This is a genomic window from Diplocloster hominis, assembly GCF_032380655.1.
GTDB classification, from domain to species: Bacteria; Bacillota; Clostridia; order Lachnospirales; family Lachnospiraceae; genus Diplocloster; species Diplocloster hominis.
Map to the genome: position 1 here is coordinate 1 of NZ_JAWDIY010000040.1, position 43610 is coordinate 43610.

General features: G+C 49.5%; 35 protein-coding genes. 25 read left to right on the forward strand and 10 right to left on the reverse strand.

Annotated features, from left to right (window positions below; translation table 11 throughout):
• The first annotated feature begins 230 nt into the window (after positions 1-230).
• Entirely contained in the window at positions 231-2738 is a 2508-nt protein-coding gene (locus ABC831_RS22840) for a transporter substrate-binding domain-containing diguanylate cyclase (RefSeq protein ID WP_343250378.1), read from the forward strand.
• A 48-nt stretch (positions 2739-2786) separates the two neighbouring features.
• On the opposite strand, the gene ABC831_RS22845 is transcribed toward ABC831_RS22840, so the two are convergent.
• Both ABC831_RS22845 and ABC831_RS22850 read right to left on the reverse strand, forming a co-directional pair.
• Entirely contained in the window at positions 2787-4085 is a 1299-nt protein-coding gene (locus ABC831_RS22845) for an L-cysteine desulfidase family protein (protein WP_343250379.1), read from the reverse strand.
• An 18-nt stretch (positions 4086-4103) separates the two neighbouring features.
• On the reverse strand, positions 4104-4889 hold the full coding sequence (locus tag ABC831_RS22850; protein ID WP_425524618.1) for a PHP domain-containing protein: 786 nt from the start codon (positions 4887-4889) through the stop codon (positions 4104-4106).
• Positions 4890-5092: 203 nt separating this feature from the next.
• Here ABC831_RS22850 and ABC831_RS22855 point away from each other — a divergent pair, with 203 nt between their 5' ends.
• From ABC831_RS22855 to ABC831_RS22895, 9 genes are all read left to right on the forward strand, one after another.
• The gene (locus tag ABC831_RS22855; RefSeq protein WP_343250411.1) at positions 5093-5746 is read left to right on the forward strand and encodes a response regulator transcription factor; all 654 of its coding nucleotides are present in this window, start codon (positions 5093-5095) and stop codon (positions 5744-5746) included.
• 18 nt (positions 5747-5764) lie between these two features.
• Complete coding sequence (locus ABC831_RS22860) at positions 5765-7231, forward strand: HAMP domain-containing sensor histidine kinase (RefSeq protein ID WP_343250381.1); 1467 nt, start codon at positions 5765-5767, stop codon at positions 7229-7231.
• On the forward strand, positions 7221-7973 hold the full coding sequence (locus ABC831_RS22865) for a hypothetical protein (RefSeq protein ID WP_343250382.1): 753 nt from the start codon (positions 7221-7223) through the stop codon (positions 7971-7973). Before ABC831_RS22860 ends, ABC831_RS22865 begins: the two co-directional genes overlap by 11 nt.
• Positions 7974-8175: 202 nt before the next feature.
• On the forward strand, positions 8176-9561 hold the full coding sequence (locus tag ABC831_RS22870; RefSeq protein WP_343250383.1) for a hypothetical protein: 1386 nt from the start codon (positions 8176-8178) through the stop codon (positions 9559-9561).
• A 78-nt stretch (positions 9562-9639) separates the two neighbouring features.
• A complete protein-coding gene (locus tag ABC831_RS22875; RefSeq protein WP_343250384.1) occupies positions 9640-10503 on the forward strand; it encodes an ATP-binding cassette domain-containing protein in 864 nt (287 codons plus the stop codon).
• 8 nt (positions 10504-10511) lie between these two features.
• Positions 10512-13013, forward strand: a complete 2502-nt coding sequence (locus ABC831_RS22880) for a hypothetical protein (RefSeq protein ID WP_343250385.1) — start codon at positions 10512-10514, stop codon at positions 13011-13013.
• Positions 13014-13163: 150 nt separating this feature from the next.
• The gene (locus ABC831_RS22885; protein WP_343250386.1) at positions 13164-14153 is read left to right on the forward strand and encodes a LacI family DNA-binding transcriptional regulator; all 990 of its coding nucleotides are present in this window, start codon (positions 13164-13166) and stop codon (positions 14151-14153) included.
• Positions 14154-14286: 133 nt separating this feature from the next.
• A complete protein-coding gene (locus tag ABC831_RS22890) occupies positions 14287-15672 on the forward strand; it encodes a family 4 glycosyl hydrolase (RefSeq protein WP_343250387.1) in 1386 nt (461 codons plus the stop codon).
• A complete protein-coding gene (locus ABC831_RS22895) occupies positions 15669-16565 on the forward strand; it encodes a carbohydrate kinase family protein (protein ID WP_343250388.1) in 897 nt (298 codons plus the stop codon). Before ABC831_RS22890 ends, ABC831_RS22895 begins: the two co-directional genes overlap by 4 nt.
• Positions 16566-16613: 48 nt before the next feature.
• On the opposite strand, the gene ABC831_RS22900 is transcribed toward ABC831_RS22895, so the two are convergent.
• A complete protein-coding gene (locus ABC831_RS22900; RefSeq protein WP_343250389.1) occupies positions 16614-17597 on the reverse strand; it encodes a Gfo/Idh/MocA family protein in 984 nt (327 codons plus the stop codon).
• A gap of 157 nt (positions 17598-17754) precedes the next feature.
• Here ABC831_RS22900 and ABC831_RS22905 point away from each other — a divergent pair, with 157 nt between their 5' ends.
• Together ABC831_RS22905 and ABC831_RS22910 are read left to right on the forward strand one after the other, a co-directional pair.
• Positions 17755-21069 (forward strand): tetratricopeptide repeat protein, encoded by a 3315-nt coding sequence (locus ABC831_RS22905; RefSeq protein ID WP_343250390.1) that lies wholly within the window; start codon positions 17755-17757, stop codon positions 21067-21069.
• A gap of 63 nt (positions 21070-21132) precedes the next feature.
• The gene (locus ABC831_RS22910; RefSeq protein WP_343250391.1) at positions 21133-22836 is read left to right on the forward strand and encodes an Hsp70 family protein; all 1704 of its coding nucleotides are present in this window, start codon (positions 21133-21135) and stop codon (positions 22834-22836) included.
• Between the two features lie 165 nt (positions 22837-23001).
• Here ABC831_RS22910 and ABC831_RS22915 read toward each other — a convergent pair whose 3' ends face one another.
• Complete coding sequence (locus ABC831_RS22915) at positions 23002-24207, reverse strand: metallophosphoesterase family protein (RefSeq protein ID WP_343250392.1); 1206 nt, start codon at positions 24205-24207, stop codon at positions 23002-23004.
• Positions 24208-24846: 639 nt separating this feature from the next.
• On the opposite strand from ABC831_RS22915, the gene ABC831_RS22920 reads away from it, so the two are divergent.
• Together ABC831_RS22920 and ABC831_RS22925 are read left to right on the forward strand one after the other, a co-directional pair.
• Positions 24847-25227 (forward strand): hypothetical protein, encoded by a 381-nt coding sequence (locus ABC831_RS22920; protein ID WP_343250393.1) that lies wholly within the window; start codon positions 24847-24849, stop codon positions 25225-25227.
• A 204-nt stretch (positions 25228-25431) separates the two neighbouring features.
• Positions 25432-25836 carry a PaaI family thioesterase gene (locus ABC831_RS22925; RefSeq protein WP_343250394.1) on the forward strand — a complete coding sequence of 135 codons (405 nt, stop codon included), beginning with the start codon at positions 25432-25434 and terminating at the stop codon, positions 25834-25836.
• Between the two features lie 271 nt (positions 25837-26107).
• Here ABC831_RS22925 and ABC831_RS22930 read toward each other — a convergent pair whose 3' ends face one another.
• Positions 26108-27004 (reverse strand): zf-HC2 domain-containing protein, encoded by an 897-nt coding sequence (locus tag ABC831_RS22930; RefSeq protein ID WP_343250395.1) that lies wholly within the window; start codon positions 27002-27004, stop codon positions 26108-26110.
• Positions 27001-27486 carry an RNA polymerase sigma factor gene (locus tag ABC831_RS22935; RefSeq protein WP_343250396.1) on the reverse strand — a complete coding sequence of 162 codons (486 nt, stop codon included), beginning with the start codon at positions 27484-27486 and terminating at the stop codon, positions 27001-27003. Before ABC831_RS22935 ends, ABC831_RS22930 begins: the two co-directional genes overlap by 4 nt.
• A 266-nt stretch (positions 27487-27752) precedes the next feature.
• Here ABC831_RS22935 and ABC831_RS22940 point away from each other — a divergent pair, with 266 nt between their 5' ends.
• From ABC831_RS22940 to ABC831_RS22975, 8 genes are all read left to right on the forward strand, one after another.
• Positions 27753-28655 (forward strand): hypothetical protein, encoded by a 903-nt coding sequence (locus tag ABC831_RS22940; protein WP_343250397.1) that lies wholly within the window; start codon positions 27753-27755, stop codon positions 28653-28655.
• 214 nt (positions 28656-28869) lie between these two features.
• Positions 28870-29520 (forward strand): ABC transporter permease, encoded by a 651-nt coding sequence (locus ABC831_RS22945; protein WP_343250398.1) that lies wholly within the window; start codon positions 28870-28872, stop codon positions 29518-29520.
• A 35-nt stretch (positions 29521-29555) separates the two neighbouring features.
• Positions 29556-30446 (forward strand): glycine betaine ABC transporter substrate-binding protein, encoded by an 891-nt coding sequence (locus tag ABC831_RS22950; protein ID WP_343250399.1) that lies wholly within the window; start codon positions 29556-29558, stop codon positions 30444-30446.
• Between the two features lie 140 nt (positions 30447-30586).
• The gene (locus tag ABC831_RS22955; protein ID WP_343250400.1) at positions 30587-31369 is read left to right on the forward strand and encodes an ABC transporter ATP-binding protein; all 783 of its coding nucleotides are present in this window, start codon (positions 30587-30589) and stop codon (positions 31367-31369) included.
• Entirely contained in the window at positions 31354-31977 is a 624-nt protein-coding gene (locus ABC831_RS22960; protein ID WP_343250401.1) for an ABC transporter permease, read from the forward strand. Before ABC831_RS22955 ends, ABC831_RS22960 begins: the two co-directional genes overlap by 16 nt.
• Positions 31978-32258: 281 nt before the next feature.
• Positions 32259-33440: a MalY/PatB family protein gene (locus tag ABC831_RS22965; RefSeq protein ID WP_343250402.1), complete on the forward strand. Its 1182-nt coding sequence runs from the start codon at positions 32259-32261 to the stop codon at positions 33438-33440.
• Between the two features lie 515 nt (positions 33441-33955).
• On the forward strand, positions 33956-34615 hold the full coding sequence (locus ABC831_RS22970) for an RpnC/YadD family protein (RefSeq protein ID WP_343250403.1): 660 nt from the start codon (positions 33956-33958) through the stop codon (positions 34613-34615).
• 14 nt (positions 34616-34629) lie between these two features.
• Entirely contained in the window at positions 34630-34980 is a 351-nt protein-coding gene (locus ABC831_RS22975; protein WP_343250404.1) for a hypothetical protein, read from the forward strand.
• A 138-nt stretch (positions 34981-35118) separates the two neighbouring features.
• Here the strand turns inward: ABC831_RS22975 and ABC831_RS22980 are convergent, their stop codons facing one another.
• The 4 genes from ABC831_RS22980 to ABC831_RS22995 all read right to left on the reverse strand — a co-directional run bounded on the left by ABC831_RS22980 (position 35119) and on the right by ABC831_RS22995 (position 40257).
• On the reverse strand, positions 35119-36084 hold the full coding sequence (locus tag ABC831_RS22980) for an SDR family oxidoreductase (RefSeq protein ID WP_343250405.1): 966 nt from the start codon (positions 36082-36084) through the stop codon (positions 35119-35121).
• Positions 36085-36215: 131 nt separating this feature from the next.
• Complete coding sequence (locus ABC831_RS22985; RefSeq protein WP_343250406.1) at positions 36216-36662, reverse strand: aconitase X swivel domain-containing protein; 447 nt, start codon at positions 36660-36662, stop codon at positions 36216-36218.
• Positions 36659-37942 (reverse strand): aconitase X, encoded by a 1284-nt coding sequence (locus ABC831_RS22990; protein ID WP_343250407.1) that lies wholly within the window; start codon positions 37940-37942, stop codon positions 36659-36661. The genes ABC831_RS22985 and ABC831_RS22990 overlap by 4 nt, the downstream gene beginning before the upstream one ends.
• Positions 37943-37989: 47 nt before the next feature.
• Entirely contained in the window at positions 37990-40257 is a 2268-nt protein-coding gene (locus ABC831_RS22995; protein ID WP_343250408.1) for an oxidoreductase, read from the reverse strand.
• A gap of 1066 nt (positions 40258-41323) precedes the next feature.
• On the opposite strand from ABC831_RS22995, the gene ABC831_RS23000 reads away from it, so the two are divergent.
• Genes ABC831_RS23000 through ABC831_RS23010 form a run of 3 tightly spaced genes read left to right on the forward strand, consistent with a single transcriptional unit; the run spans position 41324 to position 43425 of the window.
• On the forward strand, positions 41324-42055 hold the full coding sequence (locus tag ABC831_RS23000) for an MBL fold metallo-hydrolase (RefSeq protein ID WP_343250409.1): 732 nt from the start codon (positions 41324-41326) through the stop codon (positions 42053-42055).
• Between the two features lie 54 nt (positions 42056-42109).
• Positions 42110-42340: a hypothetical protein gene (locus ABC831_RS23005; RefSeq protein ID WP_343250410.1), complete on the forward strand. Its 231-nt coding sequence runs from the start codon at positions 42110-42112 to the stop codon at positions 42338-42340.
• Positions 42341-42366: 26 nt separating this feature from the next.
• Positions 42367-43425 carry a radical SAM/SPASM domain-containing protein gene (locus tag ABC831_RS23010; protein WP_343250412.1) on the forward strand — a complete coding sequence of 353 codons (1059 nt, stop codon included), beginning with the start codon at positions 42367-42369 and terminating at the stop codon, positions 43423-43425.
• Positions 43426-43610: the final 185 nt, after the last annotated feature.

Sequence of the window (43610 nt, forward strand, 5' to 3'; positions counted from 1 at the left end):
TTAAAAATATCTTGTAATATACTCATAAGACTATTATGCAGGAAACCGACACAAAAAGAAACCCCTAATTCCCCCATGAATGGGGGCTAGGGGGTTGAAGTGTCGAAGACACTTTTTCACTTTGTAAGAAACGCGGTTCATCGAAATCTCCTTGCTCCCCTCAGTAAATGCTTGTATAATGATTCGTATAGCGACATAATAATGTAGTCCTGATAGATAGGTAGAGATAAATGAAAAAGATGCTAAGAGGTCTGTGCTTTATTTTGGCGGCCTTAACCGGCTTAATCCTGTGGCCGGTAAGCGCAGACGCCGCTCCTGAAAAAGAAAAAACAGTCCGGGTGGCATTCCCGATTCAGAAGGGCCTTACCGACCTGGATGAATATGGAAACTACAGCGGTTATACATATGAGTATCTGGAAGAAATCGCTCAGTATACCGGATGGGATTATGAATTCGTGCAGGTGCCAGGCGACGTGAATGAGAGCCTCACGACGCTTATGCAGATGGTCCAGGATGGGGAAGTGGATCTGATGGGCGGGATGCTCTATGATCCTGCGCTAAGAGAACAGTTCGATTATGCGAGCCACGATTATGGTACGGTGGATACCGTGCTTCAGGTACTCTATGAGAATATTCCGGATTTCACGATCAATTCTCAGGTGCAGCAGAGTTTTCGAATCGCGGTACTCAGCCAGAGCAGCAGAAGTGTGAAAGAACTGGAAGAGTACTGTGCAATGAATCTGCTCACGCCGGAGTATGTGAACTGTACTTCTGTAGAGGAACAAAAGGAAGCGCTGCTGTCGGGACGCGCCGATATGATGCTGAATAATAGTTTGAATTATGTGGAAGGGGTGCGCACCATTGCCCGGTTTGCCTCCAAGCCATTTTTTTTCGTTACCACAAAGGATAAGAATACGGGGCTGCTGGAAGACTTGAACAAGGCCATCATGAGCATAGAACAGTCAAATCCTTATTTTACAACCTCTCTGAACGAAAAATATTTTATGTCGACAGACAATAAACTATATCTGACAAAAGCGGAGCGGGAATATATAAAGGAAGCCGGTATCATGAAAGTGGCTGTTCTGAAAGAACAACCGCCTTATCAGTATTGGAATGAGGAACAGGGGAAGCTTTCCGGGATCTCGGTGGATTTACTGGATTATGTAAGTAAGACGACAGGACTTCAGTTTGAGCTGGTCAGCGTGGATACGCCGGATCTGATTTATCAGCAAATGAGCCAGGATGAGATTAAGCTGGTGGCAGGGATGCCTTATAATTATGATCTGGCCAGGGAAAGACGGCTTTCCATGTCCCGGCCGTATGTAGAAGCGCAGTACCTGATCCTGATGAAGGAAGATTCCACGGAAGCGTCGATTAAGGGAAAAAATCTGGCGCTGACTAATGCAGGCAGTTATAAGGGAGAGTATCTGGGAAATATATGCCGGTATGATACCCTCAGTGATTGTATACGGGCTGTGGAAAAAGGGGAGGCGGACTATACTTATGTGGATGCCTATACCGCGCAATTCTATATCAATATGCCGGAATTCCGTGATCTGAAAATGGTCCCCCAGACTTATGAGGCCAGGAAGATCTGCTTCGGAGTGGTAAAACCAGGGTCTATGGAACTATTATCCATACTGAATAAAGTGATCGCGACGATCCCTGATGTGGACATGCAGGGGATCATAAATCAGAACAGTATGAACAAACAAACCTACACGATTGGCGATATGATCCGGATGAATCCGGTGGAAGCCATCCTTGTCCTTGTGGCGGGGTTCCTGGCTGTGATCGCAGTGCTGTCCTATTTCCTGAGGCAGCGCGCACGCATGAGTAAAAAGACGGCACTGGAACTTAAAAAGCACTTCAGGCTCTATGCGCTGGTAAACGATTATATTTTTGAATATAACCACCAGACCGGAAAGCTTTTGGTATCGCGGCCGCGGCCAGGGAAAAATTCGGAGCCGGAAATGATAGATTATAATTTGAAAAAAGAATCGGATCCGGAGGAGATTAGAGAACAGAAACAAGGATTCGTGGACCTTATAATGCATAATGATGGAATCGTGGAGGCGAATCTGGTATGTAATGACGGTCTTCGTCATTGGCTTAAGTTTGCCATCGAAAAAGTTTATGATGACGATGCCCTGATTTACGTCCTGGGTAAGATCAATCTGATCGATGAGGAGATGCAGGAGAGAGATGAACTTCTTACAAAAGCCCGGCTGGACAGCCTGACACATCTGTATAATGCCGAAACGATCCGGAATCTGATCATAGAGGATCTTCATAAACTGAAAGATGAGCATGGCGCATTGATGATTATCGATGTGGATCATTTTAAGTCGGTGAATGACAATTACGGCCATATGAGCGGCGATGAGGTGCTGCGATGTGTCGCGCAGCTGCTGCGCTCCAGTTTCCGGGCGGATGATATCGTAGGCCGGCCGGGCGGGGATGAATTCGTGGTCTATATGAGGAAAGTGAAAGATATCAAAGGTCTGCAAGATAAATGCAGTGAAATCTGTTCGAAAGCCCGGGAGCTTCTGGTGGAAAACGTGATCATGATTACGATCAGCGTTGGAGCGGCAATGTCCTGTGACGGGGATCAGTACGAAGATTTGTATCAGATTACCGATAAAGAATTGTATGAGGCGAAGAAAGACGGAAGAAATGGATTCAAGGTGGCGCAGCGGATACCGGCGGACCGGACAAAAGAAGCCAAGTCATAAGAAGCCAGCGGTCCGACGGCATTTCGCCGCCGAACCCTGGCAGGTATATCAACAGTCGGACATAATGCGGATGATCTCTTTATCCGTATCTTTCATACCGTCTTTGCCGAGCCGCCCGATATTATGGAGCGTGTTTTCGATCCCTTTTGCCAGAACTCCGTCCCCGCCGTAGAATTGCTGTCCGTTTAAGTACATTTCGTATCCCAGGATACCGGCATCCACGGACGCTGCGATTTTGGCCGCACAGGATGGCTTGGCCCCATCGCATACGATACCGGAAGTGATGGCCAGCGCATTGACGATGGTATGGCAGATGTGGGAGTAGTCGCCGCCCAGGAGATAGGTAATACCGGCTCCGGCCGCAGCTCCGGCGCTGACTGCTCCGCAGTAGGCGGAGAGACGGCCGATATAAAATTTTTGGTGTATGGCAGCCAGATTCGAGAGAACAAGGGCGCGGTACAGGGCTTCCTGACCGGCGCCTGTTTCTTTTGCGTACTCAATAACGGGCAGGGAAACGGTCATGCCCTGATTGCCGCTGCCGGAATTAATCACTACCGGGAGCTCACAGCCGTCCATCCTGGCGTCGGAACCGGCTGCTGCCGCTGCCTTGGCCCGTGTCCGGATGTCATTGCCATAGGCCTTCAGAAGTACACTGCCGATATTCGCGCCATAGTCCTGTGACAGCCCTTCCCGGGAGATGGCAGAATTGTATTCAATCTGCTGATCCAGAAGCCGCTGCACATCGGCGATACAAACGGTCTGTGCGAAGTCATAGATGCCCTCCATGCAGAGCAGCGAGTAGTCATCCTGGCCGCTCGTTTCCGTGGCTCCCTGCACCCCGGGCTTGTTCTTAAGTTCTGATTTTACAAGGACCTCCCCGTTCTTTTCAATCAGTACGATGTTGGTGTGCTCCTGCATGATATGTACCCGGGCATAGTCCTGCCCGCGATACAGGATGACTTCGATATCCAGCGGGCATTCGGTGTCCGCATACAGAACCTGTATGGGGATATCAGCCAAAAACCGGGTCATCTGTTCGATCTGATCCGCGCTGACCTGCGCGATCACCTCCAGTTTCCGGGAGGCGTCACCGGCTACGATACCGGCTGCTGCTGCGGCTTCCAGCCCCTTCTTATTCCCCGTGTTCGGGACGATAACGCTCTTTACATTTTTGATAATGTTCCCGCTGACATAGATCTCTACCCGGTCGGGCCAGCTGCCCAGGGTATCGCGGGCAACAGCCCCGCAGTATGCGATGGCAATGGGCTCCGTACACCCCATTGCCGGAATCAGTTCTTTTTCCAGTATCCGAAGATAAGCGTCGTAGCGTTTATCTCTTTTGTCCATAGGTTTCCCGTTCCTTTCTCATCGTAAAAGCAGATGCTCGATCAGCTTCTTGTTTCTCTTGTTTGTTTTAATCAGACTGGCGCTCTTATTATAGAAATAAAAGGCGGCCACCGGGATATTATTCAGTTTCCCCAGTTTTTGTTTGGTGGTAAATTTGTAATAGGTACCGCCGCAGGAGACGACCTTGTGCTCCTGTACGGCGTGGATCAGATCATTGGCAGAGCGGATGTCGGCATCGATCCTGGTATAAGCCAGGCCCGCACAGTCCAGCTTATGCGCATCGCTGCCTCCGAACTGAGGCTTATGATACTTCTCGGCCAGTGATCTGGCCCTGCGGTTGGACTCGTCGCTTTCGCAGGAATTAAAAGTCTCGATGAAATCGAACTTTTCCACCAGATGATCATTTTTCCGAAAGCGTCCGGTACTCATCATACTTAAGAAACGTTCTCCGCAGGGATGGGCGGGGCCGATAATACCGCCGCTTTTGTGAATGACATCGATCAGTGTCTGGATGGGCAGTCCCCGGACTTCCAGTACCCTCAGTTTCAGATGATCCGGCATAATGATGAGCATGTGCCCGGCGTCCCGGGTATCATACTCGATCCCCTTAATAACCACAAAATCTTTATAGCGGTCATCATTTTTCAACTCATACTTCCATTTCCGGTACCCGTCATAGGTATCGTGATCCGTCACCAGCATCCCCTGGAATCCCTTTTCCATTAAACGGTCAATGTATTCTTCCAGTGATACTTTGGCATCGATGGACCCCTCTTTTACATGACAGTGCATATCAAATTTCAAGTGGATCACCTACTATTCTTACGACTATTTAACTTGTTTACTGATTCCATTATACTATAAATCCTGGGTTCGGGAAGGGGGAAATCTGCTGGTTTTACATCTATTTACAGATATCGATGCGGTCTTGGTTTTTATGGATGCAAAAATGATGCAATTCAGATGTATAATTGAGGAATATTTTTAGAGGAAGAGGGGGGATGGGATTGAATCGTATTCTGGTTGTGGATGATGAGAGAGCGATAGTTGATTTGATTCGATTGAATCTGGAAATGTCTGGATATGAGTGCGATTACGCGCTGGATGGGGAGGAAGCGATCGGTAAGATTGACCGTTTGGCTTATGACCTGATTTTACTGGATATTATGCTGCCGAAAATAGATGGGTTTGAACTGATGAATTATATCCGGTTTCTGGATGTTCCGGTGATCTTTCTCACGGCGAAATCGGAGGTTAAGGACAGAGTGGCGGGGCTGAAGCTGGGCGCACAGGACTATCTGACGAAGCCCTTTGAGATCGTCGAGCTGCTGGCCCGGGTGGAAACCGTGCTGCGCAGGTATCGGAAGATCGGACAGATTTACCGGCTGTACGATATCGAACTGGATATGACTGCGCATACCGTAAAAAAGTCGGGCAGCTGTATCGATCTGACAATGAAGGAGTATAGTATCCTGCTGCTGTTCCTTCAGAATCCGGGAACCGCTCTGTACCGGGAAACGATCTATGAACGGGTATGGGGCGGAAGCTATCTGGGGGACAGCCGCACAGTGGATCTGCATGTGCAAAGACTCAGAAAGAAAATTGGATGGGAAGAGAAAATCGCCGCAGTATACAAGGTGGGATACCGGCTGGATATATAAGAAGATCGGAGGCCTGGGATGAAGTTCTCATGGAAAATATTCCTGACAACTATATTGATTGTCTGCTGTACATTTTCCACCGGCGGTATGATTCTGATGTCGTCCTGGCTGCAGCAGTTCCTGGACAGGGAGATCCAGTTCGCGGAAAGTCAGAATGTTATGCTGAACGGTGCGCTGCGTACAGCTTCCCGGCTTCTGCCGCAGGAGGATTATCATGATATCCATGGAGTGGCCGAACGTGTGCTGTCTTCTGTCCTGGACAAAAACCGGGAACAGCTTCCTGTATTGGTCGCGGATGAGGAAGGCGGATCTGTGTATGAGACTGCTGCGTTTGATGCTTTCGGGCCGGCTTTTAAGAATGTATCCGGGCAGCAGTCCGGATATGTGATTTTATGTGAGGACGGCGCTTACCGGATTCATTTTATCAGCCATTGGAAATTGGGAAGTGAGGTTTATTCCCTGGAGACGGTGCGGGATATCACCGGGGTGTTTGAGACGAGAGATGCCCAGTATGGGATGTTTATACGGCTGACACTGGGGATGACCTGCGTTACGGGAGTGCTGGTGCTTCTGCTCTCAAAGTGGCTGACGAAGCCGGTTCGAAGCTTATCCCGGGCCGCCAGGAGGATGGCCATGGGCGATTATGGGGTCAGGGCGTGCGGGAAGGGCCAGGACGAAGTGGGGATGCTGGCTGAGGATTTTAACCGGATGGCGGATGCGTTGGAACAGAAGATGGATCAGCTCAAGGAAGCGCTGCGCCGGCAGGAGGAATTCTCAGGAAGCTTTGCCCATGAGGTAAAGACTCCCCTGACTTCCATCATGGGGTACGCGGATATGCTGCGCTCCAGGGAATTACCGCAGGAAATAAGACTCCAGGCCGCGGACACGATATTTCGGGAGAGTAAGCGGTTAGAGTCGCTTTCGTTTAAATTGCTGGATCTGATGGTTTTGAAAAATAGAGAGCTGTCCGTAGAGCCTGTCCGTGCGAAAATGTTCTTGGAGGAGGCAACTTCGTTTGTTCGTCCGTCCTTTGAACGGCAGAATATCTGTCTGCTGACTGAACTTGAGGACTCTCCTATTCGTATCGATGCGGTGCTTTTCCGGACCCTGATATTGAATCTTTTGGAAAACGCCCGGCAGGCATTCGGGGAAGCCGGGACAACCCCTTCGGATGACGGGCGCGCAGGGGAGGCAGGCGGTAAAGACAGGGTAGTACGGCTGGCGGGACGTTCGGATCATGGCCGGTATCAGATTACAATATCGGATAACGGGAAAGGGATGGGTCCGGAGGAATTAAGCAGGATCACAGAGGCATTTTACCGGGTGGACAAAGCCAGGGACAGGGCCAGCGGGGGAGCCGGTCTGGGCCTTGCGATCTGCAGCCTGATCGTGGAAGTCCATCATGGAACAATGTCTTTTTGCAGTGATGCCGGGCGGGGGACAGATGTGACCGTAAGCATCGGAGGTGGGACGGATGAAGAGTAGATGGAAAAATACGGCAGTTACCGTGATTACACTTGGACTGATCACCCTGAGTATCTTTGCTCCGTACCGGCTTCAGCTGTACAGGGACAACCAGATCCTGGGCAAACCCCATCTTCTGGAAAATCCCATCGATGACACGGAGGAAGATTTGACGGTTCTGACCATACTGGACAAATTAAAACTGCTCTCCAGTGAGAAAATCGCAGACGTATCGACAGGAAACCAATATTCCGGAGACAGCATTATCCTTCAGTGCTCTGCTGAACTAAAGGAGCTTTTCCAAAGAGGTGTGCTGACATTCGATCCCGCCGGAACACAGTGGGAGCAGCGGACGAGCAGCGCTGCCCTGGTGATGAGCTCGTATGATGACAGCCGGGCGATGATTCTGTGGACCGTTGTCCTTTCCTCGGATACCGCTTATCTCAAGTGCGGGATTGACGACGAGACAGGCAGGATTCTCTATCTGTATACGGCAGATTTTACTGGGGAAAAGGAGACGCTCACGGATGAAAAAGTACTGGCCTTTGCCGATTATCTGGGAGTGGATATTGGTGAAAACGCAAGGATGACTGCTCTGATGACTATATTAACAGATTTACTGCCAGCCGGGGATACCATGGAGAAAGACTATCAGTATCCATTTATGCAGGGCGGGTCCGCTGTGATGTATTATGCAGCGGAGACAGAATACGGCTTTTATCTTGGTCACGATGTGAGTGATCTGCAGGGACTTACGGACTGACCGCCGTTTTTTATTTCATGGGAACGCGATCCTGTGTAATAAAAATGCTTCGGGGATCACACAGCGGCGGAAAAGAAGACATCCATGATGGGAAAATGATGCAAACCTCTGTTAGCATGAAGAGAATTCATAGTATGACAGAACTTCATAGCTTGAAGAAAACTCAGAATGCGGAGAAAATTTTAAAAGGAGGTAAGCACAGATGTGTAAAAAAGTCAGACATGAAATAGAAAGGAATAAATTTGACAAGAGTAAAATAACAAAAATATCGGCAGATAAAAGATCGGATATCATATTAAGAATGTCGGCAGTCATAGCGCTCTGCCTGATCCTGGCCGCGGCCGGCTGCGGGAAGGAGCTTAGGGACAAACCGGGAAACAGCAGCCGGGAAGAAGAGTTTACATCCGATACGCCAGCCACCAGCTCGGCAAAACCGGAGACAAAAGTATCCTATGAGGAATTCCAAAAGGCCTTCCATATGTCCCAGGATGATACGTTTAACCGTGGCTGTGCTTCCGAAAAGGGATATTATTTCATGGGAAACAGTTACCTGTATTTTGTGGATAAAGAAACCATGCAGTCCACGATACTGTGCGGGAAACCGGAATGTCTGCACCAGGACCAGAACTGCAACGCATATCTGGGGAACATAAGCCATATCACCTACTATGACGGAAAGCTGTATTATGCCGCCGGGCAGGAGCAGGGGATACCGGGGGTGGATGAAGGGGTGTGGAACCTCTATGCCATGAATGCCGATGGTACCCAGAAAACAAAAGTTCTGACCCTGAGGGCGGAAAATGAAGGATTTTATTCCAATCCGACTCAATTTGTCATCCATAAAGGGCAGGTCCTGTTCCTGTCTGATCGGGAAAATATACTTTGCGTGCCGTTAGGCGGAAACCTGGAGGATGCCAAAGCGGTCAAAACCAATGATCTGGGGCTTGACTATGAAGCTGTGGCCGATTCCCTGGAACTGTGGTATTTGTGGGCGGATCAGGACAAATTTTATTGTTTCGGGAATCCCAAATCGGAGCAATTCCGGGAAGTACTTTATGAATACGATCCCGGGACCGAAGCGTTAACTCAGATCTGGATGGTACCCGAATCCGCGGAAACGGGGAAATGGGACACCAGTGATGTCTCGGTCAACGGCTGGTATATAGACCAGGGGATTTTGTACTATTATCTATCCGGAAACGGCTTGTACCAATACAATATTTCCACCAAAGAGACGCAACAAATTGCCGCACTTGCTGATCCCAAATATACCGGTACAGCGGAATTTGACGGAGAATTGGCTTATATCAACAACAGGGAGACGGATACGATCTATGTCTATTCGCTGAAAGGAGAGTATCTGGGTGAATATGGTTACAGGGAATATGCAAGTCTTGGGCAAGGGCAGGAGGAAGGAAGCGGGGTCGGACGTATCATAGGAAGTGACGCAGACATGGTTTTCCTGTGTACAGAAAATTTAAAGAGTATGACGCAGGATGGATTCGGGCTGGGCTATACGTATTATTATCTGATGAAATCGGAGATCCGGTCCGGCACAGGAGAATTCAAGCCGCTGTCTTTTGAATAAGACAGGAACGGAATGGAACTGTTTCCCCATAATTTACGTGCATGAACATGTGCGCAGGCAAGCGCACAGGGAGGAAAAATGCAGCTGGAAATCAGGAATCTGAAGAAACGATATGGTAATCAGTGGGCACTGAACGGGCTTACGGTGACCTTTGGCCCCGGCATCTACGGAATTCTCGGCTCCAACGGCGCAGGGAAAAGCACCATGATGAACCTGCTGACGGACAATCTGAAACGCGACGGCGGTGAGATCCTGCTGGATGGGAAAGACATTCTGAAACTTGGCCGGGACTACCGGAAGATATTGGGATATATGCCGCAGCAGCAGGGATTCTACGAGCAGATGACGGCGGATACGTTTCTATTTTATATGGCGCGGCTAAAAGGGTTGAAAAGAAAGCAGGCTGCGGCTGAGATAGATCAGCTGCTTCAGGTTACCGGTCTGAACCGAGAACGCCATAAAAGGCTGGGCGGTTATTCCGGCGGTATGAGACAGCGAGTGCTGTTAGCGCAGGCAATGCTGGGGAATCCGCGGATATTGATCCTGGATGAACCGACTGCGGGGCTGGACCCCAAGGAGCGGATCCGTATCCGGAATTTTATCTCTTCCCTCTCCCGGGACCGGATTATTCTTCTGGCTACTCATATCGTAAGCGATATTGAATCCATCTCGGACCGGATTATTATGATGAAAAAGGGGAAGCTGATCGGGACGGGTACTTTTGCGGAGCTGATGGAGCAGGTGGCGGATAAGGTAAAGGAAATGCCCTGTGAGCCGGAAGCGCTTTTGGGGATACAGAAGAAATACAGGGTGGGAAATGTATTCCAAAGAGACGGAAAAACCTGGGTCCGGCTGGTGGGTGACAAGCTGCCCGGAGAAGGCTGTATTGCCACGGATCATCTGAGCCTGGAAGATGTGTACCTGTATTTCCTGGGAGAGTAGGTGGTGGGATGGGAGAGTACCTGCGCGTTTTTACAAACCGCCGCCTCTGGCTGGGATTCGGCATGCTTCTGCTTTTGAATCTGTTCTTCTTCTGGCAGGCGCAGAAGGATGGAAACTACGGAATGAACCTGAGTGCTAATTTTTCCAATTCCGCGGATCTGTCTTTTGGGATAAACGGAGAAATCATTGACCGGACCATGGACGCGGACCCGGCCAGGTGCCTTCGGATCTACCGGAGTCTGCTGCAGAAATACCGGGATACGGATACCTTGACGGCCCAGGCAGAGCTTAAGCAGATGACAGAAGATTTAGGGCTTTTGACGGAGCTATACATTATTGTCCAGAATAAGAACCAGTATTACTACGCGGATCAATATGAGAAATACCGATTGAAGTACGCGCCCTATATCAAAAAATTTGAGCAGGGTATATGGACGAGGGAGGATATAAAATCGCTGACCGTAGCCGTGGATGCGCTGGTATCCCAGCTGTCCTATCTGAACGGTTATGAAGCTTATCTGGATGGAATCAGGGAAAATAAGGACAAGCTGCTGGCATTTTCTGTTTTTAATGATGCGGATGGGTTTTCGGGGAGAAATATTATCCGTACGGCCGGGGATTTTGAGAAACTTGCGGGAGTACAGCTGCGCCTGGGCTCGGACGGCGCGGTGAATGCGCTTCTTGATTTTCCTTTGACGGACTATCTTCTTTTGCTTACCCTGATCCTGGTCTGTTTAAGTTTTCTGGAGGAGAGGGAGAAGGGGCTGTGGTGTGTCGTGCACGCTGCTCCGTCAGGGCGGTTCGGGCTGGCAGCTGCCAGAGCCGGCATATTGTTTTGGGTATCGGCCGGTGCGTCTGTTCTGCTGTACGGCTCGGATCTGTACGTGGGAATAGCTGTCTATGGGGGAGAGATCGGGCTTGACCGGGCGGCACAGTCGGTGGAGCTTTTGGGGAGGCTGCCGCAGGCTTGTACTCTGGGCGGATTCCTGGTACAGTTTTTTATGATGCGTGTTCTGAGCGCCTTTGTTCTGTCGCTGCTTTTGTGGCTGCTGCTCAGCGCTGTCCATGATGTAAAACTTACCATTGCTGTCCTGGCGTTTTTCCTTGGGACCGAATATGTGCTGTACCGGTTCCTGCCGGTTCAAAGTCTGTTCCGAATTTTTAAATACTTTAATATTTTCACCTATATTCATCTGTCGGAACTGTATACCAACTATCTGAACGTGGATCTGTTCGGATATCCCGCGGGCATCCGCCATATTTCCCAGGCCGCGCTGCTGCCTTTGGGACTGGTATGCGGGGTATGGTGCGCCGTCCTTTCGTGTATTCAGAAGCCGGCCGGAGGAAAAAGCAGGCTGGTACGGCTCGCCTGGCTGTGGAACTCGGTAAAGGACCGGATGCTGCGGCGCCTGGGATTGTTTGGCATGGAACTCTATAAGATTCTGTTCCTTCAGCGGGGAATCGTAATCGCTGCCGTGTTTGTGTATGCTGTTTCAGGGCTTACTTTTACCGTTCCGGCCCAGGCTGTTACTCTGCCCATGCAGCTGGCCCGGGAATATCTGGAGCAATGGGAAGGCGAACTGAATGGGGAGACCCAGGCACAGATAGCTATGGTCCAAAAGGAGATCGGCAAGGCGGAAGATGCCCTCGAACAAGCACAGCGGGAATATGATGACGGTAAGATAGATTATACACAGCTGGATGCCTGTATCCGGGAAAACGATGCGGCGGGTATAAAGCGGCAGGCGCTGCAGAGCGTGCAGAACCGTGTGAACGAATTAGAGTACCTGTCAGAAGAAAGAGGAACAGCGCTTTGGCTGCTGGATGAATCGGTCTATGAGGGAATCTACGGGGAAGCGGCAGGGTATCTCAGACAACGGGCTGCCCTTGTGGGACTTCTGACAGTCAGTCTGCTGCTGGCCGGCTGTTTTACTTATGAGACCAGATCCGGGATGAACCGTGTGGCACGCGCAGGACTGAACGGCAGAGGAAAATGGATGGTTACCAAAATGTCGGCAGCCGTGCTGATAGCTGCTGCTGTATGGGTACTGATCTATGGCCGGGAGGTGTATACCATGATGCGTGCCTGCCGGATTGGGAGTCTGGGAGCACCGGTACAGAGCCTTAAGATGCTGTCAGAGTTTCCGGTTCCATGCAGTATCGGGACTTTCCTGATCCTGCTCTATGGGTACCGGTGGATCATGCTGGTCTGCAGCGGCTTTCTGGTTTTGTGGGTATCCTCCCGGATGAAACGGATGGAAACGGCATACCTGGCGGGCGTTGGGATGCTGCTGCCGTCCCTGCTCTATCACTATATAGGAATCGAGCCATTTCGCTATCTGTCGCTGTCGCTGCCGGTGGCGGCCATGGATCTGTTGCTTCCGGGAAGTGGATCGGACTGGAGGGCATGTGCAGCGGGCGGACTGGTGATCGCTATGGGAATCGGCTCTTTGTGTCTGATTGGGAAAGAAGTGAAATTTTTTTACCTTGTGAAAAATGTGAAACAATAATGAAACAAATGAAACAATATTGACGCGGAAATCTTATAATATTATGATAGTAACAAGAACACAAGGAAGTGGAAAATGGCCGAATATATAAAGAAATTTGACTGCTTTCAAATATATAATGAATAACCAGACAGAAACGGGGTGGAAAGCTTGTCGGCAACAATACGTGAGATTGCGAAACAGGCCGGGGTATCTCCGGCAACTGTTTCACGATATATTTCAGGGAACAGTATCGTCAGTGACGAGAAGGCAGAAAAAATCGAGCGGGCTATGAAAATACTGGATTATACACCAGGCTCCGGAAAACGGCAGAAGGACAAGGGGGTTATCGCCGTCCTGCTCCCGAATCTCCAGCAGGGTTATTTCACTGAAGTATTAAAAGAGTTGATAGAGCAGATCCCCAGATATCAGTACCGGGTGATGATTATCCCAACGTTTCCGGGAGATGAGAGCTATAAGCTGCTTTTCAAAGAAGTGTTTATAACGGGTGTGATCTATCTGGATGAGGAAGTGGATCAGGCCGTTTTAAATTATATCGGTGCCAAGAATATCAAAAGCGTTATGCTGGGAGGAGCCACCTCGGACAGCCGCTGTGAGATGATCCGGATCAACGACCTTTCCGCCGGATATGATGTAACCCGATATCTTCTGGAGCGTGGGCATGAACAGATTTTATTCCTTGCCCATCGTTCCCAGAGCATCGGATCTGGTTATCAGAGGCTGATGGGCTGCAGAAGGGCTCTGGAGGAATATGGGGCCGTATTTGACGACTCCTGGGTGGAATACGGCAGCCCGACTTATGAGAATGGGTATCGGCTGACCAGTATGAGAATAGAGAAAGGGCCGGACTTTACGGCGGTCTTCGCGTTCAGCGATGAGATGGCCCTGGGTGCCATCGCGGCTCTGGCGGACCACGGATGCCAGGTGCCGGAGGATATCTCCGTTATAGGATTTGACGGAATCAGTATCTCACAGCGAGTGATCCCCAGATTGACCACAGTGTGGCAGCCCATTGGACAGTTTGTGACAAAAATCCTGGATGCCTTTCAGAATCCGGAAGAAAAATTCCCGAATATGGAAATCGTGCTTCCTTATTCCATTCTGGAAGGAGGAACCTGCATTACCAGAAAGCCTCGCTGATAATTTTACATGGATCGCATGTAAACGGCCTCTTCCTTTCCGCCGCAGTGCGATCCCGCAGAGCGTTTTTAATTTCATAGGAGCACTTTCCTATAAAAAAAATGGCGCAGTTCATGCGCGAATGGAGGAAAAGATGAGAGAAATGGCGAACAGAAAACTTACAGTTGTAGGCGGAGGAGGAGTCCGCTCCATGTTTTTGGCAAAGAGCCTGGTGTCCTGTGCCGGCAGATTGGGTTTTGGCCGGATCGTTTTTATGGATAATGACGAACAAAAGTTAAATATCTATGGGAAAATGGCCCGGGAGGTAGCCAGACGGCTTGATCCGGAAGTGGAATTTACACTGACAACCGATCCGGTGGAAGCGGTCCGGGATGCGGATTACCTGATTACCACCATTCGGGCGGGTCAGGATGAGATGCGCATCCAGGATGAACGGATCGCGCTGGCCCACGGCATACTGGGGCAGGAAACCACGGGAGCGGCGGGCTTCTCCTTTGCCATGCGCTCCATACCGGCCCTGGAGAAATACTGTGCATTGGCGAGGGAATACGCGTCCCCCGGGGTGAAAATCTTTAATTTTACGAATCCGGCCGGCGTGGTGTCACAGACACTTCGGGATATGGGATATGATTTTACATTTGGCATCTGTGACGCCCCCAGTGAATTACTGCGTTCTCTGGCGGATGTGTACGGGGTAAAGCCGGAAGAGGTGACCGGAGACTGCTACGGATTGAATCATCTGTCCTTTTTCCCAAGCATTCAGGTGCAGGGACGGGAAGTAATGCCCGGTCTGCTCTCCAGGGATGAGATCTACCAGTCGACACAGATGCGCTTTTTTGACAAAGAGCTTGCGAGACATTTTGGCTGTGTCCTGAATGAATATCTGTATTACTATTATTATCGGCAGGAGGCCGTGGAACACATCCTGAAAGCCGGGGTCACCAGAGGGGAGATGATCCGGGACGTGAACCGCCGGATGACGGAGGAACTGTCCGGTATGGATATCGAGCATGACTTTGATGCCTGCCTGCGCGTGTTTGATCAATGGCACGGAAAAAGGGAGACGGCTTACATGGCAAACGAAACCGGAACAGCGGCGAATACCAAACCCTTCCATTTCGATCTGTACGCGCCCGACAATGGGGGATACGCGGGAGTGGCTCTGACTTATATTGAATCGGAGATCACAGGGCATGAGGCACAGATGATTCTGTGTGTGCCGAACAAAGGGGCGATTCCGGGCCTTCGGGACAGTGATGTGGCAGAGGTTACCTGTACGATCCGGAACGGTGAATATATCCCGCATCCGGTCAGACAGCCGGGAACCATGCAGATGGAATTAATCCGGCAGGTGAAGTGTTACGAGCGCCTGGCCTCGGAGGCGATCAGACAGAAGAGTATCGACCGGGCAGTGGATTGTCTGTGTGTACATCCGCTGGTAAATTCCTATTCCCTGGCCAGGACCCTGGTAAAGGAATATCTGGAAGCGAACCATGATTATACAGAGGGGTGGAAATGATGAAATTTGCGGGGGGAGCAGGGTATCTGAATGTGGACCTTCTTTTTACCGGACTGGAGCATCTGCCGGAGGAGGGAAAGGAGATTTATTCCAGGGAATTTGACACCCAGATCGGGGGAGGAGTTGCGGCCACGCTGATCAATATGGGCAGGCTGGGTATTCCGGTCAAACTGCTGACTTTTCTGGGCAGGGATTTCTTTTCTGATTTTGCAAGAAGAGAACTGGACCGTTTCCCTATAGATTATGAGAATTTGTATACCGGGGATCAGATGCCGGTCACGGTATCGGCTGCCATGGTGACGGAGTCTGACAGAAGCTTTCTGTCATACCGGAATAAGAAAACGGTCACACCGCAGATAGAGGAAAAAATATACCAGGAGCTTAAGGGAGCCAGGGTAGTGGAGATGCAGGAGGATTTTCTGCATGCGTATCAAAAGCTGAAGCGTGAGGGAACGCTGCTTGTCCTGGATACAGGGTGGTCGGAAGAATTGTCCGTTGAGAATTACCGCCCTTATCTGGAGACGGCTGATTTCTACACACCGAACCGGAAGGAGGCTCTTAAGATCACCGGGACAGGGAATCTTAAGGATGCCGCGGAGGTGTTGGGCTGTTTCTTTGAACAGGTAATCATCAAACTGGATGAAGATGGCTGTATGATAAAGGACCGGGCGGGAACCAGGATCATACCGCCGCTTCCCGGAGTCCGTCCGGTGGATGCCACAGGGGCAGGTGACGCATTTTTAAGCGGATTTCTGTTCGGACTGTACGAGGGCTATCCTCTGGATGACTGCGTCCTGTTCGGGAACATTACCGGCGGGACCTGCGTCCGGTCGGTGGGCTGCCTGTCCAGTTATGTAAATCGGGAGGAATTGCTCAGGATCGCAGGGAAATGAAAAGGCTTTGGGGTATGGCGGCCGGTATTTCACCGGGTATGCCTATTCTTAATGATCTGCCGGAAAAACCAAACCGATCTGCCTGCGGGCTTCGTCCATAATCTGCATCTCCATGCCGGAAACCCTGAGACATTCCTCACAGGCGGCCGAATCCTGTCCGTTTATCATTTCCGCAAAGCGGATGGCCTCATACAGCATATTGTTGGAATCCTTCTGAAGCGGGAGGCGTTTCTGCTCCCCATTTCTTAAGATCAGGTCGATATCGTGGATGTTGGGAAGCTCCCGGAAGGTTAATGCTCCCTTTTCCCCCATGATCTGGCTGGGCACGAAGCTGTCGCATATTTTGGAATAGACCAGCTGTACCTGAAAGCCGTCATAATGGGCCAGGATCGTCCCGGCTCCATCGATCTTATTCGGCAGAAATACGGCATCTGCCTGTATTTTGTCCGGCATGCCGAAGAGCCTAGCCATCAGATGCACGCAGTACACACCGATATCCATCAAAGATCCATTGGAGAGCTCCGGCCGGAATGCGTTTTCAATGACGCCGTTTTTGTAGTTGTCATAACGGGAGGAATACTGGCAGTACTGCAGAGTCACCTGGCGGACCTGACCGATGTCATCCAAATGTGCGGCCAGCAGATCGAAGGCCGGGTCTATCACACAGCGCATGGCTTCCAGCAGAATTACATGATTCTGCCGGGCGGCCTGCGCCATCCGGGTAAATTCGGTAAAATTGGATGCGGCCGGCTTTTCTACCAGTACATGCTTGCCGGCCTGCATAAGCATAACCGCCTGGGTGCAGTGGCAGTAATTCGGGCTGGCGATGTAGACCGCGTCGATATCGGGATCGGAAGCCAGGCTTTCCAGCCGGTCATAGAATTTCACCGCTCCGAATTCCGTCCCGAATTCGACCGCCTTTTCCATAGTGCGGGAATACACACCCGTTAACTTAAGAAGTTCTGTTTTTTGCACGGCCTCCAGAAAACGCCGTGTTATTTTATTGGTACCAATAATTGCGATACGTATCATAGGAACACCTCCGTAGTTAACTTTATCATATCTGCGGAGGTGTTTCAATTGGATGTGTCCTGAAAATCCCCATTTGCACAACCAGCCCATATGGGTTATGATAGAAATAATATCGCAAAATAATACATAAATAAGGAAAGCTATGGTGGGATAAACAATGGATGAAAAACAGGTATGGTTGGTTTTGGGCATTGAGCCCACGAAAAACGAAGAGGAAATCAAACAGGCCTACCGGTCGAAGCTGGTAAACGTCAATCCGGAGGATGACCCGGAAGGATTCAAGCGGTTGCGGGAAGCTTATGAGCAGGCATGCAGCCTGGCCTCACAGGAGCAGGAGGAAGAGGAAAAGGGCCCGGAAGGTCCTCTGGGAGAATGGCTGGACAAAGTGAAAGCGGTCTATGGCAGATTATCCGCAAGAATCAATCCTGAGTCATGGAAAGAACTGTTCCGGGACGACATCTGCCTGGATCTGGAAACCGGTCCCGAAGTGAGGACGGAACTGCTGAAATATTGCATGGATCACTTCCGGCTGCCGTCCCAGATCTGGATGCTGATGGATGAACAGTTCTCCCTGCTGGCTGATATGGAGGAACTCAAAGAGTCCTTTCCTCTGGATTTTCTTCAATTTGTGGAAAATAAATGTACTCAGGATGAATGGTTCTCTTATGAATATTTCGAGGGACCGGATGATGCGGAGTATGACACCTATTTAAGCCTGTTTTTTGAAATCCGCCGGGATGTGGAGGAAGGAAAGTTCAGTTCTCTGGACGAGCTGTTCTCCCAGGCGGAAAGTCTGGGGATTTACCACCCTTATCTGGAGGTTTCCAGGGCCGAGGCGAAGATCAAACAGGAGCAACCCCAGGGAGCGGTGGACCTTCTGATGCCGCTTATGGAAAAGTATCCCGGGGACTGGTGGATCGCCTATGTGACCGGGCAGGCATACTGGGAACTTGAGCGCTTCGAAGAGGCCAATGACTGTTATAAGAAAGTGCTGGAGACGGAAAAGGAACACTATACGGCCCGTTTCCGCTGCGCGGAGTATCTGGAGAAGACCGGGCAGTATACGGAGGCTAAGGAAAGCTTTATCGCTATTATGAACGACATTTCCGACAATCAGGATGTCCGGGCCAGGTTAAAAGAGGTAAATGAGCACCTGATTCCCCGGTTTTTTGAGGAATGCGCGGCTGATCCGGATAACTTTACGATCCGCTTCAAGCTGGGATGGTGCCTGCTCCAGAACGAGAGAAATGAGGAGGGGGCAGAACTTCTGGCCGGATTAGAGCCGGACGACGAGAATGAAGCGGAATATCACAGCCTGAGCGGCAGATTCTATTATAACCTGGCGGAATATGACGAGGCCAGACGGCATTTTGAAGCATGGATACAGAGCATCCGGTCGGAGACACCTAAGGATGAGGAAGAGGAACAGGCGCTGCCGGGACGTTTCCTGAAGGCATACAGCTTGTTGGCTGCATCGGATCAGAAGCTGGGGGATTCCGATGCGAAATATTATGACGAGGCGCTGACAGCCATTGATCAGGCGCTGGCTTACATAGAAGATAACGGGGCACTGCAGCAAAAAGCGGATATTCTGCTGCACATGGAACGCTACCGGGAGAGCGTGGATATCTGTGATCAGATCCTGGAAACTGACAGCCGCTACCTGCCGGCTCTGGTGACCAGGCAGGATGCCTATTTCCATCTGCATTCCGCCCAGGAGGTTATCGATGACTTCTATAAGATCAAAGAGATTTTCCCCTATATACCAAAGACTTACGAGCTTCCGGCAGAGGTGTTCTATATTTACCGGCAGTATGACGATGTGCAGAGTATTCTGGATCAGGCCAAAGAAAACGAGGCCGGCAGTCTGAAGCTGGACGTGATCCGGGGAAAGACCATGCGTATGAGGGCATCAAAGGACGCGGAATATGCAGAAGCGCGCAGCTTTGACCGGGAACTGGCAGCGAAACTGCGGGCGGAGAGCGGGATGAAAGAGGAGTTAAACCAGATCCTCCGGGAAATCGTCCTGTGCTCCATGGCTCTGGGAGAGTACAAGGACGCGTTAAGCCAGGTGGAGGAGGCGATACAGACGGACCCCTCCGTGGACAATCTGTGGCTCAAGGCGGACGTGCTCTATCGGGACGGAGAGTATGAGAAAGCGCTGAAGCTGTATCAGCAGTGTCAGAAGCATGTGGCGGACAATGAAAATATTTACGAGGATCTGGGGAACTGCTACCGGGATCTGGGTAAGAGCGAAAAGGCGAAGGAGTGCTTTGAGAAGGTGCTGGAGATGAATCCGGATCACCGCAGGGCGAACAGCCGTCTGGCGGACTATTATTCCGATCTGTATGATGACACGGAGGAACAGCAGTATTTTGAGAAAGCGCTGCCCTATTCCAGCCGCCAGCTGGAGCTGACTCCCACAGCCTATTACTATGTGGAGCGGGGACTTCTGTATATGAGCGCCAGCTATTGGGATGAGGCGGAGGCTGATTTCCGGAAAGCATTCGAGCTGGAGCCGGAGGATTCCTATGCTTATAACAATCTGGGCTGTGTCTATAAATACTGCGGGCGCTACGAGGATGCCCTGCCGATGTTCCTGAAAGCGCTGGAATGTATGACGCCGGGAGAATCTACCGTATTCTATGGGAACCTGGCCGACTGTTACGAGAGAATGGGCCGCTATGAAGAGGCTAAGGAGGCCTACCTGAAGAATATCAAATTGTTTCCGAATAAGCCCGGACTGCGGGAAAACCTGTCAGACATGTATTCTTCCCAGGGACATTTCCGGGAGGCTATTCAGGTGGTAGAGGAAATTCTGGAGATGGAAAACAGCAACAAGGCCTACTATCTGTGTGAATTGGCGTATCTGTACGAGTACACCGGGGATTATAAGACTGCCATCCAGTATTGCAAGAAGGCGCTGAAAGAAGATGACTCCTACGCGAAAGCCAACCGGATGATCGGACAGTATCTGTATTATTATAAGAAGAATCTGAGAAAGGCGGAAAAATACATCACTACCGCGCTGTCTCAGACGAAAGCGGGCAGCAACGAGTATTCGATTTCCTGCCGTGCACTGATGCATCTGTATTCGCAGAAAAAGGATTACAAGAACGTGAAAAAGTATTTTGATATGGAGATAGAAGCCACGGTTCAGGAGTACGGCTCCATGGAACATTATCTGGGGACGAAGAAGAGGAAAAACGCGCGTCTTTACATTTTAGGACAAATGTATTATTATCTGGGGGATATGGACAAGACGGCGGAACTGTTCGGGCAGATCGGCTGCCGGGACATGTGCCGCAGCTGCAGCTGCCGGGAGTGCTGGGAATTCTATATGGCACAGGGCATCCTGCTGGAAGAAGCGGGAGAGAAAAACAAAGCACTGGAGTTTTACCGGAAAGCGTACGATATTGACTGCAGGGATATGGAACTGCGGTTCCGGATGGCCGGATGCGGGAAGCAATAAAAAGCAGCCGCTAAGTGCTCATAGCAATAAAAAATAGTAATTTTAGAAAGAGATGAACGACTTATGATAATAGGAATTGACCTGGGAACGACGAACAGCCTGGCGGCCTATTTTACCGAAGAGGGACCCAAGATTATCCCCAACCGTCTGGGAAGCAACCTGACCCCATCCATCGTCAGTGTGGATGAAAATGACACGATCTACGTGGGGGAGACGGCGAAAGAGCGGCTGGCTCTCTATCCGGATACGGCGGCCAATGTGTTTAAACGCAGCATGGGCAGCAATAAGAAATTCCGCCTGGGCAGAAAAGAATTCTCAGCGGAGGATCTGTCTTCCTTTGTACTGCGCTCGCTGAAGGAAGACGCGGAGCATTATCTGGGTGAGCCGGTGACCGAGGCGGTTATAAGCGTCCCCGCTTACTTTAACGATGCCAGGAGGAAGGCCACGAAGAGGGCCGGTGAGCTGGCGGGGCTGACGGTAGAGCGTATCATCAGCGAGCCGACGGCGGCAGCCATCGCCTATGGGCTCTATGAGAAAAAGCGCAACAACAAATTTCTGGTATTCGATCTGGGAGGCGGTACCTTTGATGTGTCGATCCTGGAGCTGTTTGAAAATATCCTGGAGGTGCGGGCCGTGGCCGGGGACAATTTCCTGGGCGGCGAGGACTTTACCGACGTGCTGGAGAAGATGTTCCTGGAACGCCGGAAGCTGGACGAGGACCAGCTGGATCTGAAAACCAGACTTTATCTGCACAAGCAGGCGGAGGAGTGTAAGATCGGCTTCTGCAAGAGCAGAACTTCCGTCATGCGCTGTGTTCTGGACGGCAAGGAGGTGGCGGAGGAATTCCGCATCACAGAGTACGACGAAGCCTGCCAGCCTCTTTTTGAGAAAATCCGTAAGCCGGTGAAGCGAAGCCTGTCCGACGCAGGGATCAAGCTGTCGCAGATCGACGATGTGGTACTGGTGGGCGGGGCGACCAAGCTGCCCATCGTTCAGCAGTTTATCGGCCGTCTGTTCCGGAAGTTCCCGGACACCGGGATTAACCCGGACGAGGCTGTGGCTTTGGGCGCCGCGATCCAGGCAGCCATGAAGGAGCGGAATGAGGCGATCCGGGAAGTGATTCTGACGGATGTGTGCTCCTTTACCCTGGGAACAGAGGTGTCGGTAAAACAGCGCTATACCGACCGCTACGAGCGGGGCCATTTCTGCCCGATTATCGAGCGGAACACGGTAATTCCGGCCAGCCGGACCGAGCGCTTCTATACGATCTATGACGATCAGACCCGGATCTTAATTCCGGTGCTGCAAGGGGAGAGCAGGTTCGCGGACAACAATGTGCTGCTGGGTGAGCTGGAACTGACTGTGCCGAAGAACAAGGCAGGGGAAGAATCCATCGATGTTACCTACACCTATGATATCAATTCGATCCTGGAGGTGGAGGTTACCATCGTTTCTACCGGGGAGACGAAGAAACAGATCATCAAAGGGGAAAATAACCAGATGACCGATGAAGAGATCGAGGAGCGCATGAAGGAGCTGGCTTTCCTGAAGATCCATCCCAGGGATCAGGAGGAAAACAAACTCCTGCTCTTAAAATGTGAACGGCTCTTCGAGGAGAGCATCGGCCAGGTACGCCAGGTGATCGAACTGGAGATCCGGCGTTTTGAGGAAGTGCTTAATACGCGGGACAATGCGAAGATCGAGAAAGCCAGGGAGGAGCTGAAAGAGACGCTTAGGGAGCTGGAGGATTTTGTGGAGGATGAATAGATCCTGCTGTGAGGTTCTCCCTCCATCTTCGTAACCCGTTCTAAGGTCCGGCCTCAAGCGGTTTGGTCCCACGAGATTTGCCCCCACCTCACCAGCCCTTTGCCGATTTCCTCTCTTTCCTTTGGCGCTGCAGGCTGGTGTACTGGGTTCTGAGTTTTTGTTAGTCTATACGGGGGGAACGTGGTATATCGTTCTGGTTTCGCTCTGCTTTAGGGGGAAGCGGTAATAGGATCGTGGATATTTTTTGCCTGTTAGGATCGATTTTGAATATAGCTCTATGGAAGCTCCGGATATTTTCAGATGGAGAACTGCTCCGTCTTTCCAGTCCGCCGGGACGAGCGGCTCGTCTGTTTTCACATCCGTTGGACGGATGCTGCCGGTATTGATGTAGAGCCGGCTTCCATTGCTCTCGTAATCTACGCAGCCGGTTGGGATGTTAGGGGATAAGTGGGTATGTCCTGACAGGAAAATAAAGTTCTCCTGTGCATCCAGAATTTTTTGGAGGTCCTTGTCTTTGGTCAGGTAAGGCTGGCTTTTGTCTGGTTTCCGCTGCGGGTTATGGGCCAGGAGAGGCGCATGACACAGGATAATTCCGAGTTCACCGTTTGTACGGGTTGTCAGCTGATATTCCAGATAATGAAGCTGTCTGTCTCTTTGTAATGTTAGTTTCCGCCAGTGGGTGGCGGCGTTCAGTCCGATGATTTTTAGGGAGCCGGTCTGAACGGTGTATGCGCCGCTGGTATCCTGATTCCAGCGGACACCGTATTCTTTTGCTCTTTGCATCAGGTGATCCTGGAAGGACGGATAGCAGGATATTTCTGACTTTATCTGCGGAATTGGATACATGGGATAGTCGTGGTTTCCTGCTACTGGAATAACCGGGATGCCTGGCAGTGTATCCTGGATACACTGCCAGAGCATTCCGAACTGTTCGGGTAATCCGTCATTGACCAGATCTCCCGCTAATAGAAGAAAATCTGAGTGGGCAGCCATCTCCATCGCCCTGCGTATTTTTCCGGGATGATTCGTAAGATGCAGATCGCTCATGACGCAAAGGGAGATATTTTCTTGAAAGAGAGGTGTCCGATCACGCAAAGATATGGGGGTTCGGAATTCTTCCCAATGACGGAGGTCGGGCATGACAACCCGGGCCAGTACGTGGGTGCATTCCGGCGGGATAGATCGCTTTCCGGACAAACGGAAGCAGCCGTGACCGGAGGGGGTGAGCGGGATACAGGCAAGGGCAGACCAGTCATTCAGCGCACCAGCTTCGTCAGCCCAATAAAGAGTGGCCGCCAGTCCGCCTTTTGCGTTTATTATATAGGTACCGTCTGCGTAACCTGGTGTCTGGAATGTAACTGTAAGCTTCATTTGGAACGCCTCCTTTATTAGAAAACTAATGAGCAAAATAGGGGCTAACCTAGTTTTATACTATAGAGCTAACTTAGCATACTATAGGAGAAATTTTCTATACTCATGGAACTAACCGATTAAACTTTGGAGCTAAGCTATTAAACTATAGAAAATGAGGTATTAATAGGAGAGAGTCTTTGTTGTCTATTATTTTAATCTATTTTATTTTTTCTTAGGACTTCCATACATTTTTTACCCTTGAAATGGAATTTTTTAATGATTTTTTATTGCTATGAGCACTTGCGGCTGTATTATAGCCGCTTATGTGCGATGCATGAAAAATAGTCAGCGAGGTACTTTCGAGCGCTGCTATTTTTTACATTAATACTTTTTAAATAAAATGAGAATGTACAGACCGGGAGACTCGCCTGTATTGCGTTTATTCTTGGTGCTTGTTTGGATTTGTTAATAATTTTCTTATAAAATGATCAGAAAATCATAAGGAAATAATCACATTTTGGGCACAAAATGGACACAATCTTCCGGTATGATAGGGTCTATCAAATCGAAAGGAGGATAGGGGCACTACTGTAAACATCTACTGTAAACAATATGGAACTGGATTTTTGACAGAATTTAAAGACAGGAGTGAGTATTATGAAAAAATTTAAAGGATTTAGAATTTTAGTAGTTGCAATGATGCTGGTGTTATCGATCGGGCTGTTAGCCGGATGCGGAAACAAAGACGACAAGAAGGATGCGGCACCTGCGGAGAACAATACCGAAGTAAATGTGGACGATACGGCTAAGAAAGATGATGCCAATGTAACACCTGCCCCGGAAAGCACTGCTGCTCCGGAAGGAACTGCTGCACCTGACGCTCAGGATGCGGATGCAACCCCGAATCCTGCTGATGGGGAAGCAAAAGACGGCACAGAGCCTGCAGATACATCCAAACCCGCTGACTCTAACAGCGCCAGCGATGCCGGAGAGGCAGATGGAGCTCAGGATCAGCCTTCTACAGACAAGGCAGAATAACAACAGATACTTAACATAAATGAAAGCAATTTGGGACATGTCCATTTCAGTTTGGGACATGTCCATTTTAATTCCTTTTTAATTCCATATTAATTCCGAAATATGCTGAGAACTTGATCTTACACAGTTTTTGGGATAGAATGGAAGCTATGAAATTGTTAATAAATAGACAATAAAAATAGAGCAAAGGAAAGGCAGAGAAAAATGGAATTTGAAAAATTGTACGAGTTGAGAAAGGATCCGACTGAATTTGCCATTCAGATGGGGTTTCGGACGGTGGAAATCAGGCAGGGATATGCGAGAGGAGAACTGGAAATCACAGATCAGCATAGGAACTCCCTGGGAACGGTCCACGGCGGTTGTATTTTCGCTGTCGCGGACACCAATGGCGCCACTGCAGCTATGACCTGTGGGCATTACTGTACGACGGTGAACGGGGATATCCATTTCCTGCGGGCGGCCAGAAATATCCAAAAACTGGTCGTAGAGGCAAAGGAGGCGAAGGCGGGCAAGACAATATCCGTCTATGATATTGAAGTGTCGGATGAAGAGGGACGGCTGATCGCAAAAGGATTGTTTTCCTATTATACACTGGAGCAGACAATTTGATTTTACATAGAAATGGCAAATAGAAATGTATATAAAATTTAATATCTGAGGCATTACGAAGGAAACATTGAAGAAATAGGCAAAGCCGCTTCCAGGAAATATATCCGGGACAGCGGTTTTGCCTATTTATCAGAATGGTCCACACCTCTGACGAGAGAGTGGCGGCAGCGTGTCTGCTGTTCACAAAGCCTGCGGCAGGCGGGACCGCTAGCCTGGCCGATTGGAAGCGTCTGTTAGAATCATCGGATAGAAGCGCTGATAGGCAGCACAGCTATCTGGCAGCGGATTTATATTTTAAATAGTGAATAAGACAGCCCGTAATACAAAATATAACATAAAACAGCATCGTGACAAGCAGTACCGCAAGCAGATCATGCATGGCGGAATAGGATGTGACAGCGGTTCCTAGAATAAGAAAATGACCCAGCAGGTAGAAAACCGGTACCGGTATCGTGTAAAAAAGGATCTTGCGGACCACTTTGCTTTTACGAAATACCAGGAGCAGCACTGTGCTCAGGAATAATGCGGTAAGGGTGGCCAACAGACAGACGGACGGTTTGGGCTGGCGGATGAGTATCCCGCTGGGATTCTGCTGGTCCCCATACAGCAGTCTCTCCCCGGTTCCGTTCGTTTCATAATAATAAACCGCGGATACTTTTTCACCGTTTGGATTCAGCACCGTATTGCCGCCTGTAGTCCGGACAAAAGAGGTGTTCCATATATTGTCCCAGGCCACGATGTGATACACATAACCGGAACCGTCATCCGACGGGGAAGAACTGACGCCATACCCGGTTGCTTCCTCATTGAATACAGCCATCACCGATTTATCCTCCCGTTCGGTCAGAGTAACTGGGTGTGTTTCATAAGGAAGGTATACGGGAGATACGATGTAAGCGATCACAGTCACGGCCAGCACCAGGGCTGCCAGGCAGGTAAAAAAGATCGTCTGCACTTTCTTTTTCCAGAGGGTTGTTTTTAGCTTCAAAAACGGCGAGATATCATGATCAGCCGGCAGCTTGGCCGGCAGTTTCATTTCCTGTAATTGTTCCCTGCAATCAACACAGGTACTTACATGATCTTCCACAAACAGACAGGTATCTTCGCTGGCTAGGTGTTCCACGTACAGGGGCAGCAGATCCTGTATGATGGCGCAGGTTACTTTCATAGATCGTCCTCCATTTTCTCACGGATTTTATTTTTTGCGCGGTGATAAGTGACACAGGCCCAGTTTTCCGTTTTCCCGAATAGATGGCCAATCTGGCGAAAGCTCAGCTCCCCGAACACCCTTAGGGTAAAAACCTCTTTATAAGGCTCAGTTAACTCATGGAGAATCTCATGCAGCTTCAGGCTTAGCTCCGCAGAACACACCAACTGTTCCGGTCCGTCCTTGCGGTCCTGATCGGGCAGCTCATCCAAATTTACGATCCGCCTGTGCTTGCGCAGATAAGAATAATAACAGTTTTTCGCGATCTGACACAGCCAGACGCGTACATCGCAGGCGCCGCGGAAGGTATCGATGGATTTCAAAGCTTTCAAAAATGTCTCCGACGTAATTTCTTCTGCCATATACGGATCATTCGTAAGACCTTTTAAATACAGATAAACATCTTTGAAGTAATTCCGGTATATTTCCTCAAATTCTGTCACTTTTTCACCTCCTCACAGATAAGACGCACAAGTTCGGATAATCTTACAACAATTTTAAATGATTCGCACCCGGAAGGCAACAAAACCGCAATTGACACTGCATGGACCTCCATTGAAATGGAAAGCAGCCATTAATTAACAAAGCCAGGCATTGCAATCGCAACATAAAAAACAAGATTGCTGACCATACTTTTATATAGGTAAACATTCTGAAAATGTTAAGTTCAAGCATGAAAAATAAGAAAACAGAATCTGGAGTATGGGAAATGGAAAAGAAACGGAAGCAATTTTTTAAAGGATGGTATATCAAAGTTCAAAGCGGCACAACAGAGCTGGCATTGATACCGGGGATCTGCGTAACGGCCAAGGGGCAGGGGAAAGCGTTCATCCAGGTGTTTTATGAAAACAAGACCTATTTTATAAGGTATCCGCTGAATCAGGTGTGGATGCAGCCCAACGGCTTCGGAATGCGCATTGGGGAAAATGTTTTTACGAAAGATGGTATGAAACTTCATATCCGCAGCGAGAAGCTGAAGCTGAGCGGACATTTTACATTTTACGATTTCAGAAAACCGGCTTATCCGATCATGGGACCTCTTACCCTGTTGGCAAAACAGATGGAATGCAGCCATCAGATCGTCAGTATGGCCCACCGGGTAGAAGGGGTCCTGAAGGTGGATGGAAAAAAACACACGGTAACAGACGGAATCGGTTACATCGAAGGAGACAGCGGCTGTCGGTTTCCGCGGGAGTACCTGTGGGTTCACACATTTGAAAATCCAAAGTACGGTATTTTCGGCAGAAACAGAAGTATTACGGCTGCGATCGCCGATATCCCGGTGGGTCGGATGAGTTTTCGGGGCTGCTTTGCCCTGATCAGTACAGGGAAGCAGGAGATACGGCTGGCATCCTACAAAGGGGCCAGAGTTCTCTACCGCGATGAAAAAGGCTTCGCTATCTCCCAGGGGAAATATCTGTTAAGCGGAAGGATATCTGACGGCGGACAGGGGGCACGGACGCTTATGGCGCCTGACACAAAGGGAATGGGCAGAAAGATCAGGGAAAATCTCTCCGGCAGAGTGGAACTGGAATTATTTATACACGGACGCAGAGTTTTGTCGTCTGTCTATCCTCAGGCCAGTTATGAATTAGAAATGCAGAAATCGTAAAGCTTTGATTTATCACAATAGTATCTGTTGGAACCGTAGGTTTCTCAAATGTGTCTACTTTACAAAAAGTTGTTTATGACTTATCATAACTCCAAGAGCTGAATTGTCAAAGGCTGTCTGAAAATGGGGTTTTATGTAAGAGCGCGTAAGTTGATAGTTATTTGATATTTGCATGAAAGGATTGTGCAGGAATCCGGAAGGCCGTGAGTTACCTATGATGGAAAAGATAATGGAATACTTCTTGAATAATATGGATACCTATCTTCTGGCCGTGCGGCAGCATATTTGGGTCAGCCTGCTGTCTGTGGTCTGCGCACTGCTGATCGGTGTTCCGTTTGGTATTCTGAGTACAAAAAATGACAGAGCCTATCAGCTGGTGACCAGTGTATTCAATACGTTTCGTATTGTACCCAGCCTGGCGGTATTAATTTTGCTGATCCCTGTGATGGGAACTGGGGTAAAACCGGCGGTTGTGGCGCTTGTCCTGCTGGCGATCCCGCCGATCCTGATCAATACGGCTCTGGCTTACCGGTCTGTTCCGGATTCGGTCGTGGAGTCGGCCAGGGGAATGGGGATGTCTGACGGGCAGCTTTTCTGGAAGGTGCGGATCCCGCTGTCTCTGCCTTTTATATTTACCGGCCTGAAGACTGCTGCGGTGGAAGTGATCGCCAGCGCAACCCTGGCCACCTATATCGGAGGCGGGGGCCTGGGTACGATTATATTCACCGGATTGGGATTGAACCGGACGGATCTGCTGCTGATCGGAGGTCTTTCGGTGGCGGTGCTGGCGATACTGGTCAGCGGTATCCTGAATCTTCTGGATCGAAGAATACTAAGATATACACATTTGGGAACCTCGCAATAATAAGCGTGGATTACCTGTGAATAGAGGAGGATAAAATGAAGAGACTTTTGAAAAAACTGATTTTGATGGGCATGGCAGCAGTATTGCTTACCGGCATGTTATCCGGATGCGGTGGGAAGAAATCGGATGGGATCCGGGTGGGGACCAAAGATTTTACGGAAAACCTGATCGTGGGTGAGATCTATGCGCTGGCGCTGGAGGACGCGGGGTATGAGGTAGAACGTGTCTTCGACATTGCTGGAAGTGTGGTGCATACCTCCATTACCAACGATGAGATCGATCTGTATCCGGAATATACCGGGACCGGTCTGCTGACCATATTACAGCTCCCGATGATTACCGATGCACAGCAGGTGTACGATACGGTAAAAGAAGAGTATAAGAAAAAATATGACCTGGTTTGGCTTAATTATGCCCAGGCCAATGACGGGGAAGGCATCGTGATCCGCACGGATGTGGCGGAGAAGCTGGGCATCCGCACCCTTTCTGATCTGCAGAAGCACGCCGCCGAGATCCGTTTTGTGTCTCAGGGGGACTTTGACCAGCGGGAGGATGGACTCATGGCTTTGGAACAGGTATACGGCCCCTTTGACTGGAAGTCCTCGACTGTCTATGACGGCGGTTTGAGATACTCTGTACTTTCCAACAACGAGGGAGACGCGGCGCCGGCTTACACCACGGAAGGGCCGCTGGTAAAACCGGAATTCACGCTGCTTGAGGATGATAAGCACGTATGGCCGCCTTATAACCTGGCTCCGGTAGTACGGCAGGATCTACTGGACAAATATCCGGATGTGGCGGATATCTTGAATAAGATCAGCGCGGGCCTGGATACGGAGACGGTTACGAAGCTGAATGCGGCGGTGGATGTGGATAAGCGGGAATATGAAGAAGTGGCGAAGGAATATTATGATTCTCTGAAATAATTAGCGGAGCTAATGTATCCGTATTTGAGAAGAATTGCAGAAAATAGAAATAATTAGGAAAAAATGGTGGAAATACAAACGATTAAGAAAAGAATAGCGGAAATACAGACGATGCAGACGTGATAAAATGGAGGCATAAAGTGAGCATATCCATAGAATTTGAAGATGTAAGCAAAAAGTTTCAAAACACTTCGGAATACGCGGTGGACCATATCAGCTTTTCAGTAAATCACGGGGAACTGATCACGATCCTGGGGTCATCCGGCTGTGGAAAGACCACCCTGCTGAAGATGATCAACCGGCTGTATGAACCGGACAGCGGAGTGATCCGGTTTTTTGGGGAGGATATCAGCCGGAATGATCCGGTGGAATTCCGCAGGAAGATCGGTTATGTGATTCAGCAGGTGGGTTTATTTCCGCACATGACTATAGAGAAAAATATAGCTACGGTTCCCAGAATCCTGAAATGGGACAATGACAAAATACGCAGCAGGACGGATGAATTGTTGATTCTGGTGGGCCTTGATCCGGAGGAATACCGGAAGAGATATCCGTCTCAATTGTCCGGCGGCCAGCAGCAGAGAGTGGGGTTAGCCAGAGCGTTGGCGGCGGATCCGGAGCTGATGCTTCTGGATGAACCGTTTGGCGCTATCGATGCCATTACCAGGTTAAAACTGCAGGATGAGCTGTTGAAGATTCATCAGACTTCCCGCAAGACTTTTCTGTTCGTAACCCATGATATCAATGAAGCGTTTAAGCTGGGCAGCCGGGTATTGATTATGGACAGCGGAAAGATTCAGCAGTTTGATACTCCCAGGAATATCGTTACGAATCCTGCCAATGCCTTTGTGGAATCCCTGATTGATTCTGTCAGGCAGCAGGAAGTGTTATGGAAGGAAACCACCTCATGCTTGAATACCTGATAAAATACCATGGAAAGCTGGAAAAGGCTCTGTACCAGCATCTGGAGATTGTGTTGATCACACTTGTTATCTCCATACTGGTGGCGGCGGTGCTGACTGTACTCCTATTACAGTTCAAACGGCTTTCCGGGTTGGTGATACATTTATTTGAAATGATATACTGCATTCCAAGCCTGGCGCTGTTCGCCATCATGATACCGCTGACCGGTCTGGGGAAAACGACCGCTATCATCGTACTGGTAGTGTATAATCAGTATTTGCTGCTGCGGAACTTTCTGGATGGTCTGTATCATGTAGATCCGGCGGTGGTGGAAGCGGCTACCGGCATGGGGATGAGCCGGAATCAGATACTGCTGCAGGTCCGCCTGCCTCTGGCCCGAAAAGCGATCTTCGCAGGTGTCCACCTGGCGGTGGTGTCTACCATTGGGATCGCTACGATCGCTGCCACGATCAACGCAGGGGGGATCGGGAGCATCCTCTTTGATGGGCTTAGAACACTGAATACGGTGAAGATCGTGTGGGGTGCAGTCATGGCGGCTGGACTGGCGATCATCGTGAACTGGATACTAAATGCAGTTGAAAAAAAGTTGGGTTATCCCAAATTGTAAAAGGGGGACATGTCCGTTTCAGTTTGGGACATGTCCATTTCGATTTGGGACATGTCCATTTCGGATTGGGACATGTCCAATGTAGATGTTTATTCCAGCTTAGGCATGTTCTGGATTGGAATCTTTCTATATAAATATTTTCGTGTAGATAAGCGTCGGATTGGAAAGGGCAGAGTAGATAACAAGTTCCGATGTAGGAACAGAATGGACAACAGAATGGACATGTCCCAAACTGAAATGGACATGTCCCAAACTGATAAATGCAAAGAGGAGAAAGCAAAGTGAAGTATAATTTTGATGAAGTAATAGACAGAAGAGGAACGTACAGCATAAAATGGGATTCCGGTGTGCAGCTTATCCGAAAGGGATTGGCTGTCCGGGCAGACGAAGACACGATTCCGCTTTTTACGGCGGATATGGATCTGGCCTGCCCGCAGCCGATTCTGGAAGCGTTACACCGAGTGGTGGACCACCGAATGTTTGGCTATTCGGACTGTACGGTAGTGCCGGAGTATTATGAAGCGATTATAAGCTGGTTTTGGCGCCGTTATGGCTGGAAGATAGAGAAAGAAGAGCTCCTGTATGTGAATGGGACTGTGGAGGCACTTCAGATCGCAGTGGAAGCCTTCACGGAGGAGGGAGATGGAATCATTATCCAGCGTCCGGTATATGGGCCTTTCACGGGTACGATTGACAATACACATAGGAAGATCGTCAATAACCAGCTGCTTGAACAAGATGGCTATTATACGATTGATTTTGAAGATCTGGAAGAAAAGGCCCGGGAACCGCGGAATAAAATGATGTTTCTGTGCAGCCCGCATAATCCGGTGGGGCGTGTCTGGAAACTGGAGGAGCTGCAGAAGATAGCCTGTATCTGCAGAAAATATGACGTTCTTCTGGTGGTGGACGAGATCCATGGGGACATTATCCGTAAGGGGGTAAAGTTCTATCCGATGGCCACTGCAGCAAACCCAGAACGAATGATTATCTGCACAGCTGTAAATAAAACTTTTAATCTGGCAGGGCTGCAGTGCTCAAATATCATAATCAAAGATCCGAAGCTCAGGGAGACTTTCCGCGTTCAGGCGGGATACAGAGTTCCTACGCCGTTTGCCATAGCGGCACTGATCGCTGCATATCGGGAATGCGATGACTGGGTCAGTCAGATGAACCATTATATCGATGAGAATATCGAATGGGTATTGGACTTTCTGAAAGAGAGGATGCCGAAGGTAAAATGCTTACGTCCGGAAGGGACCTATATTCTCTGGATGGATTTTCGCGGGTATGGACTGACGGCGGAGGAGATCAGAGACCGCATCTACAACAGGGCGAACGTGATCCTGGAGGCGGGCAGTGTCTTTGATCCGGAAAATGGAGACGGATACGAGCGGGTGTGTCTGGGAACACGCAGGTCGTTGATACAGGAGGCTTTCGAAAGGATCGCACAACAATTTTAAATTATATTGATAATTGTCTGCGGCAATCCAATAATTTCCGTGAGTGGAGTATGAGAAAGTGTTCTTTTTGAGTGTGAGGGACCAATAACAGAATCGTGATGCTAAGCGCCGTATAGAATGTGTCCATTTTAACCGAACTCGCAGTGAATGTATAGTTTGGTTAAAATGAACACGTTTTTTATTTGTCACCCGGGAGGATGTACGAGAACCGAAAACCAGGGAGCAGAGCGTTAACTAATCGCACTGTCGGTTGTGCCCTGATTGTCAAACATTTCCCCGGGTAGGAAAAGTTTACAAATTTTTTAGAATAATTTATATTTAAAACATTGAAGTTTAATGGTTTTACCATTATTCTATTAGTAGAATTTTCTTAATTGCTAGATTCGTATAAATTGTACAGGCAGTTCTTGCCTTGCGCTAATTCCCTTTTTTGTATTTATTAAAATCATTTGTACAGGTTTGGTCATTTATTACTGTCTATTTAAATTGTTTCATTTATACAGGAGGAATAGGTTATGCCAGATCCCATTTTGCCGGTTACTACCTATAAAGACAGGATGTTCATACATTTATTTTCAGACAAGGGCAGACTGTTGGAATTGTACAATGCTGTCATGGGAACACACTATGATAACCCGGAGGATATCGAAGTGAATACGCTGGAAAATGTACTTTATATGAATATGAAAAATGATGTGTCTTTTGCGTTTCATGAAGAACTGTATCTTTATGAGCATCAGAGTAGCTTGAATCCCAATATGCCTTTGCGGGGTTTCATGTATATAGCAAGACTTTATGAGAAAATCACAAAGGGGGCAGGTATATACTCTTCGAAATTAATACGGCTTCCGAATCCAAACTATATGGTTTTCTACAATGGGATGGACCGGATGCCGCGGGAATATACGATGATGCTGTCAGATGCTTATAGAATCCCCGCAGACTCGCATCCGTTGGATTTCCAGGTAAGGGTTATTAACATTAATTATAAAGAAAATCCGGAATTCCTTGATAAGTGTCCTACATTAAAAGAATACAGCTATTTCGTAGACTTGGTCCGGAGTTACCAGGAAAGTTTGCCGTTGCAGGATGCGATCAGGCAGGCTATAATAAAAATAGTAACGCTCGATAAAGCCTCGCTGACTATTTTTTATGCATCGCACGTAAGCGGCTAAAGGACAGCCGCTAAGTGCTCATAGCGATAAAAAGTAAGGAACAGGATAACTTAAAAGATTATCTGGAACAACATGGCTCGGAGGTGGAAAATATGCTGATGACGGAATACAGCCGTGAGATGGATATTGCAGTGAACCGCAAGGAAGCAGAAGAGGAAGGCGAAAGAAAAGGAAAAATAGAAGGAAAAATAGAAGGTATCCTTTTGCTTCTTGAAGACTTTACAATACCGGAGACGTTGGAGCGCCGGATTAAGGAAGAGCACGATTTCAGGATTTTAAATAAATGGATGAAAGCGGCAAAAAAAGCCTCTTCCTTAAAGGAATTTACAAAAATGGCTGGTCTTGACTATGAAACAGATCTCTGAAACAACATAGATACTAATATGCGGTTTTTGCTGGCTCTGAAAACAAGGAAGGATATCTCCGAAAAAGACCGGCAAACTTAAAAGTTCCGGCCTTTTCCGGGTATTATCCTTCCGTTTTGTTACAGATTCTTAAGTCGTTCAATTGCCGGATACGGAAGAAGCAGCGATCCCATAATCTTCCAAACACCGTTTCAAACCACAAACCGAATCAGAGAACCGGATTCCGAAGTCCTCAATTTTGCGGTTATCGATCCTAAGATTTCTGGGCCGGTCCCTGAACCTTGTCTCATCCGCGGCCAGCAGATCCCTGCGTTTCCCGCAGCCGAGCACATCCATCCACTTTTGTACAGTTTCAAAGGTACTAAACTCATTTGCACTTCCGAAATTATAAATCCCGCCTGGTATCAATAGTGCCTTCTCGATCCCGGTTACGACCTCCCGTACCCAGGTAATCCCCCGGAAATCATAGACAGGAAGCGTAAGCTCCTCATTTCGAATCAGAGCCTCCAGAAGCTGCAGCAGCAGATTGCGGTGTGTCCGTTTTCCAAGCACCGGCAGGTCGTACATCCAGGACAGTCGCAGACAGACCGTATCCGGCAGCAGAGCCAGGAGCTCCTGTTCTGCCCGCAGCTTACAGATTCCATAGATATTAGTGGGTTCCACGGTATCCTCTTCCCGGTTCGCCGCCGCCGCAGTGCTGTTATGGTAAATCTGATCAGAACTCATAAAAACAAACCGGGCTTTGTTTGCCTTACAGGCCTCAGCCAGATACAGCGGCCCTATGACATTCACTTGCTCGCAAAGAGACGGATGCTCTTCACAGAATCCCACATCAGACAGGGCGGCGCAGTGAATCACAAAATCCGGCTGCATTTCCCTTACGGCGTCCGCTACTTCCCGGCGGTCCGTAATGTCTATCTGGGAATGCCCGATCCGGTACACCGTACAGGATTTGTGAAGATAATCAGCCAGCCGGGACCCGAGAAATCCATTGGCGCCTGTAACCATGATTTTTGTATTCCGGTCTGTTTTTTTCTTATCCCCAGCCTCATTAATTCTGTAATCATACATCTGCTTTCCGTTATTTTGATTTAGTTCGTCCATAAAAACCTCCCGGAAGAATCCACGATTCTTTCTGATGTACGGATATGTTCCTGTCCTGACTAACAGCGCTGATGATATCGATTGATCCGTCACCTGTCTGAGGAGCAGTATTATATTTCCCTCTTCCAGCGCTAAGATTCCACGGTAACCGTGCCATCATCCTCTACCGTGATTTTCATCCCTGTATCTACATATTCCAGGAACTCTTCCCCCAGGTTATCCACGGTGGGCATGGACTGGTCCGTCCATACATCCGCCAGGATAGCACCCGCGGCGGCCAGGGAATCGATTGGTTTGGAAAAGAGCAGGCATGCCGGCTGCCGGTGCATAGAAGCAGCTGTATACAAAACCATACCTCCGGTGGTGGAGCCGATGGTCTGAGGCAGACACAGAGCCTTGCCCGCCATCTGTTTTTCATAGAGATCCGGATTATTCTGATCCGAACAGGTAGCGTTCTTGTCACCGAACATGAGGCTTTTCTGAAAACTGGCCAGCGTGTTAAAACCAGCGCGGGTGACCAGCGCTTCAGCGGTTACCTGGCCAGGAACAACCGGCCGGCCCTTAAATGTCCTTGTCATAAGCTGCCTCCTTTCGAAAGGTAAGTGAGTATCTGTTCGTCCCGGAAATACCGGGCGCTGGTGTATGTGCGGAGCTTATTGGAACTGGTGATAACCGGCATTTTCCCGCACATCGGATTATTCATATACATCAATGGACAGATATAGCTGAGGACAACACCGGCCTCCCTTAAACGGACAGCCTCCGGCGTATCTGTAAATTTCTTAAGTACTGCCGGGGACGTAGTCATTACGGTTGGAACCGCCACCTTTTTGCGGCCAGCCTGACGCAAGGACTCTGGCAGCACCTGGCTCCAATGAACCAGCTGGTCATAGGATAAATGCGGACATCCGATAAAACAGAGCTTTGGAGCCGCCGCCGGATCTTTCCAGACACAGGGGTATTCCCTCTGTACCCGTTCCAGTTCAGCATCGTCGATCACATAAGTTCGGGCGCCGGGGTTGATCAGTGAGTCACTTAAGCGGACGGCCTCAGGTGTCAGATTTTCGATATGATACAGCCCAACTGCCCCATTGGATGCGGTGGCGGCGCCCATATCTTTCAGATAATCCCTGGCGTCCTGATTCAGATTTGTACCCAGCCAGCGGTCCAACCCCTTGATGTAAGGGACATCTTCCATTACCTTCATGCCGATGGCGCTGCCCAGAACCTGGGCTTCCGGTTTCTTAGCGGTCCGGATTTCCACGATCCAGTCGGCCTGCCTTCCCTCGTCAGTCAGCAGGCCGAAGTACGGAACCCGGCCGGCGACACTGCCGAACAGTTCGATGATACCGGAGTTCCGGTTGCATCTGGCTCCCAGAACACTGTTGGCGTAGACGACGGCGCTGCTTTCCGCCCAGGAGAGGACTTCCCCCTCCTCAGGCGTATTGCCTACCTCGTCAAAATAACAGGCGCAGGTGAAAGGATCATTGTTCAGAAGGCCGAGCTGTGTCAGCTGCCCTTCATACATCTCCTGTTTGGAGTACATGACCTTGAAAAATAGTTTCTGGATCAGATTACATGGGACATTCTTATCCAGCGGGCGGGGATCGATACTGAATTGCTGTTTGGATAATGCTCCGCCTTTGATCAGTTCGTCCATCAGACCGTACACCGGGTCCAGGACGGAGAGGCCGAAACTGGTGACCAGATGGCCGTATTTGCCGGTGACAGGCACCATTTTGGAGGCGCCGAAGGTTTCACCGTACATGACCAGAGTTTTCATTACCTTAGCCATAGCTTCTCCCTGTCGGCCGTCCAGCATATCCTGTTCTTCGTTTGTTAACTGCATGGATGCCATAAGTGTTCCCCTTTCTTATTCAATATAATAATAGGACAGACCGCAAATTAAATTTTGCTGCCAAGCATATAGGCAGCTCTTACGGCCTCCAGAACCTTGCCGGGAGCAAAACTGTCCCCGATCTGGTAGAGCTCCGGGGCGATACGGTTTTTCTGTGCTTCCAGGAACAGGGAAACGTCCTCCCGACCGCCGGCGGCCAGAACGATCAGATCCGCGTTCAGGACTTTCCGAGCAGTTTCGGTGCCCAGTTTGGGGGCCAGAGGATTCTCTATATTTTTTGGCAGGATTGGCTGCCAGGTTATGTAGGGATCGGGTACCCCTTTGGAAATATTTTGTTCCACGGTCACCTCACTGCCGTGGAAAGATACAACCTTGCAGCAGTTCAGTAAGGTGACGCCCGCCTGCTTCATATAGTGGATCAGATGCCCCCGGTTGGCGGTACAGGTACCGTCCATGAAGTAACTGGTCATTTCCGCTACGGTTACCTCGCAGTTGTGCTCATAACTCAGCCAATATGCGGTTTCGCATCCGACCACACCACCGCCGACGACAAGGACTTTTCGGGCGCTGCCAAGCTTTTCCGGATGGCAGAGAAGATCGGTGGCTTCCACCGTGGGCGCCCCGTCGATGCCCGGTATTGGCAGAGCAAAGGGTTTGGTGCCGGTAGCAAAAAGAACGCTGTCATATTGTTCCCGCTGCAGCTGTTCGGGACTGACTTCGGTGTTCAGACAAAGGGTCAGATTTCCGCCGGACGCAGCCTTGATGGCCTGACGTTCCAGATATAGGCGGTAGTTATCCAGGTCAAATTTGATCTTTGGTACGGAGCCGGGGATCAGCTTTCCGCCCAGTCGGTCCTCTTTTTCGAACAAGGTCACCTGATGCCCGCGTCCCGCCGCTGTAATGGCGAAGTTGACACCAGCGGGTCCCCCTCCGACTACGGCGATTTTCTTTGGCTTTGTGGGAACCGGCGGGACTTCCGGCAGAAGATGCTCGAAGGAAGTCCGGGCGTTGACCGCGCACTGAGGGTGGCCGCCGTCCACGAATTCATTGATACAGCCCTCCTGACAGCCGATGCAGGGGATGATATCCTCCACATGCCCGGAATAGGCCTTGCGGGGCCAGTCGGGATCGGCCAGAAGAGGACGTCCCAGCATGACCATATCACATTTCTCATCCCGCAGCGCCTGTTCCGCCAGATCCGGGTAACCCAGTTTGCCTACGGCGACTACCGGAACCGGGACTCCTGCGTTTGATCGGATATCGTGTTCAGAGAAATATTGTTTGACGGCCTGGGCTACGTCCAGGAAACAGCCTGCAGGCATTCCGGCAGGAGGATGGGGCAGCCACCAGTTGTCGTAGCAGCCCAGATCCACATCGAAAATGTCCACACCGGCTTCCACCAGATGCTTCATGTAGTCCAGAGTCATTTCCACGGTCCGTCCGTTTTTGAATTTCTTTAACGGATTTTTCTCCATGGTGTCCCCGTAGGTTTCATTCAGGGCAAGGGACAGATCGATCCGGTACATGACCGGATAGTCGCCGCCGACCCTTTTGCGGATCTCTCGGACCGAGTCCAATCCGAACGCCTGCCAGTCTGCAAAATGCCCAAGCTTCCGGTGATTGAACGCAGGATTGGTAAGCTGTTCCATGAGATAGCCCTCATGGCCGTGCAGATAGACGCCGTCCAGCCCGGCGGCTTTGGCGTCCGCCGCGGCCTGACCGGTGTTCTTAATAATTTTCTTGATTTTATGTCCGGACAGTCGCATGCAGGGGATCTGGGACATATAAAAATTGGGATTGAAGGATGCGCTGACCGGGAATTTTAACTCATTGATCAGGCATTGGGGATTTCCTACACGTCCCAGTCCGGCAGTCAGCTGAACGAAGATTCTGGCCCCGTAGACATGGACGCCTTCCGCCAGATCCCGCCAGCCCGCGAACACGGTGCGGCTCCGGTCGATCCGGGGGAAATAGGTCAGCTTGCCCAGTTCGGTGATGGAATGATCAATACCGTGGCTGATCGGTACCAGGCCGGTGGTCAGCAGACCGGTTCCGCCCTTTGCCCGGGCGAAAAAGTATTGGAGCATCTTGTCGTTGGGCCTGCCTGTCTCCTCACACATATCGATATTTCCCATGGGAGCCATTACCAGCCGGTTCTTGACGGTCATGCGGTTGATCTGGATCGGGGAAAATAACGAGGTGTAAGGGTAGAGATTCTGTGTCATTCCGGCACAGCCTGTCTGGGCGTCGGAGCCGTCGGTGACCCAGCTGCCGTAGCTGTCTACCAGTCGTTGCACAAGAGCATCTGTTTTCATGGGGGAATTCCTCCTTCTCTAGAGAACGATTATTCTTCTATTATGATTGTATCTGGGTTGATGGAGGATGTCAAATATTTAACAATAAGACTGCCGGTACAGCGGGAGTTTTGGATTAAATATATTTTGGTATTGCTTCTTTGGTGCGGGGTGATGGGGAATGCTGGGCGAAAAACTTCGAATTTAGTTATGAGAGCGTGTGCGTTATATGTTGGGAGACTGTCCGAAAACCAGGGCGCTGCCCACCTGGGTGTTTGCCCGGTACAGACTTGCCCTATGGGTACTCGGCGGAGAGAGTGGTGTCTGTGATCCCCTGTCTCACTTAAGGCTGTTACCCAGTAAAATCTAAATGAAATCTCCCTGCCGGGTCCTCATAGGGCAAGTCCGTGCCGTGCAAATACCTGGTGGGCTGCGCCCTGGTTTTCGGACAGTCTGTGGGGGGGACTTGCTGTGAGCGGATACATGCTGTATTGTGTTCATGATGGGGATGATTAGGTGATTTAGTGTACCGGATTAGATGACAAACTGTTATTGTGCCAGACATTGCAAATTTATTATAAATAGACCTATATGGCGTAGTGTGTTAAAATATAAATGACAATAAAGGTGTTTTTGACATATGGAGTTTAATTAGACAGTTGTGTGTTGCTTTATATAGCTCTGATTAGGTACGAAACGGAAGTGAACATGAAATTGTCGGGAGATTCGCACTGGGAAAATGATGGTTTATGAGGGATATGGATTTTGATTTGGTTGATAAGGTGATTTGTTTTGGGCAATTAGCTTGAAAGTGGATTGGGAATGACTAATAATTTGTTTGGTTTTGCTGTCACTGCCCGATGCAGGCGGTGTGGATTGAAATGAACAGGCCCTGCTCCATAGATTTTCGGGTTGGTGTCACTGCTCATACAGGCAAGTGTGTGTTGAATATACCGGATCAAGTCTAAAATGTCATAAAACACATAAGCATTGTATACTGGAATAAAAAACCGGAACCTAAACAGCTATCCACATAGTCATGAGCACCCCATGTAATCCGGTTACAATAAAGAAAGGAATTACAATAATGAAAATTACCTACATCGGTCACAGCGGTTTCTCCGTAGAACTGCCGGAGGCCATATTCATATTTGATTATTATCAGGGAACGATCCCTCAATTTACGGGCGCAAAACCGATTTATATATTTGTCAGCCACAAGCATCACGATCATTTCAATACGGATATCTTTGCCCTGGCGGACCAGTATCCGGATGTAACCTATCTGTTGTCATCGGATACCCGAATGAACGAAAAATATATGGAACGCAGGAATATACCGGTAAAGGCCAGGGAACATATTTTATATATAGGCAAAAATGCAGTACAGGTCCTGAAAGGCCCGGGGGAAGCGAGCCTGACGGTGGAAACCCTGACCTCCACGGATGAAGGCGTGGCTTTCCTTGTCAGTGCGGGAGACCGCTGTATTTATCATGCCGGTGATCTGAACTGGTGGTCCTGGGAAGGTGAAAGCGACGAGGATGAGCGACGCATGGAGGAAAACTTTAAGCGGGAAATGAAAAAGCTGGAGGGCAGGCACTTTGATGCCGCATTTCTGCCGCTGGACCCCAGGCAGGAGGAGCGGTTTTTCTGGGGATTCGATGTGTTTATGAGAACAGCGGATGCCGGTAAGGCATTTCCTATGCATTTCTGGGGAGATTATTCCGTGATCCCCAAGCTGCTCTCACTTGAGTGCTCTGAGCCTTATCGTGAGCGGGTGGAAGAGATTACGCGCGAGGGCGAGACATTTCAAGTTTAAAATTGAAAATAGAAATTTTCCAAGAGATGCTGAGCGGAAATAGTAGTATAAAGGTTGAACAAAAAGATGTCCGCCCATCCTTTATTTTGCAGCTTTGCTGCAAACCCGCCTGAAGGGCATGGGTTAAGAGAACCTGTAAAGGTATCCCTATATGTGCGGGAAAACGTACGCATGGAGGTAAAAATGAAATGCTGTGAAAGATACGCTCTAAATGATTACGGTAAAAGATTGGCTGTTAAAAAGGAAGAGAGGAAGAAGAGACGATGCCCCCTTTATATCTGTTGATAAAGCCAGCATCATCAAATTGCAATATGCACTGCGATTATTGTTTTTATTGTGATGAGGCGAAGAAACGGGAACAATATTCTTATGGTTACATGGAAGCGGACACAGTAGAACATATGGTGAAAAAAGCCCTGGAAGAGGCGGAGGACCAATGTACCTTCGCCTTTCAGGGCGGAGAGCCGACGCTGGCCGGCCTTCCTTTTTTTCAGCATTTTGTGTCGGCCGTGGAACAGTATAATAAGAAAGGGCTGCGGATCAGCTATGCGATTCAGACCAATGGGTTTGATCTGGGGGAGGAATGGTTTCCTTTTTTGAAGAAACATGAATTCCTGGTGGGTGTATCCCTGGACGGGCCTAAGAGCTGCCAGGACATGCACCGCCATGGGCCGGGTGGCATCAGCACATTCCAGCCTGTATGGTCCACCATACGGAAGCTTAAGAAGCACGGGATCGAGTTTAATGCGCTTACCGTTCTTACCGGTTCCAACTCGCCGAAGATAAGAGACATCTACCGATTCCTGACGGAGAAGGAGATCTGGTATCATCAGTATATTCCCTGCCTGGATCCTCTGGGAGAGGATAAGGGAAATGAGGTGTACTCGCTGACGTCGGTTAAGCTGGGCGATGCGTTAAAGGAATTGTTTGATCTGTGGTATGAGGATTTTGTGCATGGTAAATATGTGTATATCCGGCAGTTCGAGAACTGGGTGGGAATCCTGAAGGGTTTTGCGCCTGAGAGCTGTAATATGTGCGGAAGGTGCAGTGTCCAGACCGTAGTCGAAGCCAACGGGGATGTGTATCCCTGTGATTTCTATGTGGTGGACCGGTACCGGCTGGGGAATGTCAATACAGACAGTTTTTCGGATATGAGAAATTCGGATATAGCCAGAGGGTATCTGGAGCCATCGCTTGAAATGGATGAGGAGTGTAAAGAATGTAAATGGTATCCTCTTTGCAGAGGCGGATGCAGAAGAGAACGGGATTACGGGGAGGAGAAGCTGAGGCTGAACTGCTTTTGCGAGGCATACAAAGCATTTTTCCCTTACGTGATCGAACGCCTGGAACGATTGGCGGCAGCCGAATAGAGAGGGGACTGGCACGTTCCGTCAGAAGGGCCGGCCAGTTGGTTACGGATGGCGGAAGGGGCCTGTCCCCATAGGCGCGAACTTAAGCAAAAAGTCTAGGAAAAATAAAATAAAAAATAAATTCACCCTGCCTCCTCATTTTGTTGTAAAATAGTTTTGCGAAACAAATACATACAAAATGAGGA

Excerpts from the sequence above, each read along its gene's own strand:
- ABC831_RS22960 (WP_343250401.1), top strand. The coding sequence starts at position 31,354 with ATGCTTGAATACCTGATAAAATACCATGGAAAGCTGGAAAAGGCTCTG.
- ABC831_RS22985 (WP_343250406.1), bottom strand. The coding sequence starts at position 36,662 with ATGACAAGGACATTTAAGGGCCGGCCGGTTGTTCCTGGCCAGGTAACC.
- ABC831_RS22875 (WP_343250384.1), top strand. The coding sequence starts at position 9,640 with ATGCAGCTGGAAATCAGGAATCTGAAGAAACGATATGGTAATCAGTGG.
- ABC831_RS22940 (WP_343250397.1), top strand. The coding sequence starts at position 27,753 with ATGGAAAAGAAACGGAAGCAATTTTTTAAAGGATGGTATATCAAAGTT.
- ABC831_RS23000 (WP_343250409.1), top strand. The coding sequence starts at position 41,324 with ATGAAAATTACCTACATCGGTCACAGCGGTTTCTCCGTAGAACTGCCG.
- ABC831_RS22950 (WP_343250399.1), top strand. The coding sequence starts at position 29,556 with ATGAAGAGACTTTTGAAAAAACTGATTTTGATGGGCATGGCAGCAGTA.
- ABC831_RS22880 (WP_343250385.1), top strand. The coding sequence starts at position 10,512 with ATGGGAGAGTACCTGCGCGTTTTTACAAACCGCCGCCTCTGGCTGGGA.
- ABC831_RS22920 (WP_343250393.1), top strand. The coding sequence starts at position 24,847 with ATGAAAAAATTTAAAGGATTTAGAATTTTAGTAGTTGCAATGATGCTG.
- ABC831_RS22860 (WP_343250381.1), top strand. The coding sequence starts at position 5,765 with ATGAAGTTCTCATGGAAAATATTCCTGACAACTATATTGATTGTCTGC.
- ABC831_RS22905 (WP_343250390.1), top strand. The coding sequence starts at position 17,755 with ATGGATGAAAAACAGGTATGGTTGGTTTTGGGCATTGAGCCCACGAAA.
- ABC831_RS22930 (WP_343250395.1), bottom strand. The coding sequence starts at position 27,004 with ATGAAAGTAACCTGCGCCATCATACAGGATCTGCTGCCCCTGTACGTG.
- ABC831_RS22915 (WP_343250392.1), bottom strand. The coding sequence starts at position 24,207 with ATGAAGCTTACAGTTACATTCCAGACACCAGGTTACGCAGACGGTACC.
- ABC831_RS22995 (WP_343250408.1), bottom strand. The coding sequence starts at position 40,257 with ATGAAAACAGATGCTCTTGTGCAACGACTGGTAGACAGCTACGGCAGC.
- ABC831_RS22970 (WP_343250403.1), top strand. The coding sequence starts at position 33,956 with ATGCCAGATCCCATTTTGCCGGTTACTACCTATAAAGACAGGATGTTC.
- ABC831_RS22910 (WP_343250391.1), top strand. The coding sequence starts at position 21,133 with ATGATAATAGGAATTGACCTGGGAACGACGAACAGCCTGGCGGCCTAT.
- ABC831_RS22870 (WP_343250383.1), top strand. The coding sequence starts at position 8,176 with ATGTGTAAAAAAGTCAGACATGAAATAGAAAGGAATAAATTTGACAAG.
- ABC831_RS22900 (WP_343250389.1), bottom strand. The coding sequence starts at position 17,597 with ATGATACGTATCGCAATTATTGGTACCAATAAAATAACACGGCGTTTT.
- ABC831_RS22865 (WP_343250382.1), top strand. The coding sequence starts at position 7,221 with ATGAAGAGTAGATGGAAAAATACGGCAGTTACCGTGATTACACTTGGA.
- ABC831_RS22990 (WP_343250407.1), bottom strand. The coding sequence starts at position 37,942 with ATGGCATCCATGCAGTTAACAAACGAAGAACAGGATATGCTGGACGGC.
- ABC831_RS22945 (WP_343250398.1), top strand. The coding sequence starts at position 28,870 with ATGATGGAAAAGATAATGGAATACTTCTTGAATAATATGGATACCTAT.
- ABC831_RS22840 (WP_343250378.1), top strand. The coding sequence starts at position 231 with ATGAAAAAGATGCTAAGAGGTCTGTGCTTTATTTTGGCGGCCTTAACC.
- ABC831_RS22895 (WP_343250388.1), top strand. The coding sequence starts at position 15,669 with ATGATGAAATTTGCGGGGGGAGCAGGGTATCTGAATGTGGACCTTCTT.
- ABC831_RS23010 (WP_343250412.1), top strand. The coding sequence starts at position 42,367 with ATGCACTGCGATTATTGTTTTTATTGTGATGAGGCGAAGAAACGGGAA.
- ABC831_RS22980 (WP_343250405.1), bottom strand. The coding sequence starts at position 36,084 with ATGGACGAACTAAATCAAAATAACGGAAAGCAGATGTATGATTACAGA.
- ABC831_RS22845 (WP_343250379.1), bottom strand. The coding sequence starts at position 4,085 with ATGGACAAAAGAGATAAACGCTACGACGCTTATCTTCGGATACTGGAA.
- ABC831_RS22925 (WP_343250394.1), top strand. The coding sequence starts at position 25,432 with ATGGAATTTGAAAAATTGTACGAGTTGAGAAAGGATCCGACTGAATTT.
- ABC831_RS22890 (WP_343250387.1), top strand. The coding sequence starts at position 14,287 with ATGAGAGAAATGGCGAACAGAAAACTTACAGTTGTAGGCGGAGGAGGA.